The organism is Pseudomonas sp. R37(2017) (genome assembly GCF_002113375.1).
In the GTDB taxonomy this organism is placed as follows: Bacteria; Pseudomonadota; Gammaproteobacteria; order Pseudomonadales; family Pseudomonadaceae; genus Aquipseudomonas.
On record NZ_NEHO01000001.1, the window covers coordinates 156,950 to 214,620 of the forward strand.

The window sequence follows — 57,671 nt, forward strand, 5'->3', positions numbered from 1 at the left end:
CTCCCAATCCTGATAAACTCCCCCACCTCCCAGCCTCACCGATTCCAGATTCCCAATGTCCGCAGCCAACGCCACACCCGCCCCGCTCTCCCGCCGTTTTTCCGTCGCGCCGATGATGGATTGGACCGACCGCCACTGTCGCTTCTTCCTGCGCCTTCTGTCGAAGAACGCCCTGCTCTACACCGAAATGGTCACCACCGGTGCCTTGCTCAATGGTGATCACGAGCGTTTCCTGCGGCATGACGAGGCCGAGCATCCGCTGGCGTTGCAGCTTGGCGGCAGTGTTCCGCTGGACCTGGCGGCGTGTGCGCGCATGGCGCAGGGGCATGGTTACGACGAGGTGAACCTGAATGTCGGCTGCCCGAGCGATCGGGTGCAGAACAATATGATCGGCGCGTGCCTGATGGGGCATCCGCAGTTGGTGGCCGATTGTGTGAAGGCGATGCGCGACGCGGTGTCGATTCCGGTGACGGTCAAGCACCGTATCGGGATCAATGGCCGGGACAGTTACGAGCAGCTGTGTGATTTCGTCGGTACAGTGCGGGATGCCGGGTGCACCAGTTTTACCGTGCATGCGCGGATTGCGATTCTGGAGGGGTTGTCGCCGAAGGAGAACCGCGACATTCCGCCCCTGCGTTATGACGTGGCGGCGCGATTGAAGGCGGATTTTCCCGAGCTGGAGATCATTCTCAACGGTGGGATCAAGACGCTGGAGGCTTGCCATGAGCATTTGCAAACCTTCGACGGCGTGATGTTGGGCCGCGAGGCGTATCACAATCCTTATCTGATGGCCGAGGTGGATCAACAGCTGTTTGGCAGCAAGGCCCCGGTGATCAGTCGCGCCGAGGCACTGGCACGGTTGCGGCCTTACATTGCGGCGCATATCGACGCTGGTGGTTCAATGCACCATATCACGCGACACGTGCTGGGGCTTGGCACCGGGTTCCCGGGGGCGCGCAAGTTTCGGCAGTTATTGTCGGTGGATATCCACAAGACCAGGGAGCCGCTGGCCTTGCTGGACCAGGCGGCGCAACTGCTTGAGGGTCGTTGAGCAATATTCTTCACCAGGCTGCCGGCGCTGCAGCCTGGTACCTTGTTCAGGCCGCTGCGGCAGTCCAATTGACCCAGCCAAATACCCAAGTCGCCAGTATCAGCACACCGAATGCAATCCGGTACCAGGCGAACGCGGCATAACTATGGTGGGCGATGAACCTGAGCAAACCGCGGACGGCGATCATGGCAAACACGAACGCTGTCACGAAGCCCAGGGCGAATACGGGGAAGTCGCCTGCCTTGAAAAGGTCTCGATACTTGTAGCCGGAATAAACAGCGGCGCCGACCATCGTCGGCATGGCCAGGAAGAACGAAAACTCGGTCGCCGCCTTTCGAGACAGACCAAACAACAAGCCACCGATAATGGTAGATCCAGAGCGTGACGTGCCGGGTATCATCGCCAGGCATTGCGCAAAACCGACTTTAAGGGCATCTGTCCAGCGCATATCGTCGACATGATCGACGTACACCACATGATCCCGCCGCTCGGCCCACAACATGATGACGCCACCCACTACCAATGCCACCGCCACGGTGACCGGATTGAACAGGTACTCGTGAATTTTATCGGCGAACAATACGCCAAGGACGACGGCTGGCAAGAAGCCAATCAACAGGTTCACGGTGAACTGTCGAGCATTGCGTTGAGTGGTTAGACCACTGGCGATTTCGAGGATTTTGCGTCGGAACTCCCAGGCGACCGCAAGGATGGCACCCAGTTGAATAATAATGTTGAACGCCATCGCTCGCTCGCCACCAAAGTCGAGCAAATCCGCCACGATAATCTGGTGCCCGGTACTGGATATGGGCAAAAACTCTGTCAGCCCTTCAACAACCCCTAACAACAACACACTTACCGTCGTCCACAGATCCATCGATCCCCCCCGTTAGACCCTCGCGTTAGTCGCATCAAGGGTCTGTGACCGCTCTAACACTTGCCCACTATCGAACAAGGCTCATCCGAGATAAAGAATCGCCGGGCCGCAACTTAATTGAGTTTTCTTGCCGGCACTGGCGAACGGGAGAGTAGAACGTACCGGAAGAAGTATTGAAACCTGTTGTTATCAAACGTCTAATAGCAAAATTAACATGTGCAAATTTATTTGTTACTTAACACCCACCATACCGACTCGATCGGTACTCGTGCCGCCCATAACGAAATGGCTGCAACAAGAAAAAATACCGTTACAAAATCTCGAAAAGCTATACATATATCGACCCCCTGTACAGCTAACACCCCTGAGAAATCGATTCGAAAGACAAAAAGAAGGCAATATGCCATCTTTACTTAACCAGTGAGTTCACGTAGAAACTGCACTCAGATTGCTCTGAACAGCAAATGATCACGTCGGATTTATCTGCGATGTTAAAAAAACGTCTCGGGCAGTACAATTTGTGCAAAATGTTACCAATTGTCAGACACAAATAGTAATCCGTGCTTTAACATCCCAATCGCCAGCACCCAGTCGAGTCAAAGCATGATGCTTACAGGGAATAAAACGACTTCAACTCAAAGCCAAGCGAGGGAACAGAAAGGGATTCTCACCATTGGCCGCACTCACATTGTAGCTGAGGAATTCAGGACGTTAGTCGCCAGCCAGGTGGGGGATGGTATATCCGTCGATGCAACGAGCTACAACAACCCATTCAAAAGGGCAGTGCATCCGGAGTTGTACCGTGCGGTTTTTATTATTATTGATAGCCCCCAGGCCTTTGTTGAAAGCATTACCCTGATAGAAGCTCTGCGCGCCAATAACACGGTCTCGACTATCTTTGCAGTCGTAACGGGCTCCGGCACCTTCAACAAGATGAAGTGCTATCTTGCCGGGGCAGATTACTGCGTGAAGTTCACCAACGACCCAAAGGAAAGCGCCGAGACCCTTTCCGTGATTTTCACCAGCCCGGAATGGCTGAATAACGACACGCTGCTTTTAGACCCCACTCGCATGTGCCTCATTGGAAATGGCAAAAAGCTTGACGTCTCATTCGCGGAAATGAAAATTCTTGAAGCTTTTTCTCAAACGAGAAGCCTGATATTAAGCCACGATGAAATCGCCAGGGTCATGGGTCTCAACATCAATTTTTATGACCCAAGGGCCCTGGAGAAATCGATCAGCCGTCTTCGCGGCAAGATCAAAGGCTTGTATGGCACCAACGCGATTCAGAGCATTCGCGGATATGGATATCGATTAATCAGGGGTTTGATCTCTGCCAGCTGATTTCCATGCGCAAGGGAGTTGATGCATCATGAATGCAATTACATGCGCGTCTCGCCTTGACTGCGCGAATACCCATTTGTCCCGACAGTTGATTCTTACACGCAACGACTACCCGTTTGGCAGTGAGATCAGGACCAGTCGCGACCATACATTTGCACCCTACGCATCCGCGGCAGGCCAGTCGACGGTCACCTACAAAGAAGCGCTGATGCAAACCCGCCTGAATGCCTTTGCGCTGAAAGACCTCAAGACCCCCGGTAAGGCCACTTGGCTCGATCGCAGCTTTGTGTGTATCGAGCAGTCCGCTCTCATTGATAATGCGTTGGCGAAAGAGTTGCTCGAATGCAGCGAAATCCTGCGTACTCTCGGTCAGACATTGGTAATTACACTGAATGACCTGCCACTGCCGGCGATCGACTTCACCAATAAAAAGAAAATCCTCCACAACCTGTATCAACTGAAAGATCATGGGATCGAGGTCGCCCATGACGGCTTCAACATCAACTACGAAAGTATCGAAATTTTTACAACCCTGAACCTGTTTGATTACTTTCGAATTTCTCTTTCGACCCTGGACTTGAGCCTCAAACTCACCGGCAATCCAGAACTATTCGATCGACTGCATGAGCGCATGACCATGCAGGCTCATGACACCAAAGTCGCCTTTATAGCGGACAGAGTCGATCACGCAGCCAGCCATGTACTGGCGCGCGCGTTGCCCTTTGATTACTTTCAAGGGAGCTATTACTCCCCTGCCGAAAACCTTTAAACATTCACCAGGCGTGCAATTCAGGAGAGAGCCATGGATAGCAGTACAAACCTCCCTAGAAAATACCTTGTTGTAGTAACCCATAGCCCCGCACTACAAGTGGAACTGGAAGAATTACTCGCAAGCAAGCGGTATAGCTCGTTCGGTCCGTCACCGACACAGATGTTTTTAGCTGATGCTTCACCGCCGTCCTCTTCGCCAAAACTCATGGAATTTGTTTTCCCGCACGCGGAAAGAACGATCCCGTCGGTTATCCACCATGATGCACAGCGCATTCTTTCGACGATCAAGGCCGTATGGCAAAAGCCCCAGGCCAGCACTCCATTCCCTGGTATTGATTCGAAATCGGGTGTGCCCCGGGAAGGCATTCGGGATGACGCTCCGAAATGCGTCGAGTCTCCGTCTGCTCTTCCTGAAACCTGGCATTTGAGCAACGGCGAAGGAGCGCTGATCAAGGATGACGTTGAGATTGTCCTGACCAGCCTGGAAGCCACACTGCTGAAAAAGATGCTGCATCACGATGACCGAGTGGTCAGCAAAGCCGATCTTATCCGCAGCATCGGAAGAGAGCCCGAACATTATCGAGGTCTCGAAATGTGCCTGAGTCGACTACAGGAAAAGTTCAAGAGCGCCAGTCATGGCGAACGTCTTTTTCGTGCAGTCAGGAATCGTGGGTACTGTCTTATACAAAAAATCGTTCGTGGTTACAGTTGATCTGAAACTGTAAACCGGCAAACTGGTAGTGCACAACAACAAAAAAAACGCACACCTGCCTGCGCCAGCTATGCCTCCCCTCGCCTCTGTAAAGTTCCTTCGATCAGAATGCCTGGCCGACTATTTATAACGTGCCTTGCATATCCATTACCACGACCTGATATCACTCTCCATCCGTTAGAAGTCGTCAGACAACGCCCTCCTCGATAACTTACTCTACTTACTGTCGACAGTGCCGCCCTTGGCGCTTCAGTTTGTCATCGCACCGCGAACTTGTAACAACAATAAAATTTTCCAAAGCAATTTCGGTTACTGCCTTGTCGACTGAATATGGATGTATTTTGAGGATATCGCATGGATAACCATCTTCGTATCAATCGAAATACCACCCTCAAAGGATTGACCTTCTGGGGACAGTGGATAATGGGACAGGGCTTCGTTGTCGCTCTGTTACTTATATTGGTTTATTACCAGACTGGGACTGTGGAGTTCTATTATCGCATTTGCGCAACCCTTACGGTGCTCGCATCGGTGCCCGCATATACATGGTGTGGCGCTTATGCAAAGAAAGATAACTATCTGGAGGGGTTGGTCAGGTTATTGATGGGCTGGGCAATGACACTGGCAGCGCTGGCAGTTCTCGCGTTCCTGTGTAAAGCCAATGAGCTGTTTTCCCGTCAGATCATTTTGGAATGGGCAGTGTGCGGATACATTGGACAGGCATTGCTCTACGTACCACTGCATGGTTTTTCGAAGTATTACCAACGCTCTCTTCAAATAGAGCGCAGAACACTGATCGTAGGCACGGGCGAACTGGCACAGGGTTTGGCAAACAAACTTGGTTCAATCGAGCACTTCCCCTTGGTCGGCCTAGTCAGCACCGGTTCCTCTCCCCTGCTGACGCCAGGTTTGCCGCCGGTCGTGGGTCCGCAAGAAGAACTGCTGGAACTGATCAAAACCCATGATATCCGACGCTTGTACATCACATTGGCCTTGAGTGAGGCGGCACAAATCGAAGCCATGTATGTTGATTTGCTGGATGCCAACGTAGACGTTGTCTGGGTGCCGGACCTGAACAGTCTGACCCTGCTCAATCACTCGGTCAGCGATGTCGACGGCCTGCCGGCGATCCATTTGAACGAGAGCCCCCTGACGAGCAAGCCCACTGCCGCATTGAGCAAGAGCTTGCTCGATAAAACCGTGGCGTTGATGGCTATCGTGCTTTTGAGCCCGTTCCTGCTGATCATTGGCCTGGCGGTGAAACTTACATCGCCCGGTCCGATATTCTTCAAGCAGGATCGGCATGGCTGGAACGGCAAGGTCATCCAGGTCTGGAAGTTCCGTTCGATGCGCGTACATGATGATCACGAAGTGAAGCAGGCCCGACGTAACGACTCACGCATCACACCGGTGGGGCGCTTTATCCGTCGCACCTCTCTTGATGAGTTGCCGCAGTTGTTCAATGTCTTGCAAGGACATATGGCCCTGGTCGGCCCACGTCCGCACGCCGTTGCGCACAACAACTATTACTCGGGCAAGATTCTCGCCTACATGGCTCGCCACCGAATCAAGCCGGGTATCACCGGGCTCGCTCAAATCAACGGCTGCCGCGGCGAGACCGACACCATCGATAAAATGCAGAAACGCGTCGAGATCGATCTCAAGTACATCAACAACTGGTCGTTATGGCTGGATGTGAAAATCCTGCTGAAGACCCCTTTCACACTGTTGTCGAAAGACATCTATTAAGGCGAAACGCCAGATCATCGTTTGCGCCAGCCAACCAAATCAGGGGACGTCAGTCCCCTTTTTGGCTTTCATGCGTGTGCGCCTTACCGGCTATGCGCGGAAGACTCCGATGATGGCGAAAGAACAATACACCCTATCCGCCTGACATTTGATTCACTGTAAAGCCACACGGAATGAACATGCTCCGGAGAACCTGTTGCGCCGGGGAATATCAGTGTGTTCAGGACGGTCGGTTTCGCAGCACGACCGGTGCATTGCAGACAACAACATCCTTCATCATCCATCCCCTGAGCATGGTGACGTGGTGTGGATCAATGAAGGAATGCTTGCACAGCTGGAAGGACTATTTCCAACGACGGATGGCGACGAAAGAGTTGTGCTACCGAAGAACTTCTTGCAACGCGAGCAGCACTTCAAAGTGCCGTTATCGAGCGTCACCAATCTTTCAACTGCTTGCGCTGACAGACGAAAAGCGATCTGCAGTGCCGACCAGCCCGGCAGATCGCGAGTCATCACTCCTTGATCTTCTCAAAGTTACGATAGAACAAGTCACTGTCGCGGCTATCGGTCATCGCATGTAACGAGTAACTGCGATTCAACCGCGCTCCACCGTCCCGGGTCAAAGGCGCCCAAACGACATTGGCGCGACGCATCGTCGACATGCTCATCAACTCGTCGAACGGGATAGATATATAGATCCCCTTGTCGAAACTGCCTTCGCCGTATTCTTCCTTGGTTGCCGAGGTCAAGGTAACCCAGCCACCGAACCGCACGCCGTTGTTGAACTCCCGTGACAGGTCGATCGTGGCGCCCCAGTCGCGGGCCAGGTAACGACCTACGCTGACCGCCGCCTGCGCTTCAAAAGGCAAATCGGTGTAACCGGTGATGTGACCAGTGACCGTCGAGTAATCACGCAAGCCAAAACCCTGGTCAAAGTCACGTTGGCGAACAAAGTTCAGATCAGCCCCCACAGACCAACGCTGGCCAGCGGGACGAAAAAGCACTTCACCACCCACACCGGCAAACATCGACTCCAGATAGCCCCCGTAAACCATGCCATACACGTCATTATCCAATTGCTTGGCGTGGTTGACCTGGAATGTTGGCAAGGTGACGTCCGAGGTCGTCATGTATTCACGAAGGTCGGTGCGTACCCGCGGCAATCCGCTCGGCGCGTCGTAGGTAAACTTGTCGAAGTTATTAAACAAGTTGACGCTCAGCAGACCGCTCCACCAGGTATTGCGCGTGAAGCGATATTCAGCGTCCGCGTCAGCAGTGACCTGATAGAGCAAGCCATCCGGTCCACCGATGTTCTGCTTGTACCCGAGACCCAGGCCATAAGAGAAAGGATCAGGCACCTGGGTATACAACGTGGTCTCTGCGTGCGGAACAGCGGCGTTGACCTCGGTGGCTCGATGCAGGTCTTGCAGCGGTTGTTCGTTTCTGACCACCTCGCGAAAGGTTTCGCGGGGCACACTGGTTTCTTCCAGGGGCATGTCGTATCGCTTGTTCACCAGAGTGAACCAATCGATGTCATCGTTGACGCTGTTGTCCAGAATCCGGCTGGCGCGGCCCACGGCTTTTGCCGAATAGAAGTAACGGGACTGCTCGCCATACACCAGCAATTCCGAACCGCGCTGGCTGATCCGCTCCACTTTATACCCGGCGTTGTTGTCCAGGCGCTGGGACACACTGGCCCAATTGACCTGATCCGGGGACGTTACCGGCGGCCGGACCGGAAGAGGCTCGGCTGGCGGATCGTAGGTCTTTACCGGCGCCTGGCGAGTGACAAAGTTGGTGTGCAGCGTGATACCGAACATGGCGGTATTGCCGCGCTCCCAACCAGCACTGAGGTCGACCGATTCACTCAGCTTGAAAACCGCACCAATGTTGATGGGCGAGTCTTGCTTGATGGAGTTATCGAAGGGTTCGCTTTTGTAGTCATTGCCTTCGTATTCAACTTTCAAGCTCAGAGGTGCCCACGCCGTTTGAAAAGCGATACCACCAAAAAACGAAGGCCTCCCCCTGAAATAAGCGTTCGAGTTGAAGTCGCCTGTCCCCTCACTCGGCGGACGCGTATCAAAACGATCATCGATCCACCCCAGCGGGTTATTGAAATCGCCTCGACTTCCCATGTAACCCCAGGCAACACCCGCACTGAAGTCCAGGTTGCCGTAGCGCTTGTTGGCAACGACGTACTCGCTGGAAAACAACCCGGTACCACCGATGTCCTGGAAACCCAGGGCCACTTGCGGAAGCCAATGGCTTTCCTCCCACAGACGAACTTTGGCGTCGACCGCTTTGTCTTTGTAGCTTTGGTCGCCACTGAGCGACTCAGGACCATAGGGGCGGTTGGTGATCGCAGTGTATCGAAACGAGCCTTCCAGCCACTCAAACGGCTGCAGGGACAGACTGTATCGGCTATAGGGGCTGGTTCGGCTGGCATTGACGCTCAGTTCACCGACAGGCGCCATGCGTGCGGTGGGCGTTTGTAACAAGCCCACCCCACCAAAGTCGTTCTGAGTAAACCGCGGCTCTGCATGAGCAAGTCCAATAGGCAATAACAGGACAGCTGCAAATCGTAACTTCAAGGCGCCACCTCAGCCACTGGTTGAGTGGCGAGAAATTCGGCCAATTGCTGATTGAGTTCGGGCGTGGGTGGGTCAAGATCATCGTTTTTGATTGGCACCAGGATCTTGCTGCCAGCGGCAGGCCAATGTCCCTCTTCACGGTTCCACATGGCGATACCGACCCGTCGGGTCTGACCGTCGGGCTGGATGACCCACAAATAGTCCTTCTCGGCCTCGGGCGAAGGCTGGCAAGCGTGCACATAGTCACGGGCTTCTTGCATGGCCCGATAAGGCAGCCGGCAAGGTTGCGCCACGGCACCCAGCACCTCCACGGTATCGGGGCGCAATGGGTAAACAAGTCTGTCGCCATCATCAAGACGACCGTTTAGCGCGAATCCGACCTCTACCGCCACCGGATCCAGCACTGCAATTTGCCGCCCGGTCACAGGCAAGCGGCTGACCGCTTCATACAGTTGTTCAGCCAATGCAGCCCGCGCCGGCCTATCAAACAGCAAGGCGCCACGCTGCAGGACTTTCAGATCGAACAAAATGCCGACCTTCAAGCGGCGTTGTTCTTCCAGCAACGGCTTGCGCAACCATGCAGCAGCCAGCCAGTAACTTTGTGCGTCGGGTCGCGCAGCGGTGATCACATCCAGCAGACGCGCTCCAGGCTGGATCTTGAATTGCCCAGGCGTGCGAACGTCACCACTGACGGTAACGTCAGCCTGACTGAAACCCGAGCCGGCCAACAACAAACCGGCAAACACTATGTTCAAACGCTTCAATTCATGGCTCCCTGCCCAGAACGCAACACAATGACCTTCAGGGAAATTTGCGGCGTCAAATGCTGTTCGCTCTGAATGACAAAACCATCCTGTGGCCTGACCCAGTAACGATTGACTGCATGGAAATCGATTTCAGGCGCATCGATGCGTTCATCGACACGGAGCAAGGCAAACGTCTTGTCCATGACGGTGACGTTCTCGATGCCCGCCCTGGTAAAGCGACTGTTCACGGCGATGCCGACGCGGTAGCCGTCATAGATATCGATCGAGCGAGTACTGCCATAGCCGTCGGGCAGCCGATGCAGCCCGCGCTTGAACGGCGACTCGCCTTCCCAGCGCGTACCGTCGAGGTTGATGCCCAGGCCCACGCTGCGCACGATCAAGCCATCGCGCATCAACAGCACCTGCTTGCCGGAGGCCACCCAGAATTGCAGGTCGCCCCGTTGGCGGATCATGGCCATGACGCCCTCGCTGCTGGACGTGGTGACTTTGATCTGGGGAAACGGGACTGCGTCCAACTGGGCCTGAGTCAACTCCAGCGAGTCGGGTCCCGCAGTAGACGCTTTAAGAGTATCGAAAGAGGCCTTCATCAGCGGGTTACACCCACACAGCATGAGAGCCATCGCCACACAGGCGCTGCTACGCAAAATATTCACGGGAGACTTTGCCCTTATCTGCTGTCGGCTTCGCTCAGGTCATTTTTTGCAGCTGCGCCTATGCCGAGGATGGAAGCAGAAGGAACCAACTGGCTGATGAAGCGATTCCAGCGTGTGACATTGGCAGGCCCGACGTAGACCACGTCTTGCGCTTGCACGTCAAATCGGGTCGCCAGAGCCATGGCAGTTGGCGAGTTGGCCTCCAACTGGAAGACCTTCGCCGGCTCCTTGTCGAGGTTTTCAACACCCCGGATGACATAAACCGCGTTACCGTTAGAGGTCGTCTGGTTCAAGCCTCCCACAGTGCCGAGTACATCGGACAAGTTCATGGTTTTGGTCTTGAAGCTCAATGCGCGGGGCTGGACAACTTCACCCATGACATAGATCCGCTTGCGATCGTTGTAGGCGAGATACAACTGATCGCCGGACTTCAGGTAAACATTGGGCAACTGCGAGTCGCTCACCCGATTGAGTTCGTCGAGGTCCAGCTTGTATTGGCGACCGTCTCGGGTAAGTGTCAGGCTTGAAAGGTCGGCGTTCCGAGGGTCGATACCAGCGGCGCCAACGGCCTCGACAACACTCAAGGGTGTAGTAGTGAGGGGTTGCTGCCCTGCCCTGATGACTGCACCGGTAATGACGATCTTCTGGCTGGCAAAGCGCAACACACTGACGTCGACTTGCGGACTGTCGACAAATTGAGTCAAACGCTCGGCAATATAGGCCCGCAGTTCTTCGATCGTCTTTCCTGCTGCCGGGATATTGCCGACATAGGGATAAAAGAGATTACCGTCCGGACGGACAAGACGCCCGTTTGCATCAATCTGCTGCTGTGGCCCGGAGGGTGCTGTCAATTCAGGATGGTCCCAGACCGTGATAAACAACAAGTCATTTGCACCAATCCGATAACTGCCTGGAGAGTAACGCAATAGTTCTGACGGAATGGCCTGGGTCACTTGAGACACGCTGTTCATTGCGATCAATTTAGGTGTGATCGGAATCAATTCAACGCGGCTGCTTTCGGAAGTACCATCACGAACGATTTCACTGGTATCCATATGTTGACCAGGAGAAAACATGCAGCCTTGCAAAGTAAAACTTGCCAGTACGGCAACAGAAAAATTACGGATCATATTGGCATTACACACGTTGAGGGCACATCCAAAAAAACAAGGTCACCCAGGTAGCCCTTTGTGACCTTGTCCGAACACTACCAGCAATATTATCTGGTACCGGTAGTACCCGAGGTACCGGTAGTACCCGTGGTGCCGGTAGTACCGCCGTTAGAACTTCCGCCACTATTGGACGCGGCAACCACACCCGCGACAACGGCAGCACCAACTAACAGACTCTGACCGACGGTAACGCTGCCGACCAATGGAGTACTCAGCGTGAGCGGTTCCTCTGCCGCCATTGCGGACGTACTTAAAACACCCAATAGCGTGATAGCTAACAGTTTTTTCATATCAGTTTCCTTCTCGATATACAGTGTTTGGTACGAGGTACCAACAACGATTGAACAAGAGACCATCGACAAAACAAACGTCAGATGGTCATATCTGTTCCCCGTCTACCTTATGCAGATCATGTCACTGACAAAACATCTATGCCACCGATTGCGCGGCACTAGACCAGATGCCCGGCCCATAGCCCCCGCACTACAGTTTTTTAACATATGCAGATTTTCTAATAAACTCAGTGGGTTCGCGGCCTGTTTAACTCTCTGGTTTCCAGATGAAACGACGGAACGCCTGCAACAATTGTTATTAATGGTCGGACTTATATGGAGGGTTTTCTGCCATTAAACCGCTGGACGTTCACTCAACTGCTGAAGAACCAACCGGAGTTCTTGCACCCAGTTCCTGGATGCCACTCCGTGAGTGTCCGTCAACTTTGCACAATCCAGTACCGACCACATTGGCCGTCTGGCGGGAGTCGGATATTCCGCGGTGGGTATTGCGTTCAAAACAGGTGATTTTTCCAACAAGCCGGTGCTGACCGCCTGGGTGAAAATCTCCCTGGCAAAGTCGTACCAGGTACAGGCAGGCTCGCCACTGAAGTGATACACCCCCCACTCCAGCATCCCTTCGCGCCGGAAGATCACCGTCAATGCCCATAACGTGTCGGCGATACTGCTTGCGGAAGTGGGCCCGCCACGCTGGTCAGCCACCACAGACAAACTGTCCCGATCGCTGCCCAGGCGCAGCATGGTTTTGACGAAGTTGTTGCCGTGCGCACCGAACACCCAGCTGGTTCGAAGAACGATATGGCGTGAGCAGTGCTGCACCAATTGATTCTCGCCGGCCAGTTTGCTCAAACCGTAGACGCCGGTCGGACCCGTAGCATCATCAGGGGTGTAAGGGCTATCACCCTCACCGCTGAACACATAGTCGGTTGAGATATGCAGCAGCGGAATGCCGAGTTTTTCCGCGGTGACTGCGAGGAGTCCGACCCCGCCCGAGTTAACCGCGTACGCACGCTCGACATCCGACTCCGCCTTATCCACTGCTGTATAGGCTGCGGCATTAATGACCAGCTCAGGCTTGACCTCGTCGAACACCGCCTGAACTTGATCGGCATTACTGATATCAAGCTCTTTCGAACCATAACCAAACACAGTGAAACCTGCAGGTACGCGCTGCAGCAGTTCGTAGCCGACCTGACCCTGGGCACCGGTGACAAGAACACGCATATTCACTCCCCGCCCAACAGGCTGCGCAAGCTTGGGTTGGTCATATCTTTGTTCGAGAGTCTTGGTGTTTTCACAGGCCAGGGAATGTTCACATCGGGATCATTCCATATCAGGCCGCCTTCCTCGTCCGGAAAGTACAGATCGGTGCACTTGTACTGAAAGTCCGCAACATCGCTCAATACACAGAAGCCGTGAGCATAACCAGGTGGAATCCACAACTGGAGATGATTATCCGCGGTGAGTTCCACACCGACAAACTCGCCACAAGTTGCAGACGCAGGATCGATATCGACCGCTACGTCGTAGACAGCCCCACGGGTAACGCGAACAAGTTTCCCCTGAGGCCGGTTACGCTGGAAATGCAAGCCGCGCAATACGCCATACTGCGACCGCGAGTGATTATCCTGCACAAACGGCAACTCAATTCCGATGTCGCGGTAGCGTGGCTCCTGATAGCACTCCACGAAAAAACCCCGCTCATCGCCAAACACTTTAGGCTCAATGACAAGCACCCCGGGTAATCGAGTCTGGATGACCTTCATTTGGAGTGCCTCGTCGACAGCAGGCCGGCGAGGTACTGACCGTACCCCGTCTTGTGAAGAGCAGTCGCCTGTTTATCCAGTTCCGCCGCACTTAGCCAGCCCTGGTTAAAAGCGACTTCTTCCAGGCAAGCTACTTTCAACCCCTGACGCGCTTCTATCGTCTGTACGAAATGCCCGGCCTCCATCAGCGAATCATGGGTTCCGGTGTCAAGCCAGGCGAAGCCGCGACCCAGTACGCTGACGTGCAAATCACCGCGTTGAAGATAGGCATTGTTGATGTCGGTAATTTCCAGTTCGCCACGATGGGAAGGCTTCACCCGCTTTGCGATCTGGACCACATCGTTATCGTAGAAATAAAGGCCGGTCACCGCGTAATTGGATTTAGGCTGCCTGGGCTTTTCTTCGATGGAAATGGCTTTGCCATGATCATCAAACTCCACTACGCCAAAACGCTCAGGATCAGCTACGTGATAGCCGAACACCGTCGCACCGGATTGGCGATTGGCGGCCTCCAGTAAGTTGGCGCTGAAGCCATGCCCATAGAAAATATTATCGCCGAGAACCAACGCGACATTACTGTCACCGATAAATTCTTCGCCAATGATGAACGCTTGAGCCAAACCGTCTGGAGCAGGCTGCTCAGCGTACTGAAGTTCAATTCCAAAAGAAGACCCGTCGCCCAAAAGGTTCTGGAAATTGGGCAGGTCTTCTGGCGTGGAAATAATCAGCACTTCGCGTATACCAGCCAACATCAAGACTGATAAAGGATAATAAATCATTGGCTTGTCGTAGACGGGCAACAACTGCTTTGATACACCACGGGTTATCGGGTGCAAGCGAGTACCGGATCCACCTGCAAGAACAATACCTTTCATTTAAAGCTCCTTGATACCAGACTCAGCGTTCGACCACATCTGAAGACACACCCAGCCGACCAAGGCGATAGTCTCCACTTAATACGTGTTCCCACCATTGGCGATTCTCCAGGTACCACATCACCGTCTTGCGGATTCCGCTTTCAAAGCTTTCTTCCGGCACCCATGCCAAGTGTTTTTTAATCTTGCTGGCGTCGATGGCATAGCGACGGTCATGACCGGACCTGTCCTTGACAAAGGTAATGAGCTCTTTGTAAGACGCCAAGTGTTCATTCTCGCGAGTGGACTTCGGTGGAACCAACTCGTCCAACAACTCACAAATCGTCTGAACCACTTCGAGGTTGGTCTTTTCGTTATGTCCACCGATATTGTAGGTTTCGCCCACAGCACCACGAGTGACCACTTCGACTAAAGCTCGGGCATGATCCTCGACGTACAACCAATCCCGCACCTGTTTCCCGTCGCCATAAACTGGCAGGGGTTTGCCATGTAAGGCATTCAGGATGACGTGGGGAATCAGTTTTTCGGGAAAGTGATATGGACCATAATTATTAGAGCAGTTTGTTACAACTACTGGCAGACCGTAAGTTCTATGCCACGCCCTGACCAAATGATCGGATGCAGCCTTGGAGGCTGAGTAGGGGGAGCTTGGAGCGTAGGGTGTCTCTTCGGTAAAGAGGTCCTCGGTTCCCTCCAGATCACCATAAACCTCATCTGTGGATATATGATGAAAACGGAAATGTTTCTGACGCTCGAGGTCAAGCTTCAGCCAATAAGCTTTGGCGACCTCCAATAAGGTGAAGGTGCCGACGATATTGGTTTGAATAAACGCGCAAGGACCATCAATCGAGCGATCGACATGCGATTCCGCAGCGAGGTGCATGACAGCGTCAGGCTGGAACTGGTCGAAAGCCTTCTCGACATCCGCTCTGTCACATATATCTACCTGAAAGAAACTGTAGGCAGGTAAATGGCTGACAGACGACAATGATTCTGTATTGCCTGCATAGGTCAACTTGTCAATATTTCCAACTGCGCAGTCGCCGTGCTGCAGCAAATGCCGTATGACCGCGGAACCGATGAACCCGGCGCCACCGGTCACTAAGATACGTTGTTTCATGGACTCACATCCTGATGAACTATAGAGATATGTTCAAGTCATTGCGGCCTGACTCGAGCAAAGCCTATATAACCGGCCGGACCGAGAGACCCCGTCCAATGCCGTAGTAATGGAAACCTTGCTTGGTCAGCCTGGCAGGATCAAATATATTTCGCCCATCGAAAATCACCGGATCTTTCAGGGACTTTTTGATGAAATCAAAGTCAGGAGCTTTGAAATCCTGCCACTCCGTTACAATGATCAAGCAGTCTGCCCCCTGTAGCGCAGCCTCTTTAGTCCCCATCAAACGCAAGTTTGGATGTGCAGGATAAAGGTGTTGCGCCTCTTCCATCGCCTTCGGATCATAGGCTTGTACGCTGGCTCCAGCTCCCCACAACAGGTTCATGAGTTCCAGGCTTGACGCTTCCCGCATATCATCGGTATTGGGCTTGAACGCCAGTCCCCAAAGCGCAAATGTCTTCCCGCGCAAATCATTCTCATAATGATACTGAACTTGCTCGAACAGCTTTTTCTTCTGTCTTGTATTAACCTTTTCAACCGCATTCAGAATGTGCGGGACAAAATCCAACTGTTGTGCCGTATGCTCCAGTGCTTTCACGTCCTTGGGGAAGCACGAACCACCGTAGCCGCAACCCGGATAAATGAACTGGTAGCCTATTCGCGGATCCGCACCAATACCTTTACGAACCGACTCGATATCGGCCCCTAAAAGCTCAGCGAGATTGGCGATTTCGTTCATGAAGGAGATTTTCGTGGCGAGCAGGCAATTGGCGGTGTATTTCGTCAACTCTGCGCTGCGAACGTCCATGACGATAATTTTTTCATGATTGCGGCTGAATGGCTCATATAGCTCGCGCATCATATCAATAACGTATTCGCTATCCGTGCCAATGATAATCCGATCCGGCTTTTGACAATCGCTGACAGCAGAGCCTTCCTTCAAGAACTCTGGATTGGAAACGACATGAAAATCGAATGCGCACTCTTTAGCGCTCAGGACCTCGGAAATCCGCTGTTTGACTTTATCGGCGGTGCCAACAGGAACAGTTGATTTATTAATAACAACTTTCTTGTCACGCATGTGACTGGCAATAGTTTCCGCTACTGCCAGAACATATTGGAGATCGGCGCTGCCATCTTCACCAGGAGGAGTGCCTACCGCAATGAACTGAATTTCTGCAAAATCAACCCCTTCAGCGGGATCGGTGGTGAAGATCAGGCGCCCTGCCTCGTAGTTCTTTTTTACCAAGGCGGAAAGACCCGGCTCATAAATTGGAATAATACCATCAATGAGTTTGGCGACTTTGCTTTCGTCCTTGTCAACACAGCAAACCGTATGCCCGGCATCCGCAAGAACAGTTGCCTGAACCAAACCGACATAGCCAGTTCCAAAAACTGTTAATTTCATGAGTTAGTCCTTTTGGTAGTAGTCAAATTCATTAGATAGTAAATTGTCATATCAACTATGTGATGCCTGAACGCCTTCGACTTGAATACCGCTTTAATACCCCCGGCGCTTGCACGAATCCCATCCGAAAGAGCATGAGAGTTACAATTGATAGCGGTCAGATAGCCAATTTGTTTTGCTCGTCGGGAAAACTCCGGCTCACACATAAACAGGAAAAAGTGTTCGCAAACACCGTTCAGCTCCCGCCAGACATCGCCCTTCACCACCCAATATGAACTTTGCACCCAGTCGACAATATGAAGTCCTGAGGTCTTGCCATTCACTTCCGTACATTCGTAACTGTCTCGGGCACCACGGAATAACCTGGAAAACATTTGCGGAGCGCGTCGAGCAAACTGGCTGGCAAGACTCGGGTAAGTTCTGGCTATGAGCTCTACATTGCCGCGGTCGTCAAGCTGCTTGATACCAACGATACCGATATTCTTTTCTTTCTGGAGTATCTCCACAGACTCCCTTATACAATCGACTGAAGAAAGGATCAGGTCTGGATTAAGCAGAACCATGAAATCCGCAGAAAAGTCCATCGATAAATTCGTCGCTTTGGTATAACCCCTGTTATGCGACGACCTGAGCAACGTGATGTTACTTTTCCCCCTGATACATTCATTCAGCCGGTTGAAGTTATCGTCATCGACACTATTATCGAAAACGGTGACCTGGCAACAGTTAAAAAGACTTTGCTGCTCCAGCGCCTTCAGGCTTTCTATCAGTCTCGGCGCCTTGAAGAAATCCACAATGGAAACATGTATTTTCATGCCTGGGCTTCCTTGCGACCAAGTAGCGCGTTGTATTCGTTTATCAGGATATTGGTGACGCCTTCCCAATCATTGGAAAAGGCGTTTTTCAACCGAGGTTGATAATCGTCCTTCAGGGCGTTTTCAACGCACTCCAGAATATCCGCTTGACTGCAGTCAGGTTCCAGCCTCAGCGGTGGCGAAGAAAAGTAGTCGAACAGCGCTGACGCTGCTGAAACTATAGGTTTGCATCCCAGGGAAGTAGCTTCCAGATCCACTTGAGAAACGACCTCGAACCAAGAGTTTGAAAGGTTAATCTTCGACCTTTTATAGTGGTAGCAAAGCTGATCCTGGTTCAATTCACCGAGATACTCGAGATTGGAACTAGCCTTGATGATCTCTTTGAATTTCTCACAGTACTTCTTGTGATTGGAGTTTTCTTTCCCAGCGAACACGACCCGGTACTGTGTACCTTTGAAGGTTTCAGCGATTTTCAGTATGTTTTTTCTGGGTTCAATACGACCTACCACCATGACATCTATGTCGCGGGGCGCAGGGTTCGTGCCGCCCCCATTGCCAAACGTCAATGCATTAGGAATGACCTTCACCTTGGAAGACGGCAACCTGTCGGTTACATCGCCCCTGATGTTCACAAGTTCACTCTCTGACAACGGAAAAATTCTCGACGAACGCTCCACCAGTTTTTTGTTGATCCCCAAGGGAGTGCTTCCGTAAGCCAAAACGTTACGTAAACTCTTGAACTTGATGAACTCTTTCGCAAAGGACGTAAGCATCAAGTAAGCGTCGTAACCCAAAAACTTCCCAAAGAAACCGCCGCGAAAATACTGCTCCATGTACTTTTTTTCATGATGAATCGGTGAAAAGCAAAACGGTATCTTCTTGCTCAGGGCCCAGTTCAGATACCTGTAATTTTCGTACGGTGTCTGCATATTGAACATGTGCATGACGTCTGGCTTCGTCTTCCTGATATCCAATTCACGAGGATCGGTCACCACAGTGACAAGAAAGCCCTTGGCCTCAAGGTGGCGCTTATACTTGTATACCTTCCCGGAGTCACCGCCTGGTTTCTCCGGAGCATCGCGCCTGAGACAAAAAAGAATTTCTGCCTGTTTTCCTCCACTCATCTGGCATACCTCACACCTGGGGTCTTTCTTGAAAGCACGATTTGCACCGAGGCTACGTAAAATATAAAAAACGAGAAAAACAGCGGAACCAGCGTGTTCAAAAGATCTCCCCGTATGATGTTGGTGCCTCTGAACAGGAAAATCAGACCGAGCACAGAATAGATACCACCTGTTCTGAACAGCTTCTCAATGAGCTGACTTAGACAAAACAACAGCCCCCCGGCACTTATCACGCCGAGCCAGCGAAAGTTAATATATGCCTCGCCAATCAAAGACGCTGTAATCTCGGCACCGCTGTCGACCAGCCGCTCGTAGAAAAACTCTTGGGTAAAGTATCGATTACCGGAGATAGGCTTTTCACTCCATATCGAGCGAGGAATCAAGAACGTGAACGCGGCCAAGTAAGTCTGAGCCGGACCGATACTCTGTTGCATAATCAAAGAACTGGAGTCAAAGGTCACGAAGTCCGGTGAAACAAAAACATTGAGCTCTTCCTGTTCGCCCCTCGTTAAGTCTCGATAAAGTGTAGAAAGGCTAAACAGAAGAAAACATGCCAACATCAATCTAATAATGGTCTTCTTGCTTAGCTTCTTTTGCTGTTTTCGCTGGGCGTTGCGTATCACCAGATAAAAGATGCAAGGCAATATGCAGTTCAAGACCAAGGTCGATCGACTGCCGGAAACAAGGCTTGCACAGAACGTCAGTAACAACACCACGATGAAAAACAATCGAAGGAGAAGTGACTTTGTCCACATCGCGCCTACGAACGATAGAACTGAAAGCGCCGGCGCGGTGTATAGGGCGATGCCAGCAAGCAAATTATCTTCAAAAAAGCTTTGCCTGTTACTCAGTAACGAAGCAAGCGAATACTTCTGCATACTGACAATGATCAGCCCACACAAAAAGACAGTGTAAAGAAAACAAACCGCGATAAACTTCCTGGTGATCCTGATCTCAAAGCTGGAACTTAATATGTGGGTTTTTCGGCTGAAAAACATCGTTAGAAAACTATAAACCATCAAAGTCAACACACAAAAGACCGCCACACTGGTATTCGATACCGAGTCCGATGGTATTTGCGGGTAGGTCGCAGAGAAAAAAAGATACTGATAATCGTCGGTAAAATAACCGTCCACCAAATAGGAAAGAACAAGAAACACCGAAAACCATAGATAGGTAATCGACTTCTTTGCGGCGTACGTTATGTACACAACAAAAATTGAGATCACGAACAGAACAACAAACATCATTGCTTGCTACCTGCCATGCAGAAAACACTTACACAATACAAGCATGACAAAGTAATCATATTGTAGATCAGGAACGCATTGATCGGCGACATGCCAAGCCAAGGTCGCAGTACGAACATGGCAAATACCAGCGAGCCTGCTCCTATTACATATACAATATTGGATTTTGACTTAAGGTGTAAAAACGCAGAAAACACCGGACATGTGATTGCGATCAGAGTGGACGCCAGGATCTTTACGTAAAATGAAAACAACGGCATGGCAACGAAAAACCCCAACAATAGCAGTCCGTACGCAAAAGAAAAGGTTTTAACGTTGAACAGGCCCAGGGCTCCATCACCATCATTGAATCTCGTATATACAAAATTGGTTACTATGAAACCAGCCGCTGCTGCAACTACACTGAACGCTATGAGCAGGTTATGAACCAGCTCGAAGTCTACCGTCCCCGAATACAGGTCACGCACGATGTTAATATCGTTTCGATAAACCAGTGACAATGCAATTCCGGAAAAAATGGTAACCAGACCCATATAGATATTCTTGGATGCTGGCAAGACAGCGCGCTCTCTCGAATTATTCATGATCGACAATAGCCCGGTTATCATCACTACGGTCGCGATCAGCGCCGGCACTGATAAGGTACGGGTCAATATCAGGATCAAAACGCAGGCACCTATGGTTATGTAGCGAATCGATGTTAACGCCTGAAACTTCCACTTGTCCTGACTCGTCAAATTGAAAGCGACTTTATACGAGAGAAAATACCCACATATCGCGCCTATACCGGTCAATATAAAATTTTCGAACATGCTGCCGATTCGAAATTGGCTGGCAGCAGTCAATAACCCCAGGCAAACAATCAAAATAAACGCAGGGCTCGCCGTTTTCGATATATACACCTGCACGCCCACAGTTTGGCCTACCTGAATGCCGGTCAACAGAAAGGTCACTAATACAACGCCCTGTTCGGTTACATGCTGACTATGGGTCAGCTTTCCGGCTAGATAAATGACCAAATACACTGAAACGAGATTAAAAGCGGAGCACGTGAGAAATACTGCTCGTCTAACCGCGGTATTTTGTCTGGGGTGGTAGGCTTTTATCCACAAAGCTGTTTGCTCCTATCACTGCGTTTGCACCAATCGTGATGTCTCCAACCACTACAGAATTAGGAAAAATCGTCACGCCGTCCTGGAGCGTGGGATACCCTCTTTTGTTACCGATGGTGCATCCCTGATAGATGGTTAAATTCTTCCCAATCACACTCCCCGAACCAAAAACTATTGACACTGGATGGGGAAGATATAGCCCCTCTTCTATTGATGCTCCATAGCCAACATCGATTGCATGCTTGGCAATTAGCAAGTTCCTGCTCAAGATATGCACCAACTTGTTTTTGGAAGCGGCAAGTCTCACGAGCAAAGAGGCATGGATGCTCGGATTCAAAAGTGACTTCAACACAGACTTGATGCCCGCGTTTCCATACACAACACGAATATCGCTTTTTATTAACGCAAACATTTACTGCTTCCCGTAATAATCGGAGTACCAACTCACAAATCGACTCATACCCTCTTCTATGGATACTACAGGTTGATAATCGATGGCCTTGACCAACTCACTTGTATCCGCATGGGTGGTAAAAACATCACCAGGCTGCATGGGTAGAAATTTTTTGATCGCTTTTATATTGGTGGCGCTTTCGATGGCCTCGATAAACCTGGTCAAGGACACGGGCGCTCCGTTGCCAATGTTATAAATTCTGTACGGAGCACTGCTTATGTCCGGACCTGACATATCAAATTTATCTTTCACCGGCACGACATCCTGGATCCGCAGTATGGATTCGACGATATCATCGATATAAGTGAAGTCACGGGATAGATTGCCGTTGTTATAAACTTCAATTTCCTTCCCGTCCATGATTGACTTGGTGAACTTGAACGGCGCCATGTCGGGGCGGCCCCAGGGACCATATACGGTAAAAAACCGCAGGCCTGTCACTGGAATACTAAAAAGGTGTGAATATGTATGAGCCATCAGCTCGTTGGACCTTTTTGTAGCCGCATACAAAGAGATCGGGTGGTCTACCGCAGAAGATGTTTGATACGGCGTTGTATTACTCGTGCCATACACAGAACTGCTCGACGCGTACACCAGATGCTCGACACCGTTATTTCTGCAACCCTCAAGGATATTGAGATGTCCGTTGACGTTGGAATCCAGGTACGCGTGCGGATTATCGATGGAGTACCTGACACCTGCCTGGGCGCCGAGATGGATCACCCGATCGAATCTGTGTGCATGAAAGATTTGTGCGATTGCATTGTTGTCGGAAAGATCCATTTTGAAAAATGTGAAATTTCGCAACGGCTTCAAAGTCTCGAGTCGCGAAAATTTGAGCGCTGGATCGTAATAAGAATTGATGTTGTCGATACCAATCACGTCATGCCCTATGGCACATAACTTATGGGCTAACGAACTTCCGATAAACCCTGCTGCACCCGTCACTAGGTATTTCATCATTTCATCCTTATTGCCGGCATTCTTACTGTTCGATGCGGAGTAGAAACTCATTCAAACCAAAGAACTTCGAACAACGAAATTAAAATATAGGTACGCTACCGCCCCAGAATTTACCGCAAGCACCCTGGGAACGATGATTAATTGGCCTCCTGGATATTTACATTATTTACCAGGAAAACTTGTGATTCAGTTGCAGCAGTGAAATGAATCAGGCGTTATCGGACTTGTATTCGTAGTGGTAATATCCGTAATCACCGTACCCATACGCGGATGCGCGTTTTTCCACGCCGTTGAATATCGCGCCCTTTAATTCAATACCGTTTTGTGCAAAACGGCGCATCGTGAGTTCTATTTCCCGCGCGGGGTTCAGACCGAATCGAGTAACAATGAGATTTGTTCCTGACAGCCGACCCACAATTGCGGCATCCGTTACAGCAAGTAAGGGTGGAGTATCCAATATCACCAGGTCGTAACTGCCACTCACCTCGTCCAATAACTCCGAAAAATTAGCTTTCATCAGGAGCTCGGATGGGTTTGGTGGAATCCGTCCTCGGGAAATGAAGTCAAATCCATTTATTGCGGTTTGATGAATCGCCTTGTCCAGAGAGCATTGTCTGGACAGTACGTCAGACAGACCGTTCTCCGAACTTGTTCCAAGCATTTTGTGGAGATAGCCTTTGCGCATGTCTACGTCGACCAGCAATACCCGACGCCCCGCCTGAGCGATAACGGCTGCGAGATTTACCGATACAAAAGTCTTACCCACCGCCGGACTGGGACCGGAAATCATCAAACGATTGTTCTTCGCTTCCAGCGTTGCAAAATGCAGGCTGGTACGAAGGCTGCGCACGGCTTCAATCGCAAGATCCGTAGGGTGATCCAAAGCCAGTAGATGCACTGAGTTCGCACGGCCACGCGCTCGCTTATCGTCTTCGGATTTCTGCAACGTGCTGTACGGGATAGACGCATAGACGGGCAACCCAAGCTGTTCAATCGCTTCTGGGGTTTCCAGCCCGCGATTCAATGCTTTGCGAACCAAAACCATTGCAATGGCAAAGTAACCACCCAGCAATGTCATCATCAGTACAATTAGCGCTTTTTGCGGTTTTACCGGTTTACTTTCGTCGACATCCGCTTCATCGATCAGATGTACATTGCCCACCGTCCCGGCGCGCATCACATCGAGTTCCTGGGACTTGTTCAACAACTGTGTATAGATTTCGTTACCCACCTGAACATCACGAGTCAGACTGAATAGTTCCTTCTGAGTGGCTGGCAGTCCTTCTACTTTCTTGACCAAGGAGCTTTGCTTGGATGTGAGCTCTGCAAGTTGCGTCATCAAAGCGCGATAGGCCGGGTGCTGCCCGGTAAACTTGCGGTCCATCTCGGCTCGTTGCAGTTTTAGCGTCGAAATGCTGGAATCCAGCGCAACTATCTGATCCAGAATGGCTTTGGTTTCCAAACTGATATCAATCGACTTGCTATGAATCTGGTATTCATTGAGGGCTTTCTCAGCTTTTTCCAGATCTCTTTTGACTTGCGGCAATTGCTCTTTCAGGAAATCCAGGCTGGCAGCCGCTTCCGCAGACGTGCGGTCGATATTCTGCCGCACATACAACTTTATGATTTCATTGAGTGTGCGAATGGATCTATCGGCATCGACATCCTCCAGAGCCAGGGAAAGAATGCCCGAATCCTTGCCTCTCTCGAATACATCAAGAGCCTTTTGATACTCGATGATCGTGGCCATCCGCGGTTGTCGGGTAACCGTAAACTTTGCCCCCGGATTAGCTCTCAAGGTTTTAACGCGTACTTTGAAACCGTCCTGGTCGAAGTCTTCGCCAACCGTACTGCGTGCAAGAGTGTTGCCATCCTCGTCCAGCATACTGTAGGCGCCATTCTCACCCGCAATCAGCGTCATCGGTTCGCCCAACAACGCATTCGGAACCTGGAGCTCGGAAATACCCAGCTCTTCCCCACCCCAGGTGAAACTGCTGAAGCCGTACCACGGGGCAGCAACGTCTTGCGGCTGATCAGGCTCGAATCGACGTGATATAAACTCGCCGATTACAGGGAAGTAATTGGGTTCAACTTCGACATCCAGGTTCAAATTGTCAATCGCCTTGCCCAGTACAGAGCGGGACTTGATCAATTCAATCTCGGTAACAGAAGGCGACTCTTGCCCCAACATAGTACTTATATTGGAAAAACCGAGCATGTCATTCTTTTTTGCTTCCACTTGAACGAGCGCATTGGCTCGATACACTGGCGCGGACAGCACAGCATACGCCGCACCCGCCACCATAAAGGCACCTGCCACCACGGCAATTAATAGTTTGTGATCGATGAGAGTCCCGACTAAAGCGAGAAGATCAATCTCATTACTACTGCCTTGCTGGACATTGAGAACTGGCGGTTGCTGCATAAGTGAGTTTCTTTGCCTTGTTACTATTTGAGAAAAATGGTCATCAGCGGACAAGGTGCTGTGCCCAAGCATTTACCGCTTCTTCGATCAACGCATAGGCGTGTTTGAAAGCGGGCTCGCCTTGACCATAGGGATCGCTGATTTCACGGTCCCCCTGCCACTTACCCAGCAGGAAAACCTTGCCTAGCGCTTCGGGTGCGCGGTTCAGAACGCCGGATTTATGCCGATTCTCCATCACTAGAATAAGCTCAGCCCAACTCACTGCTTCAGAAGTCAGCTGCCTGCCCTTGTGCTCGATCGGTGCATATCCACGCTCTGCGAGCAGCTTTTGGGCGGTCGGCTCGATAGAACTGTCAACCAACGCGCCTAATCCCGCGGACCTAACCTCAATGTCTGTCCGGACTAACGCGCTGCGCATCAGGATTTCTGCTGTGGGGCTGCGGCAGATGTTGCCGATACAGACCATCAGAATTTTTTTGAACACGGCAACCTCCCTGGATCCGTAACAGTTGAGCACGTTGTTTTAAATGGAAGGCGTCGAAGCAACAACTTACAGCCCGGGGGCGGTATGAATTCGATCCACCCCCCATTAAAAACAATCACTAAACTCGAGTGAATTAACCACAAGCTAAAATCTTAACTGCGAATCATCGAAGACATCAACCATTTAATTCATGGAGCACAGTTATTGCCACAATATACCAATAACGTCCACCGGTGATCATGGACAATAAATAACAATCAAGAACAAACTCAGACCAAACTTAACATTTTATAATTCTCGCGTGCTTTTCCTTCATACAACGTGCTATCTAATTGGCATGCAAACTGACAGTCCAAATTGTTAGTTTAATACACAAATCTAACATTATTAACAGCCCCTCATTTTTTAACAGAGACCTTACATGATCCGTAAATGCCTATTTCCAGCAGCCGGTTACGGCACTCGCTTTCTACCCGCTACAAAGGCCATGCCCAAGGAAATGCTGCCGGTCGTGAATAAGCCTTTGATTCAATACGGCGTGGAGGAAGCGAGAGCTGCAGGGTTGCAGCACATGGCGATCGTTACAGGACGAGGCAAGCGGGCGCTGGAAGACCACTTTGATATCAGCTACGAACTGGAGCATCAGATTCGCGGTAGCGATAAGGAAAAATTTCTCTCTGGCACTCGAGAATTGATGGAGACATGCACGTTCTCTTACACACGCCAGGTGGAGATGAAGGGCTTGGGGCACGCCATTCTGTCAGGGCAGCCTTTGATTGGTGACGAACCCTTTGCGGTGGTATTGGCTGACGACCTGTGCCTGAACCTGGAAGGTGACGGTGTTCTGGCGCAGATGATCGCGCTTTACAAGCAGTTCCGTTGCTCCATCGTTGCAATACAGGAGGTCCCCCTCGACCAGACCCATAAATACGGAATTATTGCCGGCGAGCAGATCCGTGATGACATCTATCGGGTCAACAGCATGGTCGAGAAACCAAAACCGGAAGACGCACCGTCCAACCTGGCGATCATTGGCCGCTACATCCTTACAGCCGACATCTTTGACCTGATTGCCGACACAGAGCCTGGCAAGGGTGGAGAAATCCAGATCACCGATGCGCTCATGAAACAGGCACAAAACGGCTGTGTACTCGCCTACAAATTCAAGGGTAAGCGTTTCGATTGCGGCGGAGCGGAAGGTTATATAGAAGCGACCAATTTCTGCTATGAGAATTTGTATAAGAAAGGCCTGTAACTGAGATTCCAGGCTCTTGGAGCCGCATTTCGACTCGGCCTTATACTTACAAGGAACATTATGAAAGCTTCCAGATCATCGATCGACTTCGCCAGCCAGTCGTTGGACTCCATTGCACCGGGAAACATTGGGCTTGGACAAAAGTTCGCGGACGGCGGCAGTGGATTGATGGCCTGGTTGCGGTCATATGAACCTCAATGTTCCTCACCCCAATCCAAGTGGCTGGTAGAACGCATCGGTCTCTTTCCTTCGTCCGGAAACATCCGATGTACTGTTCGCAATACGTTTGCCGTACTTGAGCATCTCCGTTCTCTGTACATCCATGAGGCGCTGGACGTTGAGGAAAAAGGCGGATTAAGCATGACCTTCACAGAATGGCGCTTCCGGATCGACCTTCTCGATAGCACCAGTGAAATTTTGTTGACCGTTGAAAGTCGTGGCGACATCTCGCTGATGAAGACGAAAACCGCGGAATTGCTGGAGCAAATCAATTGACCTCGTTTTCTTCATCCACTGTGTCGTTTCCCAGAAGCGATAGTTGAACAGCGGAGTTACCACTGAGCCTATTGCGCAGGATGAGGTTTTTACGGGATCCGCGATCCTCTACGATTCCGTTTCTGTTCCCCAAACATTTCACACCTTCGACACTTACTTCGGCGGCATTCGCCAGTCTGAGTCCGGTAGATAGACATTCGGATAGAACCCCGCCAACGACGACGCCATGGTGTGCCGGCTTGCCCGGCGAACCTAATTGAATACCATGCTGACGGGTTCTTGAAACGACGGGGTTGGTTATCCAGAACCTGTCTGTGTTCTGAAGCGTGATACCGGATGACACATCGACACCTTGTCCACGAAGGTTACGGATCTGGAGATGATCCAGGCAGATTCGATATGAATCCTCTATCAATACTCCCCGAAGCGCATCTCGTGCTTCAAAATTTTCGATTTTTACGTCCCTGCAACCAATCACCCTTGCGCAATAGTCACCATTTTCCTCGCAACGCGCTATTAGATTTGAGACCTTTATATCCGATATTTTCTGGGTAAACCCTTCATCAGATAAATAAAGCGCGAAGCCGCCTTCATTGATTCGGCCGACCTTACCGTCCACATTATTGATGCTGATACGGCGTATTGCGGTGCTTATTCCTGCTCGGACATGCAATTTGATCAGGCTCGACTGAGCGGAATCGAGAGTATTGTTGACCACCGTGACACGTTCAATATCCCCAGATTCATCGACGCCCTGCACTTCCTGCGTAAATGCTATACAGTCATCACCAGTGCGCACGCGATTATTGGCAACCACAATGTTTTTTGAACCCCCTTTGAAATGCCACCCATCGGTCAGCACCTCTGTATTTTCGACATCTGTATCATTACCGTAAATCAGGACGTAGTTACAATTCTGAAATTTTGTCGTCCAATCCGAGTATGTACTGCGTATTTTTACATTAGCAATCGACACAAAGTTACTGTTAAAAAAAACGATGTGCTTCCCTATTCTTCCGGAGCTGGATTTTATTGTGCCACCACCAAAAACGAGCACATTAGAAACTCCTTCAGCGTCGCGTTTGTTTTTTATGGTACCCGCGAATGTATCCAGACTGTTAAAGTCTTTCAGCAGGATGGTTTCGGGGGGAATAAACAGTTTGGAATTGCTCCCCATCTGCAACGGCTGGGTAATCCGGAGTACACCGGGTGGCATGACACAGATCAGACCTTTGGCTTCCGATAAATCTATAGCGGCCTGAATTGCGTGACTCCAATTCCAGCCAGTTCTGGCACAGGCTGTCTTTTTTTCAATTAGCCGTTCAAACTGAAGCACTCCAACATATTTGGACTTGCGGACATCAGACTCACACTGGATTGCTTGCTCCAATGAATTTATCGCCCAATCCAGATTGATTCCCCCATCTGCTATCACGAGATCCTTGGCGAGTTGTGTGCAGGCATAATCCCCCGGAATCAGAGGCTGCTGTTTGTCAATGTTGTGTTCCTGACCTTGCGACCAAGACGAAGTCGCGGTTGTAGCAAATAGGCCAGCGCTTGTGACGCCGGCCATTTGCATGAACGATCGTCGGGACAGTAATTTTTTTTAAAAGACTGGATTTTATCAGGCAAGAGCAAAAACTCTTTCATTCAATAATGCTGACAGTGCAATCAATCCTTGACTACACACCTCATCCGGGCAAACACGACTCTGCCTGACTCATGGTTTAAACACATACCGGATTGAACTGCTCGTGATCGAATGCTCGACCAGCCAATCGAGTGAAAGCGCATTTGTAATGAATAATCTTTGAGCCTTCGGCCGTAACCGCGTCAAAATCAGCACGACCACGCATTTTTACACCCACACAATATATCGTTGCACCTTGTGCCGACTGTATATGACGGGGCACAGCGATTTTCAATGAGTCTTCCAATAAACAACCGACATTGTAAGACACGGTATTTACATTCACGTCTTCCAGATTCGGACCTTCGTTGCGCGCGTAATGGCCGTTTATGCGTAAAATCTTGCCGCCATCGTGGAGGGACGAGCCTTGGTTATTCCCCTCCCCTGTTGCACCGTTGTCTCGACCGACACAATCAATTTCCACATGCCAGCCGCAGTTCTGCAATATCGCATTCCATTGATGATAATTGAAACCATCGAACCTGGATTTATATGCGGTGCAACGCAGGAATATTGTATTTCCACCTTCCGATCGAAAACTGCCTCCTCCGGACACACCGTAATTTTCACAATAACCAAACGAACAATCCACAGCGACCCAAAGCGGGGTCATGTTTTCGGCCGCAGCTCGCGTGAGGACATTCTGTACTCCTACAAAATTCAAGCCCTCGGTATAAAAAATATAAGGCCCGGTCACACGAAATGTTGAGTCTTGAAAAATACGGATGTCCACATCAGGAATACGACCATCAACAGTCTTCAAATACACCTTTCCGTCCTGAAAGCAGGCTGAACCAGGTGTTTCCGCAACAGCAGCTGCGCTGGACAGCACCTGATATTGCATGAAGTCGCCATTTCGATCTTTATACTTGGAATCCCAGGCAAAACGCCCGTTGGCCGTGTTACTGACCGACGTGGAATATACCCATGGGTAGGTGGTATCCGGTGCCCAGGCAAGGTTGAACAAGCAGCCATAGATATTCGCGGCGCCGCCGCCAAGCACGGTGATGGAAATATTTCTCGGAAGAAGGACCTCACCAAATGCATTATCGATAAGGGGATAATCGCCAGGCTGGAGGACGATCTCCACCACATCCGGCTTTGCCAATGCCGCCTGTATGCTGTTCAGCCCGGTTGCAAAGGTCAATCCGTCATTACTGGACGCGCCCCCTGTGTGCCGAACGTAATAGCGTTTACCGTGGGGTTTTATCGTACGCGCATTATAATCGGTAGACCCGGATCCATCCGCATTCATATAAACTGCGTGCGGCCAGAATGATGTAATGGACGACGGCAGGGTCAGTCTACCGAAGGCATCCACGTCATAAACCCGAAAGTAACCGTTCGAGAGCCTTGATTTATTACCGATAAAATTAACATTTGATGCGCCTACCAACGTACCAACTGTATAGGTTGTATTGTCGGCGAGACGAATCCACTTGATGCCATTGGCCATGGCGTAAGCAATAACTGAGTTAATGGCAACGGTGTTATCGCCAACACCGGTAGCACCAAAGTCACGGACATCAAGAACATCGCTTAGTTTTTTCTCAAGATTGCGGGATCTGAACCCCACCAAAGCGGCGCCCTTATCAAGCTCGGTAGAGTTCTTCAAATCGACTGCCAACTGAACACCCGCATCGGTAGTGGGTATCAACATGGCCGGACTCCCTGTCGAGTCAAAGCCCAGCATCATGTTGGCCCTGGCCAGCGCCGCAGGCAACTCGCTCAATACCTCTCCAACAGGAGCCCGAACGGTCTGAAGAACATTGATTGTTGTATTTTTTTCAATGATAGTCATCACACGCCACTCATTTTATATGCATATAAAGTGTCACGCAGGCAACTTGATCCTATCAACCACGGCTTCTTCCAACCGGACAATTAATCCCATGGTTTTAGACTGAATTTAACGTCGTGACGCGCAACTTTGAGCATTTCTTAATGACGGTGCAGTACACCACAGCCAGCCGGCTACAACCAACGCGGCAGGCAGCATGACGGTTATTCCTTAGTACTGGGCGAAACACAGATTTGATTCCAATACACTTCCCCCGAATGGTCCGGCTTAATACGTTATAGAGTCAACCGCCCAATGGGTTGAACCTGTGCGCCCGCCCGGCATCAAATTTGTCATACCGTATTCAGGATGTTGCCGCTAAAGCGCTACCTGCACCCACACACCCTTGAGTGGCTGTCAGCGCTCGGGTAATGTCATCAGACCCATAGGACAGAGCACGCCCATGACTTCCAAGCTGGAACAACTCAAACAAATGACCACCGTGGTTGCCGATACTGGCGACTTCGAAGCTATCGCTCGCGTTAAACCGGTGGACGCCACCACCAACCCTTCCCTGCTGCTCAAGGCTGCGGCCATTCCGGCGTACGCCGAGCTGCTGAACGCCAGCGTCCATGACTGCAAGGGCGATGTGGGTCTGGCCAGCGACCGTTTTGGCGTGGCGGTGGGGCAAGAGATTCTCAAAGTGATCCCGGGCCGCATTTCCACCGAAGTGGATGCACGCCTGTCGTTCGACACCGATGCCATGCTCAAGCGTGCGCATCGCCTGATCGAACTGTACGACAAGGCCGGTATCGGCCGTGATCGCGTGCTGATCAAGATCGCCTCCACCTGGGAAGGCATCCGCGCCGCCGAGATCCTGGAAAAGGAAGGCATCCAGACCAACCTGACCCTGCTGTTTTCCTTTGCCCAGGCAGCCGCCTGCGCAGACGCCGGGGTGTTCCTGATTTCGCCGTTCGTGGGCCGTATCTACGACTGGTACAAGAAAGCCAATGGCAACGACTACACCGGCGCGGATGATCCGGGTGTGCAGTCGGTAACGCGCATCTACAACTACTACAAGGCCAATGACTACAAGACCGTGGTCATGGGCGCGAGCTTCCGCAATCTGGGCCAGATCGAGCAACTGGCCGGCTGCGACCGCCTGACCATCAGCCCGGACCTGATCGACAAACTGGCAGCGGATAGCGGCAAGCTGGAGCGCAAACTCTCGCCCGGCCATGCCGGTGAAGCGCGCCTGAGCCTCAACGAATCGCAGTTCCGCTGGTTGTCCAACGAAGACGCGATGGCGACCGAGAAACTGGCTGAAGGCATTCGTCAGTTCGCGCGGGATCAGGAGAAGCTTGAGGCGTTGTTGCAGGCCAAGCTGTGATCTGAGCGGGTGTAATGCAAAAAGGGCGAACCCTGGTGGGTTCGCCCTTTTTTGTGAGCTGCTTTGGGTTGCCCCTGTAGGAGCGAGCATGCTCGCGATGGAAGCCCCGACGCCGCGGGCATCCAGGCAGCCCGCGTAATCGTTTACCACCATCGCGAGCATGCTCGCTCCTACAGGATCAGTGGCGCTCGAGGGCATTTACCAGGTCATGGAAGGCTTCACGATTGGTATCGTTCAAGCCCATGAGGATCTTGTGCGCTTCGAGCACTTTGATCCGCACCACTTCTTCTGACTGATCCTGGTCTGGCAGGTCGTCCAGGCATTCCGGGCACGGCACCGGCTTGTCGACGATGTTGAAGACCTGCTCGAAGCCCATGGACTGCAGCAGTCGCGTGATGTCTTCGTGGGTGGTGACGACGGTCGGCAGCAGGCCGACTTTCTGCCGCGACAGGATCGACAGCTTGGCCAGCAGGCCAAGTGTGGTGCTGTCGATGCTGCGGGTTTCGGTCAGATCGATCACGATCGCGTTGAAATTCAACGCATTGAAGATCCGCTCAATAGTCGCATCCAACGCCGAACACAGGGTCAGGCGAACTTCACCGACGAACTTCAGGACGAAGGTGCCATCCTGCTCGGCGAACTGGATTCTACCGGTACTCATCAAAGATTCCTGCTCAGCACCAACAGGGCGATATCATCCGGCATCTCCCCTAGCGTGGCCAATCCAAAAACCTGCCGCAACCCATCCAGGGTGCCGCCCGCCGCCTTGACCCGTTGGGGCAACGCCGCTTCTTTTTCTTTGAGTGTGGGTTCTGGCAAAAGATCCAGAATGCCATCAGACATCAGCGTCAGGCTGAACGTCGGCGGCAGTTCCAGCACGTGGTCTTCGTAGGTGGCTTCGTTGAAGAGGCCCACCGGCAGACCACGCCCTTGCAGATAACGAACACTGTCTGGCGTGTACAACACTGGCAACGGCAAATGACCGCCGATGCTATAGGTCAACAAACCGGTCTCCTCGTCGATGACTCCACCGACCATTGTGACGTGTTTACCCAGCTTACAACTGATCAGGCCCCGGTTGATATGACCAAGAACCTCTGAAGGCTTGAACTCCGGCAAGGTGCCGCTGCGCTTGGATTCGAACAGCAAGCGCGTGGTCATGAACTTCAACAGCACGGTGACGAAGGCTGAAGAGGCGCCATGACCGGAAACGTCCGCCAGGTAGAACGCTACCCGGCGCTCGTCGACGCGAAAGTAGTCGACGAAATCACCCGACAGGTACAGCGACGGGATGATCTGGTGAGCGAATTTGAATTCGTCGATGGTCCAGGGGCTGACCGGCAGCATGTTCATCTGCACCTGGCGACCGGCGTTCTGGTCTTCCTGGAGCAGGTTCAGGCTGGCCTCGAGTTCGCGGTTGGCCTTTTCCAGCTTCTCGCGGTAGCGCTGGTTCTCCAGCAACAGGCGCGCACGATCCAGGGCCCGGCGCACGGAGTGCTCGAGCACAGCCAGATCTTCGAGAGGCTTGATCAGGTAGTCCGCCGCGCCCAGGCGCAGGGCTTCGACCGCGTCGTTCATCACGCCCGCACCCGACACCACGATCACCGGCGTTTGCGGCGCCAGGTCGGTCACCTGGCGGATGAGTTCGAGTCCGCCCATCTGCGGCATGCGCAGATCGCAGATGACCAAGTCGGGCTTGTCTTGCTCGAATACCTGAAGACCCTGCTGACCATTGCTGGCCTGCAAGACGCTGAAACCACTGTCTTCCAAATAGGCGGCGAGGCTCGCGCGCACTACTTCGTCATCATCGATTATCAGCAGCGTGGCACTGGTTTTTGGCATGTGGGCAAACGGCGCCAGAATTAGGTTGGCGTAGCAGGCGGGGAACTTGACCCGGCACTGTCTACTGGATTCGCTTTCTAGCCTCTCTGTCGCACCGCTTTCGGGCATTTGCCCTACACACATGTACACCAGAGGTGCCCTTCTAAGGCGCAGACGGTACTCCCATCCGCGGGGCGTTTCAAGCTCACGCCGATGGTCGCTCGAGGTCTTTATTTGTCAAATCACAGAGAGTTATAAGAACAGACAGATCCGTAACCCAATGGAAGGTTGAAGCCATGAGTCAAACCGGTCGGGACAATAGCGAAAAACGCGATTTCATCCATATGCGGGACTTCGCAGACAAAAAAGGCGGCCTTGAGGGCCGCCTTTTTCAATTTACCGGTCGACGTCAAAAATCGTCTTCAACCTGACCGTCTTTCACCTTGAATTCACGGTTCTGCAAGTACGCATTACGGATGAAGGTGTACTTGTCGCCCGTGATCAGCTTCTCGCTCGACAGCAGATTGGCACGGGTATCGATGATGTCCAGGGCGTAGAACGAGTTGCGCACAGGCACGTCGTTTACGTAACGATAAGGGCCGGTATAGCTGTCGACGTACTTGGAAGGCGCGTCACGCAAGGTGCTTGGCCCCAGCAGTGGCAGCATCACGTACGGGCCGCTGCCGACCCCCCAGTAACCGAGCGTCTGGCCGAAGTCTTCGTCATTGCGCTGCAGGCCCATTTTGGTGCCGACATCGATCAAGCCCAGCAGGCCGAAGGTGGTGTTGAAAATGATGCGTGCGGTATCGACGCCCGCGGCGCGAGGCTTGGCCTGCAGGATATCGTTGGCCAGGTTGCGCACATCACCGATGTTCTGGAAGAAGTTATGCACGCCGTCCTCGACAAACTGCGGCGCTACGTACTGGTAGCCCTGGGCCAAGGGCTTCAGCGCGTAGGTGTCGATCACATCGTTGAACTTGTAGATCGGGCGGTTGACGCTTTCCCAAGGATCATCTTCCGAGGCTGCCTGGGCAACGAACGGGACCAGCGTCACGCTGGCGCATACACAAATCCTGGCTAGATGTTTGCTCCAGCGCATAGAAAAAAAACTCCCTGGTTTGTACCGGCTCGGGCGCCTGGCCCGGGCATCAAGTGGGCAAGTATAAGACGTAAACGCCATTTAAGGCACTTTGCCCTGAAACCGCGCCACAGGAATCGTGCCAATTGTGAGCCATTCACATCCGTGTCACTCAACTGTCACCGTTGCCCGCTAGCCTTCAGGCTATTTCAGGGACGTCCATATGCCGCTCGCCGAAGCCTTGCCCCAAACCGCACCCACCCCGACTGCCGTCCTGTTCGGCCTCAGTGGCTGCCTGGTGGATTTCGGCGCATACACGCACCGGCACGGCAGCCACCTGGCCGAACACGCCGAGCCCACGCCCGGCGCACTGGATAGCCTGCGCAGCTTGCAGCGCCAGCAAATCCCCTGTGCCTGGCTCGATGAACTACCCCCTGCCCTCAGCCTATCCCTGGCCGCTGCGTTGCCGGAATGGATCAGATCATCGCAACATCCAGCAACAAATAATCCATGGCCCGCCCCGAATGCCTGCTGGCAAGCCTTGATGACCCTGAACGTCGAACGACTCGACGGTTGTGTACTGGTGAGCGGTGAGCCCCGCCTGCTGCAAGCGGGACTCAATGCCGGGTTGTGGACCATCGGCCTGGCGTCCTGCGGCTCGCTGTGCGGCTTGACGCCCCGGCAATGGCAAATGTTGACCCAGCAGGAGCGCGACAGCAAACGCGCCAGGGCCACGATGCAACTGTTCGGCCTGGGCGTACACTCGGTGATCGATCACCTCGGTGAACTCGACACCTGCCTGGCCGACATCAGCTTGCGTCGGCTCAAGGGCGAAAAGCCCTGATCGAGATCATGCACGTTGCGCGCGAGTGGATTAATCTAAAGGTCAGCCATCGACCGTTGGCGCATCGCCTTGGTCCATGCCAGTGCCTATCGATAAAAGGAAGAACGCCATGCCTGCCCGCGAACTGCAAGACCAACTCAATGCCCTGCGCGAGCAACTGGAACAGAATCCTCCATTGTCTGAAGCAGAGCGCGCCGAACTGCATGAGCTCATGCAGCAGATTGAATTGAAGCTTGAGCTTGAAACCAAAACCCAGGACGCCAGCCTCGCCGATGGTGTGAACCTGGCCGTTGAGCGCTTCGAACTCGAACACCCTACCCTTGCTGGCACCCTGCGCAACATTGGTCAGGCCTTGGCCAACATGGGGATCTGAACCCTCCCGATGCAAAAAAGCCCTGCTTTCGCCAGCAGGGCTTTTTCATTTCTACGCTTGGCAATACAAATCCCCTGTGGGAGCGGGCTTGCTCGCGAAAGCGGTGGGTCAGTCAACATCATCGTTGAATGTGAAGCCGTCTTCGCGAGCAAGTCGGATCGCCGCACCGCCGCCCCCACATTAGATCTTCATTGACGGACCAGACGGTGGTTCGGCAGTTGCACCTCTTCGGTGCTGCGATACGGGTTGATATCCAGCCCGCCACGCCGCACATAGCGCGCATACACTGTCAGTTTCTCGGGCTTGAGCAACCGCTGCAGGTCGAGGAAGATCCGCTCCACACATTGCTCATGGAAATCCGAATGCTGACGGAAGCTGACGATGTACTCGAGCAGGCTCGCGTGATCCAGCGCCGCACCACGGTACTCCACCACCACGCTGCCCCAGTCCGGCTGGCTGGTGACCGGACAGTTGGACTTGAGCAAATGGCTGTGCACGCTCTCCTCGACAATGCGCGAATCATCGCAACGCAGCAGTTCCGGCCGCGGGTGCTCGTAGTTGCTGACGCTGATATCCAGCTCATCGATACACACGCCCGGCAAGGCCACGACGCCTTCGCTTTCAACTTCCTTGAGGCTGCGGATGCGCACGCCCACCGGCTTGCCGGCAGCCGCCGACAAGTCCCTGGCCAGCGTCGCTTCAAGGCTCGCGGTGTCGGCAAACGGCGTCTGGTTCAAGGAATTGAGGTACAGCTTGAACGACTTCGATTCGATGATGTTCGGGGAATCCGCCGGAATGCTGAACTCACCGATCGCCACCACGGGCTTGCCCGACGGCAGCAGCCAGGACAGTTCGAAGCAGTTCCAGAAGTCCACGCCTTTGTACGGCAGGGTTTGCGCCGTCAGGCCCAGTTCCGCCCATTTCGCGGTGCGCGGGATCGGGAACAGCAGGGACGGCGTGTAGGTGGCGATGTATTCGCTGGACTTGCCCAGCGGCGAGTGTTCGGCTGCGGGATGCATGGCGGAAACCTGACTGAAGAATCAGCAGATTCTATCAGCCTTTGCTCCCGCCTTTGAGTGCTTACTGACTGACAGTCAGTTTGCCGACCATGCCGGCCTGATAATGGCCGGGGATGTTGCAGGCAAACTCCAGGTTGGTGGCCTTGCTGAAGGTCCAGGTCAGCTCGGCGGTCTTGCCCGGCTCCACCAGCACGCTGTTGGGGTCGTCATGCTTCATGCCGTGGTCCATCTTGCTGTGATCCATGCCGGCCATATTGCCGTGATCCATGGCCTTCATGCCGGTGGGCGTCAGCATGCCGCTCTGTTGCATCTGCAACATTTCCTGCTGGTGTTTGGCGTGCATCGCCGCATCCCCCAGGTTGAATTCATGCAACAACTGGCCTTTGTTGACCAGCACGAAGCGCACGGTTTCCCCGGCCTTGATATCGATGGCCTTCGGCGTGAAGGACATGTCCCCCATGACCACCTCGACGCTACGGGTCGCCTGGGACGCCGGGGCCGGCTGGCCAAAATCGTAGGTATGCCCGGTGTCCGCCCACGCGGGTGAACTCAGTGCCAGCAAACACAGGATTTGTGCCACGGATTTGCGTAAAAACATCGTCGTACTCCAACAAGACAAGGCTAAGCATGTGCAAGACTCTAAACTGCTGGCACTGCCCGTAACCTGACAGCCAGATTACAACTTTGTCAGGTTGACCTGCATGAACGCTGCCCACGGTATAAAGCGTTCGTACCCTTTGCCAAGAGTCGCCCATGAAACTGCTGATCGTCGAAGACCAACCGAAAACCGGCCATTACCTGCGCCAGGGCCTGGCCGAGGCCGGGTTCAACACGGAACTGGTGACCGACGGCAACACCGGCCAGCAATTGGCCCTCAGCGGCGAGTATGCCCTGCTGATTCTTGATGTGATGCTGCCAGGTCGTGACGGCTGGCAGATTCTGCAAGCGGTGCGTAGCGCCGGCCTCGACACGCCGGTACTTTTCCTGACCGCCCGTGACGCCGTGGAGGACAGGGTTCACGGCCTCGAACTGGGCGCCGACGATTATCTGGTCAAGCCATTTGCCTTCTCCGAATTGCTGGCCCGGGTCCGCAGTCTGTTGCGTCGCGGCAGCGCCACACCTCAGGAGACCAGCCTGCAACTGGCCGATTTGCGCCTGGACCTGATTCGTCGCCGGGTCGAACGCAGCGGCCAGCGTATCGACCTGACCGCCAAGGAATTCGCCCTGCTGGAAATGCTCCTGCGCCGCCAGGGCGAAGTCCTGCCCAAGTCACTGATTGCGTCCCAGGTCTGGGACATGAATTTCGACAGCGACACCAATGTCATCGAGGTGGCGATCCGCCGCCTGCGCCTGAAGATCGACGATGAATTCCCCAACAAGCTGATTCACACCGTACGCGGCATGGGTTACGTCCTTGAAGAGCGCCCCGCCTGATGCGCCGAATGTCCTTGAGCAACCGCCTGGCGCTGTTGTTCGCCGCCTGCACCGCCGTGGTGTCGTTGTTCGCAGGCGTGCTGTTCAGCCGCGCCAGCGAGGCGCACTTCATTGAACTCGACCAGCAACTGCTGGACGGCAAGTTGATTGGCTTGCGCCGCGCCCTGCACGACTATCGGTCGAGTGACAGCGAGGTGAGGCTGGCGGAGGAACTGAGCCGGCAGGCTGACCTGTCCCTGCGCATCACCGGCAGCGACGGCCAGCGCTGGTATGACAGCTCGACCAACATTCCACCGGCATTGCCGCGCCAGCCCGGATTGTCGACGGTGAGCCATGAAGGCACGGATTACCGCGTACTGAATGCGCCGCTGTTCACCGACAAACCCGAGTCACCGCAACTGACCCTGCTGCTGGACATCACCCACCACCAGCATTTTCTGCAACGCATGCAGCATTTGATCTGGCTGACCGTCGGCCTGTCAGCCTTGGCCACCGCGCTGCTGGGCGCCTGGGCGGCACGCAGCGGCTTGCGTCCGTTACGGCGTATCAGCGCGATGGCCAGCGGTGTTTCCGCGCAATCGCTGAACTCGCGGTTGCCTGAAGAAAACATGCCACCGGAACTGGCGGAAATGGCCCACAACTTCAACGCCATGCTCGGACGCCTCGACGACTCGTTCCAGCGCCTGTCTGCGTTCTCCGCCGACATTGCCCATGAACTGCGTACGCCACTGTCGAACCTGCTGACCCACACGCAAGTCACCCTCACCCGTCCCCGCCCGATCGAGGACTATCGCGAGGCGCTGCACAGCAATCTCGAGGAGCTGCAATGGATGGCGCAACTGGTCAATGACATGCTCTACCTGGCCAAGGCTGACCATGGCCTGCTGATCCCCAAGCGCGAGCCATTGGAACTGGGACAGGAAACGGATCTGCTGCTGGAGTTTTTTGCACCCCTGGCGGAAGACGCCCAGGTCACACTCAGCCGTGAAGGCCTGGGTCGCATAGAGGGTGATCGCAGCATGTTGCGGCGGGCGTTGTCGAACCTGCTGGACAACGCGCTGCGCTTCACCCCGGTCAAGGGCACAGTGCAGGTCAGGATCGAGGAGCAACCCGATTGCCTGAGCCTGCGGGTGGAAAACTCGGGTGATGGCATTGATCCGCAACTGCTGCCGCGCCTGTTTGACCGATTTTACCGGGCTGACCCGGCACGCCGCGAAGGCAGCAGTGAACATGCGGGATTGGGGTTGGCGATCACCCAGTCGATCATCCGCGCCCATGGCGGGCAGATTCGTTGTGAATCTGCGAATGGGTGGACGCGGTTTGTGATCGAGTTGCCAAGGGGGGATTGAGGCTGGCAGTTTCGCCCCCTTCGCGAGCAGGCTCGCTCCCACAGTTGACTCCGAGCTCTTGTGGGAGCGAGCCTGCTCGCGAAAGCGGTATATCAGATCACGAATAGCGCAGCGCGGTAGCCGGCTCGATCTTCGCCGCCCGCCATGCCGGGTAAACCGTGGCCAGGAAGCTCATGACAAAGCCCGCCGTGCAGATCAGCGCCACATCCGCGCCTTGCAGTTCGGACGGCAGGTTACTGACGAAATACACATCGGAGCTGAAGATGTGCTGCCCGCTGACCCGCTCGATCCAGCCCACGATCTGGCTGACGTTCAGCGCGGCAATCACGCCCAGTACACCGCCAATCAAGGTGCCGACGATACCGATCACCGTGCCCTGCACCACGAAGATCGCCATGATCTGCCGTGGCGTGGCGCCGATGGTACGCAGGATCGCGATGTCCGCGCCCTTGTCGTTCACCACCATGATCAGGGTCGCGATGATGTTGAACGCCGCCACCGCGACAATCATCAGCAATAGCAGGCCAATCATGGTTTTTTCCATCTTCATGGCGCTGAACAGACTGCCCTGGGTGTGGGTCCAGTCATCAGCCTTGTAGGCGGCGCCCAATCCCGTGGCGATGTCGCTCGACACTTGCGGCGCGGCGTACAGATCCCTCACCGCCAGGCGCACGCTCTGCACCTGATTCGGCTCCCAGTGCTGCATCTGCGCGGCATCGGCCATGTGGATCAGCGCCATCGTGCCATCCAGCTCGGCACCGACCTTGAACACCCCGACCACATTCAGTCGTTGCATGCGCGGGGTAATGCCGCCCGGTGCATTGCTGACTTCCGGCACGATCAGGGTGATCTTGTCGCCGACATTCAAGCGGAAGCGGCGCGCCGTGATCTCGCCGATCACCACGCCGAATTCGCCCGGTTTCAGGGCTTCCAGACTGCCCTGGACAATGTGCTTGGCGACAATCGACACCTGGCCTTCCAGCGCCGGGTCGATACCGCTGACCTGAATGGGCTGCATCGTGCCCTTGTAGGACAGCATGCCTTCCATCTCGGTGAACGGCACCGCTGCCGTCACTTGCGGGTTTTTCATCGCCGCCGCTGCCACCGGTTTCCAGTCATCGATCGGGTTGACGCCGACGATGGTGGCGTGCGGCACCATGCCGAGGATGCGCGAGCTCATTTCGCGCTGGAAGCCGTTCATCACCGACAGCACCACGATCATCGCCAGCACGCCCAGGGCGAGGCCGATCATCGAGGTCATCGAGATGAAGGAGACAAAGCGATTGCGGCGCTTGGCGCGGGTATAGCGCGTGCCGATAAAGATCGATAACGGTCTGAACATTCGCTGGGGCACCGTATAAAAATAAAAGACCCGACGCCTTTCAGACATCGGGTTTCAGCCAATCAGATGGGCGTGAGGCAACCTTCCTGCAGGTGCAAGACGCGATCCATCTGGCGGGCCAGGTTCAAGTCGTGGGTCACCACCAGGAACGCCGTGCGCATCGAGGTGCTGAGCTCCAGCATCAGGTCCTGAATGCCCTGGGCAGTATGGGAATCGAGGTTGCCGGTCGGTTCGTCGAGCATCACCAGGCCTGGATTGTTCACCAGGGCGCGGGCGATGGCCACGCGCTGACGCTCACCACCGGACAATTCGGCGGGCTTGTGCTCCAGGCGATGGCCCAGCCCTACCCGCTCCAGCAACGCCGTGGCACGCTGGCGCGCTTGCGGGATCGCGGTCTTGCCAATCAGCAGTGGCATGCAGACGTTTTCCAGGGCGGTGAACTCCGGCAGCAGGTGGTGAAACTGATACACGAAGCCGAGGGCGCGATTACGCAGCAGGCCGCGCTTTTTTTCGCTCAGCGCCGACAACTCTTCACCGTCGAGCCAGACGCTGCCCTTGGTCGGCGTATCGAGACCACCCAACAAGTTGAGCAAGGTACTTTTGCCCGAACCCGACTTGCCGACGATCGCCACTCGCTCTCCCGGGTGCAACTCCAGTTGCAGACCGGCCAACACTTCCACCGACTCCGGGCCTTCCTCGTAGGACTTGCCCAGGCTGCGGCAGCTCAAGATTGCTTTATCACTCATGCCCGACTCACTCATAACGTAGCGCCTCCGCAGGCTGGGTGCGCGCGGCACGCCAGGCTGGATACAGGGTGGCGAGGAAACTCAGGACCAACGCCGCGGAACAGACCATCACCACGTCCTGGCTCTGCACCTGCGACGGCAGGTAATCGATGAAATACACATCGGCGTTGAGGAACTTGTGCCCGATCAGGCCTTCGAGGGCCGAGATCGCGGCGCTGACATTCAGCGCGGCGAAGATGCCGACCACGGCACCGATCGCGGTACCGACTACGCCAATGACGGTGCCTTGCACCATGAACGTACGCATGATCGTGCCCGGCGTCGCGCCCAGTGTGCGCAGGATCGCGATATCGCCCTTCTTGTCGTTCACCACCATCACCAGCGTTGAAATGATGTTGAATGCCGCGACGGCAACGATCAGCAGCAGCAACAGGCCGATCATGGCTTTTTCCATGCGGATCGCCTGGTACAGGTTGCCATGGGTGCGGGTCCAGTCGCGGGCGTAGAAGCGGTCTTCACCGAGATCACGGGCGATGCTCCACGCGGTGCGTGGTGCCTGGAACAGGTCGTCGAATTTCAGGCGCAGGCCCTGCACCTGGTCCGGCTTCCAGCGGTGCAGCCGAGCCAGATCCTGCAGTGTGGTGACGCCGAGATAGCCATCGAGTTCGCCGGCGCCGACATGGAAGATGCCGACCACGGTAAAACGCTTCATGCGCGGGAACATCCCGGCCGGGGTCACGGTGACTTCCGGCGCGACGAAGGTCAGCTTGTCGCCGATCGCGGCACCGAGCTTGGCCGCGGCCTTGTCGCCGATGACGATACCGAACTCACCCGGCACCAGGTCGTCGAGTTTTCCCTGGGTCATGAAGTGATCGATGATCGACACCTGGCGTTCTTGCGCCGGGTCGATGGCATTGAGCAGGACTTTCGAGACCTTGCCGTTATTGGTCAGCAGCCCCTGCATTTGCGTAAACGGCGCCACGGCCGTCACCTGCGGATTCTGCCTGACCTTCGCGGCCAGGCTTTGCCAATCGCTGATCGGCTCGCCGGACTCGATGGTCGCGTGGGGCACCATGCCCAGCACGCGGGTGCGCATCTCATGATCGAAGCCGTTCATCACCGACAGCACCACGATCATCACGACCACGCCAAGGGCGAGCCCGATCATCGAAGTCAGGGAAATGAATGACACAAAATGATTGCGACGCTTTGCACGGGTGTAACGCGTGCCGATAAATACGAAGAGAGGTCTGAACATGTCGGGGCTTGTTCGGAGGGAAAAGGAACGTCCTTGTGGCGGGGGTCGATAACCAGCTTTACACTCAGACCACCGCCGCTACCATGGGTTCGCCATGTCGACATTAGATGAAGAAGATCGCCGCGAATACTACCGTATCGAGGATACGATCGCACTGGAAATTCGGCCCCTGTCCGCTACCGAAGCCACAGGCCAGGAAGTGTTGCAGGATGCTTCCCCACTCTTCAACCTGCTCAGCGAACTTCACCTGAGTGAATTCGAGTCGCAACACCTGTTGCGCCAGATCAGCGAACGCGACCGGAACATCGCGGCGTTCCTCAAATCCCAGAACAAACGCATCGACTTGTTGAGCCAGGTGATCGCCATTACCGTACTCGGGCAGATCGGTGAACCGCAGCCGGTGATCATCTCCGAAGGCGGTATCGACTTCCAGCACCCCTCGCCCATCGCCACCGGCGCACGCCTGTCGGTCAAACTGGTGCTGATGCCGCAAGCCCTGGGCTTGCTGCTGCGGGCTCGCGTCACCCATTGCGACCACAAGGGCGAAGGCTATGACGTGGGTACCGAGTTCGAACACCTGACCGATGCCCAGCGCCAACTGCTGGCCCGCCACATCTTGCAAAAGCAGGCCCAGGAACGACGCCTGGCCCGCGAACAACTCGACTCAGGCAATTAATTTAAGGAAGAACCGTGACCCTCATCTACGGCCATCGCGGCGCCAAGGGCGAAGCACCGGAAAACACCCTGACCAGCTTTCAGGAATGCCTCAAGCACGGCGTACGCCGTTGCGAACTGGACCTGCACCTGTCCATGGACGGCGAGCTGATGGTCATCCACGACCCGACCCTCAAGCGCACCACCGACCGTCGCGGCAAGGTCGTCGAACATACCGCCGCCGAGCTTGTGACCTATGACGCACGCAAGGGTGGCCCGGGCTGGATCAAGCCTTGCCCGATTCCGACACTGGAAGAACTGTTCGAGAAATGCGACTTCGATCACTGGCAGCTGGAAGTCAAAAGCGCATCACGGACGCGTGCCGCGACCACCGTGCTGGCGATTCGCGAAATGGTCCAGCGTCATGGCCTGATGGACAAGGTGACGATCACTTCGAGTTCCCGTGAAGTGCTCAAGGCGGCGCTGGAGCTGGTGCCGGACGTATCCCGCGGGTTGGTGGCCGAATACGCCTGGCTCGACCCATTGAAGGTCGCGGCCAGCTATGGCTGTGAGATTCTGGCGCTGAACTGGACCCTGTGCACGCCGGAACGCCTGCAAAGGGCGCAGCGTCAGGGGCTGCATGTGTCGGTGTGGACCGTCAACGAGCCTGCACTGATGCGCAGACTCGCCGACTTCGGCGTTGACAGCCTGATTACAGACTTTCCCGGTTTGGCCACCGCCACGCTCGAGAATTGCTGAAATCGGTCTCCCCGGCCGGCTCAGGCCACCGGCCGGAGCCGCTCAAAAAAGCCGGTTGAGGCCGTCGTACGCCGCTACCCGGTAGGCTTCGGCCATGGTCGGGTAGTTGAACGTAGTGTTGACGAAGTACTTCAGGGTGTTGAGTTCGCCCGGCTGGTTCATGATCGCCTGACCGATGTGTACGATCTCCGACGCCTGATAACCGAAGCAGTGGACGCCCAGCACTTCCAGGGTTTCACGGTGGAACAGGATCTTCAGCATGCCTTGCGGCTCGCCGGCGATCTGCGCACGCGCCATGCCCTTGAAGAAGGCCTTGCCTACTTCGTAAGGCACCTTGGCCTGGGTCAGTTCCTGCTCGTTCTTGCCGATCGAGCTGATCTCCGGAATGGTGTAGATGCCGGTCGGTACGTCATTGACGAAACGCCAGCTACCGTTCTCGACGATGCTGCCAGCGGCCGAGCGGCCCTGGTCGTGGGCGGCACTGGCCAGGCTTGGCCAGCCGATCACGTCACCGGCGCCGTAGATGTTCGGCACGCAGGTGCGGTACGCCTCGTCGACTTCGATCTGGCCACGGCTGTTGACCTTCACGCCGATGTTTTCCAGACCCAGCTGATCGGTGTTGCCGGTACGACCGTTGCACCAGAGCAAGGCGTCGGCCTTGATCTTCTTGCCGGACTTGAGGTGCAGGATCACACCGTTGTCCACGCCTTCGACGCGGTCGTAGTCTTCGTTGTGGCGAACCGTGATGTTGTTGTTGCTGAAGTGATAACTCAGGGCCTGGGAAATTTCCGAGTCGAGGAAGCTCAACAGCTGGCCACGGTTGTCCACCAGCTCGACCAATACACCCAGACCACTGAAGATCGAGGCGTATTCGCAACCGATCACGCCGGCGCCATAAACAATGAGTTTGCGCGGAGTGTGGCCGAGGCTGAGGATGGTGTCGCTATCGTAGATACGCGGGTGGTGGAAATCGATGTCCGCCGGGCGATAAGGACGCGAACCGGTGGCAATGATGATGTGCTTGGCCACCAGCTTCTCGACCACGCCGTTGGCGCAGACCACTTCGATGGTTTGCTCGTCGGCGAAACTGCCGGTGCCGAAAAACACGTCGACGCGGTTACGGGCGTAGTAGCCAGTGCGCGAAGCGACTTGCTTGGAGATGACTTTCTCGGCGCTTTTCAACACGTCCGGAAACGAGAACCAGCGCGGTTCACCGATGGCCCGGAACATCGGGTTGGTGTTGAACTGCATGATCTGCCGCACCGAGTGACGCAGTGCCTTGGACGGGATGGTGCCCAAGTGAGTGCAGTTGCCGCCGACCTGGCGACGGCTATCGACCATCGCGACCTTGCGCCCTGCCTTGGCGGCGTTCATTGCCGCGCCTTCCCCCGCCGGGCCGGAACCCAACACCACCACGTCGTAGTTGTAGACAGCCATGCGTACTCCTCAGAACAGGCCGCGGCACCCTCGGCACCTGCGGCTAAATCACGCCAATGCGTGGCATGAAGGAACAATTTGGGGCCAGTGCAGAACCCGGACACAGTCTATAGAAGCGTCAACGCCGCGCACATTAACCCTTGGTCGCGTCGTAGGCTACTTTTGCCTGCACTACAACGCCAGTTTTCAATGCTCGAATCGCCACAATCACTCGGTTTTTTTGCCACTGAGGCGTTCAAAAGCGTGACTGCTGCGCGTAACGAAACCTGTATCGGCACGAATCACAAAAAACGCACCGATATCGTGTTTTTCTGCGTAGTCCCAACCACGCTCCGGACCGAGAATCAGCAACAGCGTCGATAAGCCATCGGCCATCAATGCGGAAGGATGAATCACCGTGACCGACGCCAGGTCATGTGACACTGGCGCACCGATGCGAGCATCGAAGGTGTGGGAAAAACGCCGACCGCCCTGCACGAAGTAATTCCGGTAGTCGCCGGAAGTGGACAGGCCGTAGCCGTCGACAACAATGACGCGCTCGGCCACCTGCCGGTCATCCCGAGGCTCTTCCAGGGCAATGCGCCAAGGCGAGCCATCCGCTTTCTTGCCGGACGCCTTGAGCTCACCCGTGGCTTCGGCGAGGTAGTCATGGATCCCCATCGCCTCGAGCCTTGCGGCAATCGTGTCCACCGCGTAACCGGCGGCGATGCTGTTGAAATCAACCTCGACGGCGGCGTCCTTGCACAACTGGTCGCCCTCGGTACGCAAGTGCTGGTAACCGACGCGCTGGCGAACTTCAGCGAGGGCTTCGGCGGCTGGGACTTTTTCCTCACGGGCCTGCGGACCGAATCCCCAGAGGTTCAGCAACGGCTCCACCGTCAGATCGTAGGAACCGTCGCTTTGCACCGACAGTTTCTCGCCCACACGGACCAGCTCGAGGACTGACGCCGGCATTGCCTGACAGCGATTGGCCGGCAATGCATTGAAGCGCTCGATGTCCGAGTCGCTGCGGTAGGTCGACATTTGCCGGTCAATGTCAGCGAGAATTTGCTCGACCTGGATGCGGACCTCCTCCGGCGCCGGCAGCCCGGCATGGCGCACATACTTGATCGACCAGGTGCTACCCATGGTCGGGCCGCCCAAGGTTTCCAGGGAGTCGCCGTTGCCGCAGGCCGCCAACATGCCGAACAGCACAAAGAAAATGCTCCGCCACCTGATCAACAAATACAGCACCTCCCGACCATGCCCCTGACACAACGACATGGCACGCCATTATGCGCCACCCCTGTAGGAGCGAGCATGCTCGCGATGGTCGTCAACGATAACGCTGGCTGCCTGATACCCCGCGGTGCCTGGTCTTCCATCGCGAGCATTCGAGCGTCGACCGGCTGCTCCTACAGGTCAAAGGTGACCGGCACAAACAAAAACGCCCCGACCAAAGTCGAGGCGCTTCACGTGCAGCTAAAGGCTTAGCGCGGGAATGCTGGCGGGTTTACACCGGCCATGTCTTCCATCACACGAACCACCTGGCAGCTGTAACCGAACTCGTTGTCGTACCAAACGTACAGAACAACGCGGTTATCCTGGGTGATGGTCGCTTCAGCGTCCACTACGCCTGCGTGGCGCGAGCCGACGAAGTCGGTGGAAACCACTTCCTGGGAGCTGACGTAGTCGATCTGCTTGTGCAGGTCCGAGTGCATGGCCATCTGGCGCAGGTACTCGTTGATTTCGTCGCGAGTGGTGGCCTTTTCCAGGTTCAGGTTCAGGATAGCCATCGACACGTTCGGCGTAGGAACGCGAATCGCGTTGCCGGTCAGCTTGCCCTTGAGCACTGGCAGTGCCTTGGCGGCTGCGGTGGCGGCACCGGTCTCGGTGATGACCATGTTCAGCGGCGCGGCGCGGCCACGACGGCTGCCCTTGTGGAAGTTGTCGATCAGGTTCTGGTCGTTGGTGAACGAGTGAACGGTTTCGACGTGGCCGTTGACGATGCCGTACTTGTCGTTGACTGCCTTGAGCACCGGCACGATGGCGTTGGTGGTGCAGGAAGCCGCCGAGATGATCTTGTCGTCAGCGCTGATATCGCCATGGTTGATGCCGTGCACGATGTTCTTCAGCGCGCCCTTGCCAGGTGCGGTGAGGATCACGCGGGCAGCGCCCGGGCAGGCCAGGTGCTGGCCCAGGCCGTCGGCGTCACGCCACACACCGGTGTTGTCGACGATCAGAGCGTTTTCGATGCCGTACTGGGTGTAGTCGACTTCGGCCGGGCTCTTGGCGTAGATAACCTGGATCAGGTTGCCGTTGGCGGTGATGGTGTTGTTGGCCTCATCAATGGTGATGGTGCCGTCGAACGGACCATGGACCGAGTCGCGACGCAGCAGGCTGGCACGCTTGACCAGGTCGTTCTCGGCGCCCTTGCGGACAACGATGGCGCGCAGGCGCAGGCCGTCGCCACCACCGGTTTTCTCGATCAGGATGCGCGCCAGCAGACGGCCGATACGACCGAAGCCGTACAGGACAACGTCGGTGCCTTTGCGAGCGGCAGCGTTCTGCTGGCCAACCACGTCGGCCAGTTCTTCACGGACGAACTGCTCGGCAGTACGGCCATTGCCTTCGGCCTTGAATTTGGCCGCCAGCTTGCCCAGGTCCACCGAAGCGGCGCCGAGCTTGAGCTCGCTCATCGCCTTGATCAGCGGGAATGTTTCGTGGACGGACAGCTCGCTTTCGTCGGACTGACGGTGACGAGCAAAGCGGTGAGCTTTGAGAATCGCAATGACTGAACGATTGATCAGGCTGCGGCCATAGATCGAGCTCACCACATTGTTATTGCGGTAAAGCTGACCGATAAGCGGAATCATCGCTTCTGCGAGTGCTTCACGGTCGATCCATTCACCAAGACACTGGTCGGGCTTCTGAGTCACGGGAACCTTCCACATGTAGGGGCAGAAAAAAGGGGCTACATTATGCCGCCGAGTGACAGCGGTAGCAATGCGCGCCCGTCGTGCTTTACGTAACAACTCGTCGTTCAAAAAAATTGCGCCTCGCGCCAGCCCAATAAAACCGGGGCTTGCAGCGTAGTCAATTTTTTGGAGGTCACGCCTGCTTATCCGTAACCCTCCGTAACACTCGTTGTTTTTGCCACTACATATTCAGCAATTCTCGGCAAAAAACCGCCGAATTTTGTCTTTACCACTACATTTCGCCAAAGCAGCGCTTTAGACGCAGCCAGCAACTGACAGGCGGCATCGTAGACCGCTACAATTACCGACTTTGTCGCAAAGCCTGGAGCTCAACCTTCCGTGCCCGTTCTGCGTCTACCGCTTCTCCCTGCCGCGGCAGGTAAACAGCACTGGGGCAACCTGCCCGGTGCCGCCCTGAGCCTGGCCATCGCCGAGGCTGCCAGCGCTGCCAAGCGCTTTACCCTGCTGCTGACCGCCGACAGCCAAAGTGCCGAACGGCTGGAACAGGAGCTGGGTTTCTTCGCCCCGGATTTGCCCGTCCTGCACTTTCCCGACTGGGAAACCCTGCCCTACGACCTGTTCTCACCGCACCAGGACATCATTTCCCAGCGCATCGCCAGCCTGTATCGGCTGCCGGAATTGAGCCATGGCGTGCTGGTGGTGCCGATCACCACTGCCCTGCACCGCCTCGCGCCGACCAAATTCCTGCTCGGCAGCAGCCTGGTGCTGGATATCGGCCAGAAGCTCGACGTCGAGCAAATGCGCACCCGGCTTGAAGCCACGGGCTATCGCTACGTCGATACGGTGTATGAACACGGTGAGTTCACCGTTCGCGGCTCGCTGATCGACCTGTTCCCGATGGGCAGCAAACTGCCGTATCGCATCGATCTGTTCGACGACGAAATCGAGACCCTGCGCACCTTCGACCCCGAGAACCAGCGTTCCATCGACAAAGTCGACTCGGTCAAACTGTTGCCGGCCAAGGAGTTTCCGCTACAGAAAGAAGCGGTCACCCGTTTCAAGGCGCGCTTCCGCGAGCGTTTTGACGTCGATTTCCGTCGCTGCCCGATCTTCCAGGACTTGAGCAGCGGCATTACGCCGGCCGGCATCGAGTACTACCTGCCGCTGTTCTTCGAAGAAACCTCGACGCTGTTCGATTACCTGCCTCAGGACACGCAAGTGTTTTCCCTGCCGGGCATCGAGCAGGCGGCGGAAAACTTCTGGAACGATGTGCGCAATCGCTACGAAGAGCGTCGCGTCGACCCGTCCCGCCCCTTGTTACCGCCAGACGAATTGTTCCTGCCGGTAGAAGATTGCTTTGCCCGCCTCAAAAGCTGGCCACGGGTGGTCGCCAGCCAGCAGGACGTGGAACCTGGCGTCGGCCGCGAGCGCTTCCCCGCGCAGGAGCTACCGAACCTGGCCATCGAAGCCAAGGCCACTGAGCCCATGGCGGCACTGGCGCAATTCCTCGACCAGTTTCCCGGTCGCGTGCTGTTTACCGCCGAATCGGCAGGTCGCCGCGAAGTACTGCTGGAACTGCTGGAACGCCTGAAGCTGCGACCGAAAACCGTCGACAGCTGGCCGGACTTTGTCGCTGGCAAGGAGCGTCTGGCGATCACCATCGCCCCGCTCGATGAGGGCTTGCAGCTCGACGACCCGGCCCTGGCCCTCGTCGCCGAAAGCCCGTTGTTCGGCCAGCGTGTGATGCAGCGTCGGCGCCGCGAAAAGCGTGCCGATGCCAACAACGATGCCGTCATCAAGAACCTCACCGAGCTGCGCGAAGGTGCGCCGGTGGTGCACATCGACCACGGCGTCGGCCGCTATCTCGGCCTGGCAACCCTGGAAATCGACAGCCAGACCGCCGAGTTCCTCGCCCTGGAATACGCCGAAGGCGCCAAGCTTTATGTGCCGGTGGCCAACCTGCACCTGATCGCCCGCTACACCGGCAGCGATGATGCCCTGGCCCCGCTGCATCGCCTGGGCTCCGAGACCTGGCAGAAAGCCAAGCGCAAGGCCGCGGAACAGGTGCGTGACGTGGCCGCCGAGCTGCTCGACATTTATGCCCGTCGCGCTGCCCGCGAAGGCTACGCCTTCGCCGATCCGAAAGCCGACTACGCCACCTTCAGCGCCGGTTTCCCGTTCGAAGAAACGCCCGACCAGCAAGTCACCATCGAAGCGGTGCGCGAAGACATGCTCGCGCCCAAGCCGATGGACCGCCTGGTGTGCGGCGACGTCGGCTTCGGCAAGACCGAAGTGGCGATGCGCGCCGCATTCATTGCCGTCCACGGCGGTCGCCAGGTGGCGATTCTGGTACCGACCACCCTGCTTGCCCAGCAGCACTACAACAGCTTCCGCGACCGCTTCGCCGACTGGCCGGTGACCGTGGAAGTGATGAGCCGCTTCAAATCGGCCAAGGAAGTGAATGCGGCGGTCGCGGACCTGGCCGAAGGCAAGATCGACATCGTCATCGGCACGCACAAGCTGCTGCAGGACGATGTGAAGATCAAAAACCTCGGGCTGGTGATCATCGACGAAGAACACCGCTTCGGTGTGCGCCAGAAGGAACAGCTCAAGGCGCTGCGCAGCGAGGTCGACATCCTCACCCTGACCGCCACGCCGATTCCGCGCACGCTGAACATGGCGGTGTCGGGCATGCGCGACCTGTCGATCATCGCCACGCCGCCGGCCCGCCGCCTGTCGGTGCGCACCTTCGTCATGGAGCAGAACAAGAGCACGGTCAAAGAGGCCCTGCTGCGTGAATTGCTCCGCGGCGGCCAGGTCTATTACCTGCACAACGATGTGAAGACCATCGAGAAATGCGCCGCCGATCTCGCCGAGCTGGTACCGGAAGCACGGATCGGCATCGGTCACGGGCAGATGCGCGAACGCGAACTCGAACAGGTGATGAGCGACTTCTACCACAAGCGCTTCAACGTGCTGATCGCCTCGACCATCATCGAGACCGGCATCGACGTGCCGAGCGCCAACACCATCATCATCGAGCGCGCCGACAAGTTCGGCCTGGCGCAGTTGCACCAGTTGCGCGGCCGGGTCGGACGCAGCCACCACCAGGCCTACGCGTACCTGTTGACGCCACCGCGCCAGCAAATCACCCCGGATGCCGAAAAGCGCCTGGAAGCGATCGCCAACACCCAGGACCTCGGCGCGGGTTTCGTACTCGCCACCAACGACCTGGAAATCCGTGGCGCCGGCGAACTGCTTGGCGATGGCCAGAGCGGGCAGATCCAGGCCGTCGGCTTCACGCTGTACATGGAAATGCTCGAGCGCGCGGTGAAGTCGATCCGCAAGGGCGAGCAACCGAACCTCGATCAACCGCTCGGCGGTGGTCCGGAAGTCAACTTGCGCGTACCGGCGTTGATCCCCGAGGACTATCTGCCGGATGTCCACGCCCGCCTGATTCTCTACAAGCGCATAGCCTCGGCCACCGATGAGGACGGCCTCAAGGACTTGCAGGTGGAGATGATCGATCGTTTCGGCCTGTTGCCGGAACCGACCAAGAACCTGATCCGCATCACCGCGCTGAAACTGCAGGCCGAGCAACTGGGCATCAAGAAGGTCGATGGCGGCCCGCAAGGAGGTCGCGTCGAGTTCGCCGCCCAGACGCCGGTCGACCCGCTGACCCTGATCAAACTGATCCAGAGCCAGCCAAAACGCTACAAGTTCGAAGGCGCCACGATGTTCAAGTTCATGGTTCCGATGGAGCGCCCGGAAGAGCGCTTTAATACTGTAGAGGCGCTGTTCGAGCGCCTCGTTCCGAAAACTGCTTGAAGGACGCCGCATGCGCCTGTTTCGCTCCCTGACCTTGCTGACCCTGTTGATGCCAGCCCTGGTGACCTCCACGGCATTTGCCGACGACCTGTATCAGGTCGAAATGATTCTGGTCCGTCAAAACGCAGTGCCGGCGATTGTCAGCCGCGCCGCTCCGGAAGACTGGGCAGCTGGCGCCCACCCCGTCAGCCCCGACAGCCTGCGTACGCCGAGCTTGAACGGCGAGGTGCAAAAACTCACCAGCAGCGCCGACTACACGGTGCTGCTGCACAAGGCCTGGCAACAGAACCTTGGCGAGGAGGCCCACAAGGTCGCGATCAGCGACGGCAAGGAACAATTCGGCCAATTCCCGATCGAGGGCACGTTGAGCATCAAGCAGGGGCGCTTCACCGACGTCGAGGCCGATTTCTGGGTCAACCAGATCAATGAAGATGGCCTGGTCACCGCCAGCGAACGCCTCAAGACAGACAGCCACACCAAAAACGGGCAGTTGAATTTCCTCGATGCCGGCCACCTCGGCCTGCTGATCAAGATCACCTCGCTCTCCACCCCAGCACCTCGGCCAGTCCCCGAAGAAATTCCGGACTGATTCCCCATGTCCGCGACCCTGAGCAAACCCCTGGCACCGTCATGGGTCAGCCGATTCAAGGAACAGAGCCTGGAGCGTGGCCGCCGCTACGCGCTGGAGAATCGGGTCAGGATCGTCGAAGCCGGCGATGCAACCATAGTCGCCGCATGTGAAGGCTCTGGCGGTAACCTTTACCGTCAGACCATTCGCTTGCGCGAGTCAGCCAAAGGCACGCTGCTGATGGTCGACGCCACGTGTTCGTGCCCAGTCCATAGCAACTGCAAACATTGCGCGGCGGTACTCCTGCAAGTGCAGGAAACCCTCGACTACCCCGCTGCAGCCAAGGACGCCGAACTCCTGGAAAAACTCCAGGCCGTCCTGGAAAACCGCAGCCCGAAAGCCCCGCCGCAAGTGTTGGTGGACAATGTGCAGCCCGTCCCGCGCCTGTGGCTGGCCAGCATCGAGTTCAGTGCATTCGAGCCGCGCAACGGCCGAATGCAGCGCTATATCCAGCATCGAGCGGCGCTGTCTTTCAGTTACCTGGACGAGTACGTTTCCGGACAGAAAAACGCCGACATCCTGATACGCCAGGAAGCCCAGACACTGCGAATAAAACGCCATCCGGAAGTGGAACAATCCTACCGGGAGCAGTTACGAATCCTTGGCTTCAAGGTCGCCACCCGGCAAAGCAAGGCCCTGCCGGAAAGTGCCGGCGAACTGTTCGAGATGGTCAATGACAGCGCCTGGTTGACCTTTACCCTCAATGAACTGCCAAAGCTGCGCACCCAGGGTTGGGAATTGCAGATCGACGAGGACTTCGGTTTCGACCTGACCGCCGTGGACGACTGGTACGCCACGGTCGAACAGGTCCCCGAGCGCGACTGGTTCGACCTGGAACTGGGAATCATCGTCAACGGCGAACGCCTGAGCCTGTTGCCGATCCTGCTCAACCTGATGCGCTCCCATACGGAAATCCTCAACCCGGAGCGCCTCGCCCGGCGACGAGATGACGAACTGATCCTGGTCAACATCCCCAGTCGCCCGAACTCCGGACACGGCCCGCTGCAGGTCGCCCTGCCCTTCGGCCGCTTGAAGCCAGTGCTGGCAACCCTTGGTGAGTTCTACCTGCAGGAGCCCGGCGAAACCACGCTGCGCCTGAGCAAGGCCGATGCCACGCGCCTGAACCCGCTGGAAGACATGCCACTGCTCTGGGAGGGCGGAGAACAGATCCGCACCTTTGCCCAGCGCCTGCGCGACATCAAGGACCACACGGCCACCGCCCCGGAGGGCCTGAATGCGACGCTGCGGCCCTATCAGCTCGAAGGCTTGAGCTGGATGCAATCGCTGCGGCAACTGGAAGTGGGTGGAATTCTCGCGGACGACATGGGCCTGGGCAAAACCTTGCAGACACTGGCTCACGTTCTGAGCGAGAAAAACGCCGGCCGTCTCGATCGACCGTGCATGGTCGTGATGCCGACCAGCCTGATCCCCAACTGGCTCGACGAAGCGGCGCACTTTACACCGCAGCTCAAAGTGCTGGCGCTCTACGGTGCCAGTCGCAAAAAACACTTCGACAAGCTGGCTGATTACGATCTGATCCTGACCACCTACGCCCTGCTGCCAAAGGATGTCGAACGCCTGGCGGCGCAGCCTTTGCACATACTGGTGCTGGATGAAGCGCAGTACATCAAGAACCCAGGCAGCAAGGCTGCACAGGCCGCCCGCGAACTCAATGCCCGTCAGCGCCTGTGCCTGAGCGGCACGCCGCTGGAAAACCATCTCGGCGAGTTGTGGTCGCTGTTTCACTTCCTCCTGCCCGGCTGGCTCGGCGACGTCAAAAGCTTCAATCGCGATTACCGCGTGCCGATTGAAAAGCGCACCAGCGAGGTCAGGCTCCAGCACCTCAATGGCCGGATCAAACCTTTCCTGCTGCGTCGCACCAAGGAACAGGTGGCCACCGAACTGCCACCGAAAACCGAGATCATCCACTGGGTCGAACTCAACGAAGCCCAGCGCGATGTGTACGAAACCATGCGCCTGGCCATGGACAAGAAAGTGCGCGACGAAATCACCCGCAAAGGCGTGGCCCGCAGCCAGATCATCATTCTGGAAGCGCTGCTCAAGCTGCGCCAGGTCTGCTGCGATTTGCGCCTGGTCAACGAGGCAACCCTGCCGAGCCGTGGCAGCACATCCGGCAAGCTCGACAGCCTGATGGAAATGCTCGAAGAGTTGTTTGAAGAAGGTCGGCGGATCCTGCTGTTCTCGCAGTTCACCTCAATGCTGTCGCTGATCGAAGACGAATTGAACAAACGCGGTGTGGCCTATGCCCTGCTGACCGGCCAGACCCGTGATCGCCGCACGCCGGTGAAGGAATTCCAGAGCGGCAAGCGTCAGATATTTCTGATCAGCCTGAAGGCCGGCGGCGTTGGCTTGAACCTGACCGAAGCGGACACGGTGATTCATTACGACCCGTGGTGGAACCCGGCGACGGAAAACCAGGCGACCGACCGGGCGTATCGCATCGGCCAGGAGAAGCCGGTGTTCGTCTATAAATTGATTGCGCGCGGCACGGTGGAAGAAAAGATTCAGCACCTGCAAAAGGAAAAATCCGACCTCGCGGCCGGTGTTCTGGACGGGCGCAAGGCCGGGGACTGGAAACTGCAGAGCGATGATATCGAGGCGCTGTTTGCGCCACTGCCCGACAACCTCGAAAAACGCTGAGACTTTCGGTGTCTGAACCGGCCTCTTCGCGAGCAAGCCCGCTCCCACAGTGACCGCGTCGAGCACAATTCCTGCAAACGACACCGAACCTGTGGGAGCGGCGGTGCGGCGATCCGACTTGCCCGCGAAGAAAGCGACTCGGTGCCAGGCCTGACTCAGCCCTTGAGCACCCGCGCCAATGTCGACTTCACCTTGCCCATGCCGTCATGCAATGCCTGCTCGATCTCGGCCATGGTGATTACCGCCGTCGACTTGCCCGCCGCAGGGTTCACCACAAGCGCCAGGCAGGCGTAATCCAGCTCCAGTTCGCGGGCCAGTGCGGCTTCCGGCATACCGGTCATGCCGACGATGTCGCAGCCGTCACGCTCCAGGCGCGCGATTTCAGCAACGGTTTCCAGGCGCGGCCCCTGGGTGCAGGCGTACACACCGTGCGTGCTGTAACCGACGCCTTCGGCCGCCAATGCCGCAATAAGCTGCTGGCGCAGCGGTTCGCTGTACGGATAGCTGAAATCGATGTGGGTGACCTGCTCCAGGTCGTCGGCGAAATAGGTGTGCTGGCGACCGCTGGTGTAGTCGATCAGTTGATGTGGCACACAGAAATACCCGGTGCCCATCGCAGAATGAATACCGCCCACGGCATTCACCGCCAGAATCGCCTCGGCGCCCGCCTGTTTCAGCGCCCAGAGGTTGGCGCGGTAATTCACCTGATGCGGCGGGAAACGGTGCGGATGACCGTGACGTGCGAGGAACAGCACTTCCTTGCCAGCGTATTCACCGATCTGCACTTCGGCCGAAGGGGCACCATAAGGTGTGTCCACTGCCAGTGACTGGCGAATGCTCAGGCCTTCGAGCTGAGTCAGGCCAGTGCCGCCGATAATCGCATAAACCGTCATAACGAACAGTCCTTAATCAATCAATTGAGCTTCTTTGAGCGCGCCGACAGCGGCCAGCCAGCGTGGGTCCTGACGGTATTCGGTGCTGGCGAACGACTGGCCGCGCATCCGCGCAATGCGCCCGGATGGCTTGACCTTCAGACGCTGGGCAGCGCTCAGGGCAAGCTCGGCGGCCGCACGGTCGTTGCACACCAGCCCCATATCGCAACCGGCAGTCAACGCTGCCTCGATTCGGCTGGCGGC

51 protein-coding genes (1 of these 51 cut by a window edge) are annotated in these 57,671 nt (G+C 55.4%); 17 read left to right on the top strand and 34 right to left on the bottom strand.

Going from position 1 to position 57,671, the window contains the following annotated elements:
• The first annotated feature begins 55 nt into the window (after window positions 1-55).
• A complete protein-coding gene (gene dusA / locus CAG47_RS00775) occupies window positions 56-1,051 on the top strand; it encodes a tRNA dihydrouridine(20/20a) synthase DusA (protein WP_085723025.1) in 996 nt (331 codons plus the stop codon).
• Between the two features lie 46 nt (window positions 1,052-1,097).
• On the opposite strand, the gene CAG47_RS00780 is transcribed toward dusA, so the two are convergent.
• Window positions 1,098-1,928, bottom strand: coding sequence for an undecaprenyl-diphosphate phosphatase (locus tag CAG47_RS00780; RefSeq protein ID WP_085723026.1), 831 nt, complete (start codon window positions 1,926-1,928; stop codon window positions 1,098-1,100).
• A gap of 603 nt (window positions 1,929-2,531) precedes the next feature.
• On the opposite strand from CAG47_RS00780, the gene CAG47_RS00785 reads away from it, so the two are divergent.
• The 4 genes from CAG47_RS00785 to CAG47_RS00800 all read left to right on the top strand — a co-directional run bounded on the left by CAG47_RS00785 (window position 2,532) and on the right by CAG47_RS00800 (window position 6,504).
• A complete protein-coding gene (locus CAG47_RS00785) occupies window positions 2,532-3,272 on the top strand; it encodes a winged helix-turn-helix domain-containing protein (protein ID WP_085723027.1) in 741 nt (246 codons plus the stop codon).
• Window positions 3,273-3,300: 28 nt separating this feature from the next.
• The gene (locus tag CAG47_RS00790; RefSeq protein WP_085723028.1) at window positions 3,301-4,041 is read left to right on the top strand and encodes an EAL domain-containing protein; all 741 of its coding nucleotides are present in this window, start codon (window positions 3,301-3,303) and stop codon (window positions 4,039-4,041) included.
• Window positions 4,042-4,074: 33 nt separating this feature from the next.
• Window positions 4,075-4,755 (top strand): helix-turn-helix domain-containing protein, encoded by a 681-nt coding sequence (locus CAG47_RS00795; RefSeq protein ID WP_085723029.1) that lies wholly within the window; start codon window positions 4,075-4,077, stop codon window positions 4,753-4,755.
• Window positions 4,756-5,109: 354 nt separating this feature from the next.
• Window positions 5,110-6,504 (top strand): undecaprenyl-phosphate glucose phosphotransferase, encoded by a 1,395-nt coding sequence (locus tag CAG47_RS00800; protein ID WP_085723030.1) that lies wholly within the window; start codon window positions 5,110-5,112, stop codon window positions 6,502-6,504.
• A 512-nt stretch (window positions 6,505-7,016) separates the two neighbouring features.
• On the opposite strand, the gene CAG47_RS00805 is transcribed toward CAG47_RS00800, so the two are convergent.
• From CAG47_RS00805 to CAG47_RS00890, 18 genes are all read right to left on the bottom strand, one after another.
• On the bottom strand, window positions 7,017-9,095 hold the full coding sequence (locus CAG47_RS00805) for a YjbH domain-containing protein (protein ID WP_085723031.1): 2,079 nt from the start codon (window positions 9,093-9,095) through the stop codon (window positions 7,017-7,019).
• Window positions 9,092-9,859 (bottom strand): capsule biosynthesis GfcC family protein, encoded by a 768-nt coding sequence (locus tag CAG47_RS00810; RefSeq protein ID WP_085723032.1) that lies wholly within the window; start codon window positions 9,857-9,859, stop codon window positions 9,092-9,094. The genes CAG47_RS00805 and CAG47_RS00810 overlap by 4 nt, the downstream gene beginning before the upstream one ends.
• Window positions 9,856-10,515 (bottom strand): YjbF family lipoprotein, encoded by a 660-nt coding sequence (locus tag CAG47_RS00815; RefSeq protein WP_305881836.1) that lies wholly within the window; start codon window positions 10,513-10,515, stop codon window positions 9,856-9,858. The genes CAG47_RS00810 and CAG47_RS00815 overlap by 4 nt, the downstream gene beginning before the upstream one ends.
• A gap of 14 nt (window positions 10,516-10,529) precedes the next feature.
• Window positions 10,530-11,645, bottom strand: a complete 1,116-nt coding sequence (locus tag CAG47_RS00820; RefSeq protein ID WP_085723034.1) for a polysaccharide biosynthesis/export family protein — start codon at window positions 11,643-11,645, stop codon at window positions 10,530-10,532.
• 89 nt (window positions 11,646-11,734) lie between these two features.
• Window positions 11,735-11,977 carry a hypothetical protein gene (locus tag CAG47_RS28875; protein ID WP_085723035.1) on the bottom strand — a complete coding sequence of 81 codons (243 nt, stop codon included), beginning with the start codon at window positions 11,975-11,977 and terminating at the stop codon, window positions 11,735-11,737.
• Window positions 11,978-12,313: 336 nt separating this feature from the next.
• Window positions 12,314-13,204 (bottom strand): dTDP-4-dehydrorhamnose reductase, encoded by an 891-nt coding sequence (rfbD, locus tag CAG47_RS00830; protein ID WP_085723036.1) that lies wholly within the window; start codon window positions 13,202-13,204, stop codon window positions 12,314-12,316.
• 2 nt (window positions 13,205-13,206) lie between these two features.
• Window positions 13,207-13,746 carry a dTDP-4-dehydrorhamnose 3,5-epimerase gene (rfbC, locus tag CAG47_RS00835; protein ID WP_085723037.1) on the bottom strand — a complete coding sequence of 180 codons (540 nt, stop codon included), beginning with the start codon at window positions 13,744-13,746 and terminating at the stop codon, window positions 13,207-13,209.
• Window positions 13,743-14,621, bottom strand: coding sequence for a glucose-1-phosphate thymidylyltransferase RfbA (rfbA, locus tag CAG47_RS00840; RefSeq protein WP_085723038.1), 879 nt, complete (start codon window positions 14,619-14,621; stop codon window positions 13,743-13,745). The genes rfbC and rfbA overlap by 4 nt, the downstream gene beginning before the upstream one ends.
• 22 nt (window positions 14,622-14,643) lie before the next feature.
• Window positions 14,644-15,741 (bottom strand): dTDP-glucose 4,6-dehydratase, encoded by a 1,098-nt coding sequence (gene rfbB, locus CAG47_RS00845; protein WP_085723039.1) that lies wholly within the window; start codon window positions 15,739-15,741, stop codon window positions 14,644-14,646.
• Window positions 15,742-15,805: 64 nt separating this feature from the next.
• Window positions 15,806-17,149: a UDP-glucose/GDP-mannose dehydrogenase family protein gene (locus CAG47_RS00850; RefSeq protein WP_085723040.1), complete on the bottom strand. Its 1,344-nt coding sequence runs from the start codon at window positions 17,147-17,149 to the stop codon at window positions 15,806-15,808.
• Window positions 17,146-17,964 (bottom strand): glycosyltransferase family 2 protein, encoded by an 819-nt coding sequence (locus CAG47_RS00855; RefSeq protein ID WP_085723041.1) that lies wholly within the window; start codon window positions 17,962-17,964, stop codon window positions 17,146-17,148. The genes CAG47_RS00850 and CAG47_RS00855 overlap by 4 nt, the downstream gene beginning before the upstream one ends.
• Entirely contained in the window at window positions 17,961-19,088 is a 1,128-nt protein-coding gene (locus CAG47_RS00860; protein ID WP_085723042.1) for a glycosyltransferase, read from the bottom strand. Before CAG47_RS00860 ends, CAG47_RS00855 begins: the two co-directional genes overlap by 4 nt.
• Entirely contained in the window at window positions 19,085-20,338 is a 1,254-nt protein-coding gene (locus tag CAG47_RS00865) for an O-antigen polymerase (RefSeq protein ID WP_085723043.1), read from the bottom strand. Before CAG47_RS00865 ends, CAG47_RS00860 begins: the two co-directional genes overlap by 4 nt.
• Complete coding sequence (locus tag CAG47_RS00870) at window positions 20,335-21,291, bottom strand: hypothetical protein (protein WP_085723044.1); 957 nt, start codon at window positions 21,289-21,291, stop codon at window positions 20,335-20,337. Before CAG47_RS00870 ends, CAG47_RS00865 begins: the two co-directional genes overlap by 4 nt.
• A gap of 115 nt (window positions 21,292-21,406) precedes the next feature.
• Window positions 21,407-21,862 carry a serine O-acetyltransferase gene (locus CAG47_RS00875; RefSeq protein WP_085723045.1) on the bottom strand — a complete coding sequence of 152 codons (456 nt, stop codon included), beginning with the start codon at window positions 21,860-21,862 and terminating at the stop codon, window positions 21,407-21,409.
• Entirely contained in the window at window positions 21,863-22,864 is a 1,002-nt protein-coding gene (locus CAG47_RS00880; protein WP_085723046.1) for an NAD-dependent epimerase, read from the bottom strand.
• Window positions 22,865-23,075: 211 nt separating this feature from the next.
• Window positions 23,076-25,292 carry a polysaccharide biosynthesis tyrosine autokinase gene (locus CAG47_RS00885; RefSeq protein ID WP_085723047.1) on the bottom strand — a complete coding sequence of 739 codons (2,217 nt, stop codon included), beginning with the start codon at window positions 25,290-25,292 and terminating at the stop codon, window positions 23,076-23,078.
• A gap of 43 nt (window positions 25,293-25,335) precedes the next feature.
• On the bottom strand, window positions 25,336-25,776 hold the full coding sequence (locus tag CAG47_RS00890; protein WP_256577355.1) for a low molecular weight protein-tyrosine-phosphatase: 441 nt from the start codon (window positions 25,774-25,776) through the stop codon (window positions 25,336-25,338).
• Between the two features lie 421 nt (window positions 25,777-26,197).
• Here CAG47_RS00890 and galU point away from each other — a divergent pair, with 421 nt between their 5' ends.
• Both galU and CAG47_RS27645 read left to right on the top strand, forming a co-directional pair.
• Window positions 26,198-27,031: a UTP--glucose-1-phosphate uridylyltransferase GalU gene (gene galU, locus CAG47_RS00895; protein WP_085723048.1), complete on the top strand. Its 834-nt coding sequence runs from the start codon at window positions 26,198-26,200 to the stop codon at window positions 27,029-27,031.
• 60 nt (window positions 27,032-27,091) lie between these two features.
• Window positions 27,092-27,526, top strand: coding sequence for a mannose-1-phosphate guanylyltransferase (locus CAG47_RS27645; RefSeq protein WP_143515790.1), 435 nt, complete (start codon window positions 27,092-27,094; stop codon window positions 27,524-27,526).
• Here the strand turns inward: CAG47_RS27645 and CAG47_RS00900 are convergent.
• Window positions 27,519-29,105: a right-handed parallel beta-helix repeat-containing protein gene (locus tag CAG47_RS00900; protein ID WP_085723049.1), complete on the bottom strand. Its 1,587-nt coding sequence runs from the start codon at window positions 29,103-29,105 to the stop codon at window positions 27,519-27,521. The two genes, CAG47_RS27645 and CAG47_RS00900, sit on opposite strands and share 8 nt — an antisense overlap.
• A 148-nt stretch (window positions 29,106-29,253) precedes the next feature.
• Window positions 29,254-31,017, bottom strand: a complete 1,764-nt coding sequence (locus tag CAG47_RS00905) for a hypothetical protein (RefSeq protein WP_085723050.1) — start codon at window positions 31,015-31,017, stop codon at window positions 29,254-29,256.
• A 442-nt stretch (window positions 31,018-31,459) separates the two neighbouring features.
• Here CAG47_RS00905 and tal point away from each other — a divergent pair, with 442 nt between their 5' ends.
• Entirely contained in the window at window positions 31,460-32,386 is a 927-nt protein-coding gene (tal, locus tag CAG47_RS00910; RefSeq protein WP_085723051.1) for a transaldolase, read from the top strand.
• Between the two features lie 178 nt (window positions 32,387-32,564).
• Here the strand turns inward: tal and rssC are convergent, their stop codons facing one another.
• From rssC to CAG47_RS00925, 3 genes are all read right to left on the bottom strand, one after another.
• Window positions 32,565-33,047 (bottom strand): anti-sigma factor antagonist RssC, encoded by a 483-nt coding sequence (gene rssC, locus CAG47_RS00915; protein WP_085716736.1) that lies wholly within the window; start codon window positions 33,045-33,047, stop codon window positions 32,565-32,567.
• The gene (gene rssB / locus CAG47_RS00920; RefSeq protein WP_085723052.1) at window positions 33,047-34,228 is read right to left on the bottom strand and encodes a two-component system response regulator RssB; all 1,182 of its coding nucleotides are present in this window, start codon (window positions 34,226-34,228) and stop codon (window positions 33,047-33,049) included. The genes rssC and rssB overlap by 1 nt, the downstream gene beginning before the upstream one ends.
• A gap of 388 nt (window positions 34,229-34,616) precedes the next feature.
• Window positions 34,617-35,306, bottom strand: coding sequence for a VacJ family lipoprotein (locus tag CAG47_RS00925; protein ID WP_085723053.1), 690 nt, complete (start codon window positions 35,304-35,306; stop codon window positions 34,617-34,619).
• A 202-nt stretch (window positions 35,307-35,508) separates the two neighbouring features.
• On the opposite strand from CAG47_RS00925, the gene CAG47_RS00930 reads away from it, so the two are divergent.
• Window positions 35,509-36,129: a phosphatase gene (locus tag CAG47_RS00930; protein ID WP_085723054.1), complete on the top strand. Its 621-nt coding sequence runs from the start codon at window positions 35,509-35,511 to the stop codon at window positions 36,127-36,129.
• A gap of 109 nt (window positions 36,130-36,238) precedes the next feature.
• Entirely contained in the window at window positions 36,239-36,502 is a 264-nt protein-coding gene (locus CAG47_RS00935) for a DUF4404 family protein (protein WP_085723055.1), read from the top strand.
• A 188-nt stretch (window positions 36,503-36,690) separates the two neighbouring features.
• Here CAG47_RS00935 and queF read toward each other — a convergent pair whose 3' ends face one another.
• Window positions 36,691-37,521, bottom strand: coding sequence for an NADPH-dependent 7-cyano-7-deazaguanine reductase QueF (gene queF / locus CAG47_RS00945; protein ID WP_085723057.1), 831 nt, complete (start codon window positions 37,519-37,521; stop codon window positions 36,691-36,693).
• Between the two features lie 61 nt (window positions 37,522-37,582).
• On the bottom strand, window positions 37,583-38,119 hold the full coding sequence (locus CAG47_RS00950; RefSeq protein WP_085723058.1) for a plastocyanin/azurin family copper-binding protein: 537 nt from the start codon (window positions 38,117-38,119) through the stop codon (window positions 37,583-37,585).
• 155 nt (window positions 38,120-38,274) lie between these two features.
• On the opposite strand from CAG47_RS00950, the gene CAG47_RS00955 reads away from it, so the two are divergent.
• Both CAG47_RS00955 and CAG47_RS00960 read left to right on the top strand, forming a co-directional pair.
• On the top strand, window positions 38,275-38,955 hold the full coding sequence (locus CAG47_RS00955; RefSeq protein WP_085723059.1) for a heavy metal response regulator transcription factor: 681 nt from the start codon (window positions 38,275-38,277) through the stop codon (window positions 38,953-38,955).
• Window positions 38,955-40,304: a heavy metal sensor histidine kinase gene (locus CAG47_RS00960; protein WP_085723060.1), complete on the top strand. Its 1,350-nt coding sequence runs from the start codon at window positions 38,955-38,957 to the stop codon at window positions 40,302-40,304. The genes CAG47_RS00955 and CAG47_RS00960 overlap by 1 nt, the downstream gene beginning before the upstream one ends.
• Before the next feature lie 97 nt (window positions 40,305-40,401).
• Here the strand turns inward: CAG47_RS00960 and CAG47_RS00965 are convergent, their stop codons facing one another.
• The 3 genes from CAG47_RS00965 to CAG47_RS00975 all read right to left on the bottom strand — a co-directional run bounded on the left by CAG47_RS00965 (window position 40,402) and on the right by CAG47_RS00975 (window position 43,650).
• Entirely contained in the window at window positions 40,402-41,646 is a 1,245-nt protein-coding gene (locus CAG47_RS00965) for a lipoprotein-releasing ABC transporter permease subunit (protein ID WP_085723061.1), read from the bottom strand.
• Between the two features lie 62 nt (window positions 41,647-41,708).
• Window positions 41,709-42,392 carry a lipoprotein-releasing ABC transporter ATP-binding protein LolD gene (gene lolD, locus CAG47_RS00970; protein WP_177408900.1) on the bottom strand — a complete coding sequence of 228 codons (684 nt, stop codon included), beginning with the start codon at window positions 42,390-42,392 and terminating at the stop codon, window positions 41,709-41,711.
• A 7-nt stretch (window positions 42,393-42,399) separates the two neighbouring features.
• Window positions 42,400-43,650 carry a lipoprotein-releasing ABC transporter permease subunit gene (locus tag CAG47_RS00975; protein ID WP_085723063.1) on the bottom strand — a complete coding sequence of 417 codons (1,251 nt, stop codon included), beginning with the start codon at window positions 43,648-43,650 and terminating at the stop codon, window positions 42,400-42,402.
• A 94-nt stretch (window positions 43,651-43,744) separates the two neighbouring features.
• Here CAG47_RS00975 and CAG47_RS00980 point away from each other — a divergent pair, with 94 nt between their 5' ends.
• Together CAG47_RS00980 and CAG47_RS00985 are read left to right on the top strand one after the other, a co-directional pair.
• Window positions 43,745-44,326, top strand: a complete 582-nt coding sequence (locus tag CAG47_RS00980) for a PilZ domain-containing protein (RefSeq protein WP_085723064.1) — start codon at window positions 43,745-43,747, stop codon at window positions 44,324-44,326.
• 14 nt (window positions 44,327-44,340) lie between these two features.
• A complete protein-coding gene (locus CAG47_RS00985) occupies window positions 44,341-45,063 on the top strand; it encodes a glycerophosphodiester phosphodiesterase (RefSeq protein ID WP_085723065.1) in 723 nt (240 codons plus the stop codon).
• A 42-nt stretch (window positions 45,064-45,105) separates the two neighbouring features.
• On the opposite strand, the gene sthA is transcribed toward CAG47_RS00985, so the two are convergent.
• The 3 genes from sthA to CAG47_RS01005 all read right to left on the bottom strand — a co-directional run bounded on the left by sthA (window position 45,106) and on the right by CAG47_RS01005 (window position 49,433).
• Window positions 45,106-46,500 carry a Si-specific NAD(P)(+) transhydrogenase gene (gene sthA, locus CAG47_RS00990; protein WP_085723066.1) on the bottom strand — a complete coding sequence of 465 codons (1,395 nt, stop codon included), beginning with the start codon at window positions 46,498-46,500 and terminating at the stop codon, window positions 45,106-45,108.
• Between the two features lie 207 nt (window positions 46,501-46,707).
• Window positions 46,708-47,724: an FAD:protein FMN transferase gene (locus CAG47_RS00995; protein ID WP_085723435.1), complete on the bottom strand. Its 1,017-nt coding sequence runs from the start codon at window positions 47,722-47,724 to the stop codon at window positions 46,708-46,710.
• Between the two features lie 245 nt (window positions 47,725-47,969).
• A complete protein-coding gene (locus CAG47_RS01005; RefSeq protein WP_085723068.1) occupies window positions 47,970-49,433 on the bottom strand; it encodes a glyceraldehyde-3-phosphate dehydrogenase in 1,464 nt (487 codons plus the stop codon).
• A 363-nt stretch (window positions 49,434-49,796) separates the two neighbouring features.
• Here CAG47_RS01005 and mfd point away from each other — a divergent pair, with 363 nt between their 5' ends.
• The 3 genes from mfd to CAG47_RS01020 are packed head-to-tail and all read left to right on the top strand — an operon-like array spanning window position 49,797 to window position 56,535.
• The gene (mfd, locus tag CAG47_RS01010) at window positions 49,797-53,246 is read left to right on the top strand and encodes a transcription-repair coupling factor (RefSeq protein ID WP_085723069.1); all 3,450 of its coding nucleotides are present in this window, start codon (window positions 49,797-49,799) and stop codon (window positions 53,244-53,246) included.
• Window positions 53,247-53,256: 10 nt separating this feature from the next.
• A complete protein-coding gene (locus tag CAG47_RS01015; RefSeq protein WP_085723070.1) occupies window positions 53,257-53,835 on the top strand; it encodes a CsiV family protein in 579 nt (192 codons plus the stop codon).
• Between the two features lie 6 nt (window positions 53,836-53,841).
• Window positions 53,842-56,535 (top strand): DEAD/DEAH box helicase, encoded by a 2,694-nt coding sequence (locus CAG47_RS01020; protein WP_085723071.1) that lies wholly within the window; start codon window positions 53,842-53,844, stop codon window positions 56,533-56,535.
• Between the two features lie 155 nt (window positions 56,536-56,690).
• Here the strand turns inward: CAG47_RS01020 and CAG47_RS01025 are convergent, their stop codons facing one another.
• Together CAG47_RS01025 and nagZ are read right to left on the bottom strand one after the other, a co-directional pair.
• Complete coding sequence (locus tag CAG47_RS01025) at window positions 56,691-57,428, bottom strand: S-methyl-5'-thioinosine phosphorylase (protein ID WP_085723072.1); 738 nt, start codon at window positions 57,426-57,428, stop codon at window positions 56,691-56,693.
• Window positions 57,429-57,440: 12 nt separating this feature from the next.
• Window positions 57,441-57,671, bottom strand: partial view of a beta-N-acetylhexosaminidase gene (nagZ, locus tag CAG47_RS01030; protein ID WP_085723073.1) — the end only. It continues 780 nt past the right edge of the window; the window shows 231 of its 1,011 coding nt (coding positions 781-1,011); its start codon lies beyond the right edge, outside the window; its stop codon occupies window positions 57,441-57,443.

Bases quoted from the DNA above. Each gene is read 5' to 3' on its own strand.
- dusA (WP_085723025.1), top strand. From the start codon at position 56: ATGTCCGCAGCCAACGCCACACCCGCCCCGCTCTCCCGCCGTTTTTCC.
- CAG47_RS00780 (WP_085723026.1), bottom strand. From the start codon at position 1,928: ATGGATCTGTGGACGACGGTAAGTGTGTTGTTGTTAGGGGTTGTTGAA.
- CAG47_RS00785 (WP_085723027.1), top strand. From the start codon at position 2,532: ATGATGCTTACAGGGAATAAAACGACTTCAACTCAAAGCCAAGCGAGG.
- CAG47_RS00790 (WP_085723028.1), top strand. From the start codon at position 3,301: ATGAATGCAATTACATGCGCGTCTCGCCTTGACTGCGCGAATACCCAT.
- CAG47_RS00795 (WP_085723029.1), top strand. From the start codon at position 4,075: ATGGATAGCAGTACAAACCTCCCTAGAAAATACCTTGTTGTAGTAACC.
- CAG47_RS00800 (WP_085723030.1), top strand. From the start codon at position 5,110: ATGGATAACCATCTTCGTATCAATCGAAATACCACCCTCAAAGGATTG.
- CAG47_RS00820 (WP_085723034.1), bottom strand. From the start codon at position 11,645: ATGATCCGTAATTTTTCTGTTGCCGTACTGGCAAGTTTTACTTTGCAA.
- CAG47_RS28875 (WP_085723035.1), bottom strand. From the start codon at position 11,977: ATGAAAAAACTGTTAGCTATCACGCTATTGGGTGTTTTAAGTACGTCC.
- rfbD (WP_085723036.1), bottom strand. From the start codon at position 13,204: ATGCGTGTTCTTGTCACCGGTGCCCAGGGTCAGGTCGGCTACGAACTG.
- rfbC (WP_085723037.1), bottom strand. From the start codon at position 13,746: ATGAAGGTCATCCAGACTCGATTACCCGGGGTGCTTGTCATTGAGCCT.
- rfbA (WP_085723038.1), bottom strand. From the start codon at position 14,621: ATGAAAGGTATTGTTCTTGCAGGTGGATCCGGTACTCGCTTGCACCCG.
- rfbB (WP_085723039.1), bottom strand. From the start codon at position 15,741: ATGAAACAACGTATCTTAGTGACCGGTGGCGCCGGGTTCATCGGTTCC.
- CAG47_RS00850 (WP_085723040.1), bottom strand. From the start codon at position 17,149: ATGAAATTAACAGTTTTTGGAACTGGCTATGTCGGTTTGGTTCAGGCA.
- CAG47_RS00855 (WP_085723041.1), bottom strand. From the start codon at position 17,964: ATGAAAATACATGTTTCCATTGTGGATTTCTTCAAGGCGCCGAGACTG.
- CAG47_RS00860 (WP_085723042.1), bottom strand. From the start codon at position 19,088: ATGAGTGGAGGAAAACAGGCAGAAATTCTTTTTTGTCTCAGGCGCGAT.
- CAG47_RS00865 (WP_085723043.1), bottom strand. From the start codon at position 20,338: ATGATGTTTGTTGTTCTGTTCGTGATCTCAATTTTTGTTGTGTACATA.
- CAG47_RS00875 (WP_085723045.1), bottom strand. From the start codon at position 21,862: ATGTTTGCGTTAATAAAAAGCGATATTCGTGTTGTGTATGGAAACGCG.
- CAG47_RS00880 (WP_085723046.1), bottom strand. From the start codon at position 22,864: ATGAAATACCTAGTGACGGGTGCAGCAGGGTTTATCGGAAGTTCGTTA.
- CAG47_RS00885 (WP_085723047.1), bottom strand. From the start codon at position 25,292: ATGCAGCAACCGCCAGTTCTCAATGTCCAGCAAGGCAGTAGTAATGAG.
- galU (WP_085723048.1), top strand. From the start codon at position 26,198: ATGATCCGTAAATGCCTATTTCCAGCAGCCGGTTACGGCACTCGCTTT.
- CAG47_RS27645 (WP_143515790.1), top strand. From the start codon at position 27,092: ATGAAAGCTTCCAGATCATCGATCGACTTCGCCAGCCAGTCGTTGGAC.
- CAG47_RS00900 (WP_085723049.1), bottom strand. From the start codon at position 29,105: ATGCAAATGGCCGGCGTCACAAGCGCTGGCCTATTTGCTACAACCGCG.
- CAG47_RS00905 (WP_085723050.1), bottom strand. From the start codon at position 31,017: ATGACTATCATTGAAAAAAATACAACAATCAATGTTCTTCAGACCGTT.
- tal (WP_085723051.1), top strand. From the start codon at position 31,460: ATGACTTCCAAGCTGGAACAACTCAAACAAATGACCACCGTGGTTGCC.
- rssC (WP_085716736.1), bottom strand. From the start codon at position 33,047: ATGAGTACCGGTAGAATCCAGTTCGCCGAGCAGGATGGCACCTTCGTC.
- rssB (WP_085723052.1), bottom strand. From the start codon at position 34,228: ATGCCAAAAACCAGTGCCACGCTGCTGATAATCGATGATGACGAAGTA.
- CAG47_RS00925 (WP_085723053.1), bottom strand. From the start codon at position 35,306: ATGCGCTGGAGCAAACATCTAGCCAGGATTTGTGTATGCGCCAGCGTG.
- CAG47_RS00930 (WP_085723054.1), top strand. From the start codon at position 35,509: ATGCCGCTCGCCGAAGCCTTGCCCCAAACCGCACCCACCCCGACTGCC.
- CAG47_RS00935 (WP_085723055.1), top strand. From the start codon at position 36,239: ATGCCTGCCCGCGAACTGCAAGACCAACTCAATGCCCTGCGCGAGCAA.
- queF (WP_085723057.1), bottom strand. From the start codon at position 37,521: ATGCATCCCGCAGCCGAACACTCGCCGCTGGGCAAGTCCAGCGAATAC.
- CAG47_RS00950 (WP_085723058.1), bottom strand. From the start codon at position 38,119: ATGTTTTTACGCAAATCCGTGGCACAAATCCTGTGTTTGCTGGCACTG.
- CAG47_RS00955 (WP_085723059.1), top strand. From the start codon at position 38,275: ATGAAACTGCTGATCGTCGAAGACCAACCGAAAACCGGCCATTACCTG.
- CAG47_RS00960 (WP_085723060.1), top strand. From the start codon at position 38,955: ATGCGCCGAATGTCCTTGAGCAACCGCCTGGCGCTGTTGTTCGCCGCC.
- CAG47_RS00965 (WP_085723061.1), bottom strand. From the start codon at position 41,646: ATGTTCAGACCGTTATCGATCTTTATCGGCACGCGCTATACCCGCGCC.
- lolD (WP_177408900.1), bottom strand. From the start codon at position 42,392: ATGAGTGATAAAGCAATCTTGAGCTGCCGCAGCCTGGGCAAGTCCTAC.
- CAG47_RS00975 (WP_085723063.1), bottom strand. From the start codon at position 43,650: ATGTTCAGACCTCTCTTCGTATTTATCGGCACGCGTTACACCCGTGCA.
- CAG47_RS00980 (WP_085723064.1), top strand. From the start codon at position 43,745: ATGTCGACATTAGATGAAGAAGATCGCCGCGAATACTACCGTATCGAG.
- sthA (WP_085723066.1), bottom strand. From the start codon at position 46,500: ATGGCTGTCTACAACTACGACGTGGTGGTGTTGGGTTCCGGCCCGGCG.
- CAG47_RS01005 (WP_085723068.1), bottom strand. From the start codon at position 49,433: ATGTGGAAGGTTCCCGTGACTCAGAAGCCCGACCAGTGTCTTGGTGAA.
- CAG47_RS01015 (WP_085723070.1), top strand. From the start codon at position 53,257: ATGCGCCTGTTTCGCTCCCTGACCTTGCTGACCCTGTTGATGCCAGCC.
- CAG47_RS01020 (WP_085723071.1), top strand. From the start codon at position 53,842: ATGTCCGCGACCCTGAGCAAACCCCTGGCACCGTCATGGGTCAGCCGA.
- CAG47_RS01025 (WP_085723072.1), bottom strand. From the start codon at position 57,428: ATGACGGTTTATGCGATTATCGGCGGCACTGGCCTGACTCAGCTCGAA.